The following is a 56670-nucleotide window of genomic DNA, read 5'->3' on the forward strand; positions in this document are numbered from 1 at the left end:
CCTATCTGTTCAGCCGCTGGATCTACCGGCGCACCGGGCGCTACCTGTTGTCGCCGCTGATCCTGGTGCCGGCGCTGCTGCTGGCGGTCGCGGTGCCATTGCACACCGCCTACGCCGAATATGCCGCCAATACCCACTGGCTGATGCTGGTGCTGGGCCCGGTGACCGTGGCCTTCGCCATTCCCATCTGGCAGCAGCGCCAGTTGCTGATGCGCCATTGGTCGGCACTGCTGCTGGGCATGCTGGCCGGTAGCGCGGCCTCCATCGGCAGCTCCTTCGGCCTGGCCCGGCTCTTGGCCCTGGACAGCTCGGTGACCCTGTCGCTGGTACCACGCTCGATCACCACTCCGTTCGCCATGCCCCTGGCCCACGACCTGGGTGGCGTGCCTGAGCTGACGGCGGTATTCGTGATGTTCACCGGGGTCTTCGGCGCCATGCTCGGCGGCGTGCTATTGCGTTGGCTGCCCCTGCGCAGCGCCCTGGCCCGGGGTGCGCTGTTCGGGGTCGGCGCCCATGGCGCCGGGGTCAGCCGGGCCCACGAAGTCGGGGGCGAGGAAGGCTCGGTAGCGGGGCTGGTGATGGTGCTCACCGGGCTGTTGAACCTGTTCGCCGCGCCTTTGCTGGCGTCGTTGCTTTGACGTGAAGGCCCGGCGGCGCGGCTCGGCCGCCGGCTGACCCGCTCGGCCATCAAGCTGGCTGCCAAGGCGACTCCGTGGTGCGCCAGGGGTGTCTAGACTCCGAGGGTCCTCCTTCCAATAAAAGCCAACATGAGGTCCCAGCCGTGAGCCTAGCCCCCGTTCAATCCACTGCGAGTGTCAAGGACCAGGTCAGCGCCCTGGAATGGCAAACCCGCCTGGACCTGGCCGCCTGTTATCGCCTGGTGGCGATGCATGGCTGGGATGACCTGATCTTCACCCACATCTCGGCCAAGGTGCCGGGCACCGACGAGTTCCTGATCAACCCGTTCGGCATGATGTTCCATGAGATCACCGCATCCAGCCTGGTGAAGGTCGACCAGGCCGGCAACAAGCTGATGGACAGCCCCTACGAGATCAACCCGGCGGGCTACACCATCCACAGCGCGGTCCATGCGGTGCGCCACGATGTGCTTTGCGTGCTGCATACCCACACCGCGGCGGGCGTGGCGGTGTCGGCGCAGCGGCAGGGCGTGTTGCCCATCAGCCAGCAGTCGCTGTTCGTCCTTGCCAGCCTCGGCTACCACCCCTACGAGGGCGTGGCCCTGAACCCCGAGGAGAAGGCCCGGCTGCAGGCTGACCTGGGCGACAACAATTTCCTGATGCTGCACAACCACGGCCTGCTGACCTGTGGTGCGAGCATCGCCGACACTTTCCTGATGATGTTCATCTTCCAGCGTGCCTGTGAAATCCAGGTGCTGGCGCAGAACGGCGGTGCCGAGCTGATCGCCATTCCCGCGCCGGTGCTCAGCGGAGCCAAGGCGATGATCGCCGGGGTCACCCGCAGCGCCCAGGGCATGGGCGGGGTGTTGGCCTGGCCGGCCCTGCTGCGCAAGCTCGAGCAACTCGACCCGGGGTACAAAGCCTGATGCCTCTCGCCGAGATTCCCCTGAGTGTCTGGCGCACCCATGGGCAGGACTTGCAGTTTCGCGGCCAGGCCGTTCGTTACTGGGTGGCCGGGCAGGGCGAGCCGCTGTTGCTGATCCATGGCTTTCCCACCGCCAGCTGGGACTGGCACTACCTGTGGCAACCCCTGGCGCGGCGCTACCAGGTGATCGCCTGCGACATGCTCGGCTTCGGTGATTCGGCCAAGCCCCTGGATCACGACTACAGCCTGCTGGAACAGGCGGACCTGCAGCAGGCGCTGTTGGCGCATCTGGGGATCGCGGGGCCGCTGCACGTGCTGGCCCATGACTATGGCGACAGCGTCGCCCAGGAACTGCTGGCCCGGCATTACGAGGAGCGCATCGAGATCGCCAGTTGCGTGTTCCTCAATGGCGGCCTGTTCCCGGAAACCCATCGTCCGGTGCTGAGCCAGAAACTGCTGCTCAGCCCATTGGGCTGGATGCTCGGGCGCGTGTTCAGTCGCGAGGGCCTGGCCAGGAACCTGCAGCAGGTGTTCGGTCCGCAGAGCCAGCCCAGCGAAACGGTGCTGGACGACTTCTGGAGCCTGGTGCAGAGCAACCAGGGGCCGCGCATCCTGCACAAGTTGATCGGCTACATCCCGCAGCGGCGCCAGCAGCGCGAGCGCTGGGTCGCGGCCATGCAGCACGGCGAGGTGCCGCTGCGGGTGATCGATGGCGCCCAGGACCCGATCTCCGGGGCGCATATGGTCGAGCGCTATCGCCAACTGATCCCGCAGCCGGACACCGTGCTGCTGCCGGGCATCGGTCATTACCCGCAGATCGAGGCGCCGCGGGCGGTGCTCAAGCACTACCTGGCCTTTCGCGATGCACTACAGGCTCCGGTCAGCCGCGCCGTAGGCTCCTGAACCCTGCGGGGCACAGCCTCGCTGCGGCCCCGGCTCGACTATCCCGCTGTCTTATCGCGCACCATTCAGCTGCGGCCCTGTTCGTTGTAGGCCCCGGCCGGCTGGCCGACACTCGGATTCTTGTCCATTGGCCCTGCTGGAGTTCGGTATGAGTGAGTCTGTGCGCTTGGAAGACAAAGTGGTGATCATCACCGGGGCCGGTGGTGGCCTGGGGCGCGCCCACGCCTTGTTGTTCGCCCGCCACGGCGCCAAGGTGCTGGTCAATGACCTGGGTGGTTCGGCCCAGGGCGAGGGCGCCAGTGCCTCGGCGGCCGATCGGGTAGTCGCGCAGATCCGCGAGGCGGGCGGCATCGCCGAAGCCAACCACGACTCGGTGACCGACGGCGAGAAGATCGTGCAGAACGCCCTGGATGTCTTCGGCCGGGTCGACGTGGTGGTCAACAACGCCGGAATCCTGCGGGACAAGACCTTCCACAAGATGGACGACACCGACTGGGACCTGGTGTACCAGGTGCACGTCGAGGGGGCCTACAAGGTCACCCGCGCCGCCTGGCCGCACCTGCGCGAGCAGGCTTATGGGCGGGTGATCTTCACCGCCTCCACTTCGGGCATCTACGGCAACTTCGGCCAGTCCAACTACGGCATGGCCAAGCTGGGGTTATATGGCCTGACCCGGACCCTGGCGCTGGAAGGGCGCAAGAGCAATATCCTGGTCAACGCCATTGCCCCCACCGGCGGCACGCGGATGACCGAGGGCCTGATCCCGCCCCAGGTGTTCGAGCAGCTCAAGCCGGAACTGGTCAGCCCGCTGGTGGTGTACCTGGGCAGCGAGCAGTGCCAGGAAACCTCCGGCTTGTTCGAGGTCGGTGGCGGCTGGATCGGCAAGGTGCGCTGGGAGCGCAGCCTGGGCGCCGGCTTCGATCCGCGCCAGGGTTTCTCGCCGGAGGATGTCGCGGCCCATTGGCGAGAGATCTGCGATTTCGACGGCGCGGTCCATCCCAAGGACAACCTCGAGGCCCTCAAGGAGATGATGCAGAACCTGCAAAAGTACGCGATCTGATTGCGTCCGGCCGCCGCTTCGAACGCTTTCTCCCGGGCCATGTCCGAGCCCTGGAGCGGCGGCCGCAACTACCCTTCACGGGCGTCCTGCCCGGCCATTTTCCCAGGCATAAAAAAGGCCGCTGCAAGAGCAGCGGCCGAAGTAAGACGTTAGATCAAGGAGCTACAAAATCAACGTCAGTGAACCTGGGTGGGCGGCTTGGATCGAGTCGCTTCAAGCCTGCCGGAATCGGTTGCCGAGAAGCCCTGCACAGCACTTGTCTCGGTGGTGGAGCCAGGCTGTTTGCCGTGACTGCGAAAGAAGAATAAGCCCTGGCCGACCCCGGAAAAATAGCGATTCAGGACAAGGACTGTTACAGCCAGAGCAATAGTGTGCATTGATGCTCGCCTTGGTTATGAGCCTTGTATCGATGCCCGTGGACACTCTCGCGGTAGATCGACGAAGACCGCAGGCTGGTGGCCTTGGAGGGGCACCACGATGGTCGTGGCTATGTAATGGGGCACAGGGCGTGCGTGGGCTATCGCGACCAGTAGAGCCGGGCCCCAGTCGCCTTGCTCTCCGGCGCGTTGCACTAAGTGGCAGGCATTTGAAGCTGCACTTTCCATGGCCTGCTGAGCGCACTGACCAGAAGACAGCAGTGGTTTTAACGAACTCTTGGGGAAGCTCCCCGCGCACAGTAAGACAAGAGGGAATGGGCTGTTTGATGGTTGTCAGACGCTAATGGCCGCCCGCTGAGTCATAGGCCGTTTACCGTACGGCTGAGCGGAGTTTCGCCTTAGGCGCGAGGTAACCGGAATGTGCAGTAGATCTTATCGACCTTCCAACGTTGACAGATTAAACTCGCAGGCTTAAGAGGCCAGGGGTGGAGTGGCCGCTTGACTTGACAAAGCCAAGGTAAACCAATAGGGCGGATATTTTGTGCAAATTGTAGTTCCGATGTCGGGCTTTGGAGAGCGATTTCGTAATGCCGGATACTCTATCCCCAAGCCATTGATTGAAGTCGATGGAAAGCCCATCGTGGCCCATGTCATAGATATGTTTCCTGGCGAATTGAATTTCATCTTCATTTGTAACCAAGAGCATCTAGATGAGCCCGCTTATCGCATGAAAGACATTCTGAAGGAGTTCTGTCCTTCAGGGCGAATAGTCGGGATTGCACCTCACAAACTTGGCCCGATCAATGCTGTACGCCAGATAGAACATCTGCTTGACCCTAACGAGCCTGTGGTGGTCAATTACTGTGATTTCACTTGTTATTGGGATTGGCATCACTTTCAGCAATACGTCGTTGACACTGCTTGTGTAGGGGCTATACCCGCTTATAAAGGGTTTCATCCGCACTCACTAGGCAGCACGAACTACGCTTATATACGTGAAGTAGATGGTTGGGTTCACGATATTCAGGAAAAGCAACCCTATACAAGCAATCGAATGGAGGAATATGCCTCCAGTGGTACTTATTATTTCTCTTCAGCGCAAGTGATGCTTGATGCATTTCGCTTTGTGGTGGAGCAGGATCTGAATATTGGCGGTGAATATTATGTCAGCCTCGCCTACAAGTCACTTTTTAATGGTAAAGAGCCTGTAGTCGTTTACCCACTTCAGCACTTCATGCAATGGGGGACACCGGAAGACGTTGCTGAATACAATGTTTGGTCGAGTGCCTTCAAGGAATTGGCCACTCAGCCCGTAAACAGTACGGTGCCACAAGGAACTCTGGTCATTCCCATGGCAGGCCTGGGGCAACGTTTTGTTAATGAAGGATATGTGCAGACCAAGCCACTCATTCCCGTTTCTGGAGTGCCAATGGTCGTCCAGGCGACTCATGACTTACCGCCTGCCGAACAGCATGTCTTTGTATTGCGCAAGGATATGGTGGGATATGAGGGGCTGGCTCATGAGCTAAGAGAACTCTATCCAAGCGCGAACATAAAAACCATTGATCATGTGACTGAAGGACAAGCCTGCACAGCATCGATGGGGTTAGACGGATTGGAGTATAGAGGGGGGGAAGTGCCTGGCCCGATCACGATAGGTGCTTGTGACAATGGTGCGCTTTACAGCGCCGATGAATTCAACAGGCTTGTCAGTGATCCGTCAGTAGACATTATAGTCTGGGGCGTTCGAGGTTATCCTAATGCTTGCCGTCACCCAAAGATGTTTGGATGGATCGAGGCCGAGGGCAGCTTGATTCACTCGATATCTGTCAAGGCTCCATTAGATAAGCCTACGGTTGACCCCATTGTCTTGGGGACGTTTACCTTCCGTAAGGCAGAGTATTTTCATCGTGCCTTAGAACGGCTCATTGCCCGCGAAGGTCGAGTCAATGGTGAGTTCTACATAGACTCCTTGATTAATGATGCAATTGAGTTGGGCATGCGCTGTCACCTCTTCGAAGTGAGCAGTTACCTGTGCTGGGGTACGCCAAATGATTTGCGTACATTTGAGTATTGGCAATCCTGCTTCCATAAATGGGCTGGTCACTCCTACCGTTTGGAGCAGGATCGACGAGTTCCACGAGAGCAAGTTAGTGTGCTTGAGGAAAAGTATCAAAAGATGGTGCCTGAGTTGCCAAAGAGGCATGCATGATCAAGCGTGAGCTAGGTGTGTTTCTAGTTGTTGGTATCTTGAGTGTCCTGATCGATTTTTTCAGTTACCACGCTTTGCTTGGGCTCGATGTAAATATCGCAAAAACGGTAGGTTTTCTGAGTGGCGCATTGTTTGCCTACTTTGCCAACCGCTATTGGACATTCGGTTATAAGCCTCATGTGCCTGGTAGTATCTGGCGCTTTGCAATTTTGTATGCCAGTACTCTCGGGGCTAATGTCCTAGTCAACTATCTGGCATTGAAGTGGTTCTCCAATATATCTGCCCCCGTCCTGCTGGCTTTTCTTGTTGCGACAGGGGTTTCTGCTGGACTTAATTTTCTGGGTATGAAGATTTTTGTATTCAGAGCTCGTACTGCTTCGGAGCTTCAATGAGGCTTTCACTTGTTATCCCTTGTTATAATGAGGCAGCAAATTTGCCTCTATTGCTTGAACGTTGTAAGGAAGTGGTGTCTGGTTCGGATGTTGAAGTGATTTTAGTCGATAACGGCTCCACGGATAGCACTCCTGATGTTCTCGCCAAGTTGCTTCCTCAGTATCCAGGTTGCCGAAGCATTCGTGTCGAAAACAACAAAGGGTATGGTTTTGGAATTGTGTCCGGCTTGAAGGCTGCCAAAGGGCAAATTTTAGGTTGGACGCACGCAGACATGCAAACCGATCCGCAAGATGCACTTAGAGGACTGCTTCTGTTTGAGAAGTATGGCGATAATATATTTGTGAAGGGGCGGCGTTATGGGCGTCCCTTCATGGATGTCGTCTTCACTATCGGTATGAGCCTTTTTGAAACGGTTCTATTGACTAAACCGATGTGGGATATAAATGCCCAGCCGACAATGTTCTCTCGGGATTTTTTTAGCAGGTGGAGTGCGACTCCTGATGACTTCTCCTTGGACCTCTATGTCTATCATCATGCCCGACTGCAGAAACTGAAAATTTGTCGATTCCCTGTGAGATTCAGCGAGCGAGCGCATGGTGTTTCGCACTGGAATGTGAATTGGGCGGCGAAGTGGAAGTTCATTAAAAGAACCATTGGTTTTAGTCTTGAATTAAAAAGGAAGCTTTCAAAGTGAAACTAATTTCTCATCGCCGTAATACTATCGCTGAATTACAGGCAACTGATAGAAAATATGGCGTTGAAGTGGATATTCGCAGCAGTGGCCATGAGCTTATTATACATCATGATCCATTTGTTGTTGGTGAGTGCTTTGAAAAGTGGCTGGATTCTTACAAGCATGGAACCTTGATTCTCAATGTCAAAGAGGAAGGGCTCGAGGGGCGCTTGATTGATCTCATGGCATCGAAAGGTATTGAAGAGTACTTTTTTTTGGATCAGTCTTTTCCTTTTCTCATCAGGTGGTCGGGCAAGTGCGAACATCGCTGCGCTGTACGGGTATCAGAGTTTGAGTCGATCGAGACAGCATTAAGCTTGGCAGGAGTAGTGCGTTGGGTTTGGGTCGACTGTTTCACCAAGTTTCCGCTAAGTGAGGCTGATGCTGTACGTCTCAAGAGTGCTGGGTTCAAACTCTGTATAGTTTCTCCAGAATTGCAAGGGCGTGATGCCGAGACGGAAATTCCTGCCTTGGTAAAAGTTATGAATGCGCTGGCTATTGTGCCGGATGCGGTTTGTACGAAGCGCCTTGATATTTGGGAAAGTCTGGTAGTTACACAATGAGAAAAATGTGTTGGCATCCATTATTTTTCCTGGGACTTGCAATTCGTTTAGCTCTCATAGCCACTATGGCTCCTCTTGCAGTCTCCGACTGGTATGTTCCATTCTTGGGTGACAGCACTACGTCATTGACTATCGATCCTTGGTCAGTATGGGTCGCGGGTGGGGGAGAAGCGGGAGCCTTTCCTTATGGATATGCGATGTGGCTGGTTTTTTTGCCGATGGTATTTGTCAGCAAACTAATTGGTATTCCTCTGCAGTATGGCTACGAGTTGACATTGCTCATTGCCGATTTCTGCCTGTTCATTACATTGCATAATCTCCTGCCTGGGCGCCATCGGCTTTTACTTGTCGCCTATTGGCTTTCACCGATCGTCATTCTTGCGAGTTACATGCTAGGGCTGAATGACCTTGTTCCTGCTTTGTTTTTGACGCTGTCAATATTGTTTGTCCGGAAAGTCGAGCTAAAGAAGGCTGGGGTTTTTTGTGCAGCGGCTATTTCCGCTAAATTGAGCATGATCGTCGCACTGCCGATATTTATGATCTATCTGTACAACAATAAAGCTTTGCGGCAGCATATTTTAAAGTTCTTTTTTGGGTTCGCTGGTTGTGCATTGATTCTTGGTGTTCCATTTGCTTTTTCTGACGCCGGTATTCAGATGTTGTTCGGAAATCCAGAAATGGGAAAGGTTTATCGAATAGCACTGAATTTGGGTGGCGGAGTCTCTATTTATATAGTTCCGTTGATTTACCTGGTTATGTTGTATCTGGTATGGCGAGTTAGGCGTCTTAACTTTGATCTATTTCAGATAATTGTGGGAATGTCCTTTTTTCTGATTGTATTGATGGTTCCTGCCTCTCCTGGATGGTTCGTGTGGAGCTTGCCGTTTCTTGTTCTTAACCAAGCTACGAGTGGGCGTCTCTCTATGCTGTTGATAGGGGGGTTTTCTGCTTTATATGTAATAAGTACCCTTCTTGTCACACCACTATTGTTCTTCAATGGGGGCAGTTTCGATTTGAGTCAAATGCTCCATGTGACAGGGCATTCGGAAAATATGGCAGCCTCACTGCTGCATACCGCCATGGTGGCGATTGGCATGGTATTGGCTATCCGGATACTGCGTGAAGCAGTTACCCGCAATGACTTCTTCAGATTAAGTCGTAAGCCTTTTGTCATAGGAGTGGCGGGCGACTCCGGAGCTGGTAAAGATACCTTTGCTGATGCAATTACAGGTCTTTTCGGAGCCCACTCAGTCGTGAAGCTTTCTGGTGACGATTATCACCTCTGGGACAGACAGAAGCCGATATGGCAGGTGATGACTCATCTCAATCCCATGGCCAACGATTTGGAAGGCTTCTGCAGTGACCTTGTATCCTTGACCGACGGGAAGCTCATCCAGTCCAGGCATTACGACCATCAAACAGGAAAAATGAGTAAGCCGTTTCGAATTGCCAGCAACGATTTTATCCTGGCCAGTGGTTTGCATGCGCTGTATATGCCGATCCTCAGAGATTGCTGCAATCTGAAAATTTATCTTGATATTGACGAAGGCTTGCGGCGCTACTTCAAGTTGAAGCGGGATGTGCATCAGCGAGGTCATACTATTGAGCGGGTACTATCTTCTTTTGATAAAAGAGAGCCTGACTCCGAACGGTTCATTCGACCTCAATCGAGTCATGCCGATCTGATATTTGCATTACAACCGATTCATCCTCGGATGCTCGAGAGCTTTGATGACGAGCGCCCCTTGCGCTTAAAATTGATGGTTAAAACACGACATGGTTTCAATGAGCTTTGGTTGAACCGGATTTTAGTCGGTGTTTGTGGGCTGCATGTTGATATGGACGTCAGTAGTGATGGAGCAGAAGTTCAAATGACGATAGAGGGGGAATCATCTGCAGCAGATATGGAATTTGCCGCAAGTATGCTTAGTCCTCACGTCCTTGAGTTTCTAGATATCTCACCTGAGTGGCAGGATGGCATGGTCGGTTTGATGCAGTTGATCACCCTGTCACATATTGGCCAAGCACTTACAAAGCGATTTATATAATGAAAATAAATAATCAAGAGCGGTTTGCCCGCCTGCCTGATGCTATTTTGTTCGATACGGATAATACTCTATATCCTTATGATCCGGCGCACGCGGCTGCCCAAGCGGCAGTTCGGAATAAAGTTGTAGAGATGTTTTCTATTCTGCCGGAAGAGTTTGATAAGGCTTTTGATCAGGCTAGGGGGCAAGTTAAGGCACGTTTAAAGCACACTGCGTCTTCCCATAGCCGGCTGCTTTACCTTCAACGGATGCTAGAGATCATGGGCTTGGGGTCTCAGGTACTTCTAGCCTTGGACTTCGAGCAGACTTATTGGAGAACTTTTCTAAGTAATGCCATTTTGTTCGATGACGTAAAAGAACTATTGGACGATATTCGGCTTCTGGGAATTCCCGTCGCGATCGTCACCGATCTGACTGCGCAAATACAGTTCAGGAAAGTTGTGTATTTTGGGCTTGATCACTGTTTTGATTACATTGTCACCAGTGAAGAAGCCGGTTTTGACAAACCGCACGAAGCTCCTTTTCAGATTGCGTTGGAAAAAATCAGGCCAAAGGGTGACTGTATTTGGATGATTGGAGATAACCCAATAAATGACATTCGTGGTGCTAAAGAGCAAATCAAGGCCACTACCATTCAGAAAATACACAAAGGTGTAGTTGAAGGGGAGCGGGATTGCCTTCCAGATGCGAGTTTTGCAGAGTTTTCACAACTTAGAGAGGTTGTTCGGAGGCTGGCAAGATAATGGGTATTTCGCAAAGCCGCATTACGCGGGGCTTGGAGCGGGCTGCCTGCTTTCTACAGAAACATATTGGCATTCTGGCATGGATCGTAGGCGGGCTATTTCTCTTTTCCCTTTTTACGCAGGGGATTGCTAAAGGTGGGCGATGGGACCTTTATGAGGCCATTGCCATGGCAGATCAACTATCAGGTAAATTTGGTTATAGCCAAGGCTCTATAGACTGGTTCAAGCCTTCGACGCCTTACTTTCCAGGTGTATCATTTTTAGCTGCTCTCACTCGAACGTTTGGCGGTTATCAGGTCGAGATGCTGTTGTTCGCTGCGTCTGCATGTGTGGTTTTTCTGCTTTACTTATTGTTCTTCTTGTACAGAAGTGGAGGAGGGAGTTGGCCTCTTGCCCGCTTCTTTGTATTTTCGGTCGCGGTTTCTTATTTCTTTCTTCCTTCTTGGCTTGATTATGCAAAGGAGTTCAAGCCAGATGCTATATCGCTTGTGTTTTTTGTTGCGGGATCTTTAGCACTTCTAAAGCTTGAGCGAGGAGTGAATAGGGCAGTTCTGGTAGTTTCTCTGCTGGCTATTTCATTGCTGTTTAAACAGCAGATCGTCGCGCCGATGTTTGGTTTGTCATTGGTAAGCTTCTTGAAGCACGGCTCATATTTCGAAAAGATCAAGGATTTTACGTACATATGCTTGGGAGGAATCCTGGGATTAGGGATTGCTATAAGTGTCGAAGGAGGTCTTTTTTACGCGGTTTTATCTCATGTGGGAAGAGGTAGGGTATCTGTTGTAGATAAAGAGCATCTCCAGCTTTTTCTCGAAGTATTCGGAGTCGTTTTTTTTGCTTTAGCTGTTTTGGGTTTTAATTCCTTCAAGGAAAGACTGGCGGCTCTTGTTAGTAATGGAGCTGTTTTACTAATTCCCGCTATTTTTTGGTTTCTCGCCTGTTTTTCTGGGGCAATGAACTATGGCGGGAACATCGGAAATACTGCTGTTGGGATGGTTCTTTTCATACCCGCGGCGGCGATGTTCTATCAAAAAATAAATCCAGTGGTCATTTCTGGGCTTGCAGTTGTATTGATATGTTTAATCTCAACGGATGTCGCGACTAGTCATTGGTTGGAGGAGTATAGGGAAAGACTATCGCTCGATGCTGAAGTCGCCGAGAAAGTAGCGGACTATAAGCCTGAGTCTATTCTTGTGTCGGGTGATAGCTATATTTCGGTGCGGAATCTGGAGGTGGGAAGAATCTCGGAGATTGATACGTGGGCGCACATTCATCAAGGTGTAAATAGAAAGGAAGTTGCACCGGATGGAGGCTCTTTGATCGATTTTTTGAAACCCGACGCAATAGTCTGCGTACAAGGATGTTCGGTATTCGAGAAAGATTATTCCTTTCGGCCGCTTGATCATGGTTATAGGGAGGAAAGGATAGTTTCAGGTGGTAGAGATAAGGTTCTGTTTTTCAGGAGTGATTTGACTTCGGCTGCTCATCAATAGATGGCTTAGGTCTTTATGAGGGGTTTGGTTGCCTCAATGTATACCTATAGTTATCAAGGCTGGGGTTGCGAATAAGATGCACTTTGGCCTTGGAGTTGTTGAATTTCTGGAGAGAAGTGAGGATGTCAATGTTATCGATGGCTGAGCAGGTGAAAGCATATTGCGCTCGAGTAGGCGAAGACCCATTGCTAGTCCAGGGGGCAGGAGGGAATGCTTCTTGGAAGGAAGACAATTTACTTTGGGTTAAAGCATCTGGCACATGGCTGGCAAATGCTGAGAAGGAAGATATTTTCATTTCCGTTGATTTAGCTGACCTACGCGAGAGAGTCTCTAGTGGTGACTTCTGCTTGGTTCCAAAAGTCGTTGGTCAGTCAACGCTGAGACCCTCAATTGAAACAATTCTACATGGTCTGATGCCGCATAATGTAGTTGTGCATCTTCATGCAGTTGAAGTTCTGGCGTATCTGGTGAAGGAATCGGCTTTTGAAGAGCTGAGCGCGCGGCTAGGAAGCTCCTTGAAATGGTTGTTTGTCAATTACTTCAAACCCGGTGCAGACCTTGCCCGGGCTGTTCATGAACAGCTTGAAATGCATCCTGATGCCGATGTTGTTTTCCTCAAGAATCACGGGGTTGTGATTGGCGGTGCAAATACTCGTTCTGTTGAGCAGACGCTCGAAGAACTAATCTTGTATTTGCAAGTGAAGGCTATTCAAGCTACGGGAGATAGTCTATCGCCGACGCTTGAATTGACGTCTTTACCTAGTGGTTATGTTCGTTGTGTTGATGAAGAGATCAATCAGTTAGCAATAAACTCCAGATTGTTTTCCCGGCTGAAAAACGCTTGGGCGCTTTACCCGGATCACATAGTATTTTTGGGGGCGGAGGCATCTATTGTTGAGGCCGCGAGCGATTTTGTTTCTCTACAAGATACCTCGACCAGGCCACATTATATTTTCATTGCGGGCCATGGTGTGTTTGCAAATGAGTCGGTCGCTGAATCGCACCAGGTGCAGTTGCGTTGTTATTACGATGTGCTTGTCAGACAGTCGGAGTTTGAGGAACTGAGTTCGCTCACCTCTTCTCAAGTCGCTGAGTTACTTGGTTGGGATGCCGAGAAGTACCGGCAGTCTTTAGCTGTCTGAGCGATACCAAGAGCTCTGTAGGAGTGCAGGCTGACTTCCACGTTTGTCGTGTGGAGGGGAGCGCGCTTGAGTATGGGAGAGAGCGATGCATTTACATCTAAAAACGTATGGTATGAAAATTTCCCGTTGTTGGTTTACGAATGCTGCTTGCAATTACCACGATGTTCCGTTGTCCAGAGCCTCGCTCGTTTCTTCAGCATTTTTCCCTAGTCACCGGAGCCCTACCCTTGCTGGCTTTTGGGACGGCAAGCATTCTGCCCTGGGTGCGCGCCAATAATAGTGGCAGGATCGCGCCGCTCACCCGCTTGATTCAGACGCAGCAACCGGCCAGATAGTTTCGCCACAGCCGTGAGACCATTTGCTGAGTCACGACCACGGACCCAATGTGTGCTGGGGGGCGGCCTACCCAGAAGATGACTCAGGTCCGGCCTCAATGAGCTGAACGCTAGCCATTAGTTACTTCACCTGGGGCTGATAGCCCATGCGCCAGCTCACCGTACGACAGGCCGCCAGCAGGCGTTGCGCCGCCGGGCCGTTTTCGTCGGCATGGAACATCGAGGCCGGTCCGACCACCGTCAGCACCGCGGCGATCTTGCCGGTGGCATCGAACACCGGCGCCGACAGGGCATCGACCCCGGGCATCAGCAGCCCGTGGATGTGGTGCAGGCCGCGCTGGCGGATCTGCTCGGCCAGGGCATCGTGAACCTGGCTCTCGGCCAGGGGATGGGCGTCGGCCTCGGCCAGTTCCTCCTGGCGCAGGTCGAGGGTTTCCCGCAGCGGCAGGTAGGCGTTGAACACCAGCCCGGTGGACGAACTGAGCAGCGGCAGCACCGAGCCCAACTGGGTGACCACGGTCATCGCCCGCACCGCGGGCTCGATGTGCACCACGGTGGCGCCCTGGTTGCCCCACACCGCGAGGAAACAGGTTTCGTTCAAGTCATCGCGCAGCTCGGCCAAGGGCAGGGCGGCGACTTTCAGCACATCCATGCTGCCCAGCGCCGCGAGGCCCACCCGCAAGGCTTCGCGGCCCAGGCCATAGTGGTTGGTGGCGGTGTTCTGCTCGGCGAAGCCGCTGGCGATCAGTGCCTGCAAGTAGCGATGGACTTTGCTCGCAGGCATCTGCACATGCTCGGCCAGGCGCGAGAGGGACGTGGACGGCGAGAGTTCGGCAAGAGCCTTGAGGATGTCGGTGCCGACCTCGGCCGAGCGGACTTTCTGTTTACCGTTGCTGTCGCTGGTGCTGCGCGGCTTTTCCATGGAGGTGTAGGGGTCCCGTGACAAGTGGCGGTCTTTATAGCTTGACGCTCCTGGGCAATCAAATTACGTTATGCGTAATTGGATTACGATAAAAATAACCCAGGCGTGCCGATAACTCTTGCGAAGGAGTGGTGGGCCCCTGCCTATTCCAACTTCCAGGAGGCTCCATGAACCTCGATTCTTCGGCGTCCGCCCTCAGCTACCAATCCGGCTTCGGTAACGAATTTTCCAGCGAAGCCCTGCCAGGCGCACTGCCCGTCGGCCAGAACTCCCCGCAGAAGGCCCCCTACGGCCTGTACGCCGAATTGTTCTCCGGCACGGCCTTCACCATGACCCGCAGCGAAGCCCGGCGCACTTGGATGTACCGCATCCAGCCTTCGGCCAAGCACCCGTCCTTCACCCGTCTCGAACGCCAGTTGGCGGGCGGCGACCTGGGACAAGTGACGCCCAACCGCCTGCGTTGGAGCCCGTTGTCGATCCCGGCGGAGCCTACGGATTTCATCGATGGCCTGGTGGCCATGGTGGCCAACTCGCCGGCGCAGAAACCGGCCGGCATCAGCGTCTATCACTACCGCGCCAACCGCTCCATGGAGCGAGTGTTCTTCAACGCCGACGGCGAGTTGCTGCTGGTGCCCGAGCTGGGCCGCCTGCGCATCCTCACCGAACTGGGCGTGCTGGAGCTCGAACCGCTGGAGATCGCCGTGCTGCCGCGTGGCCTGAAGTTCCGCGTCGAGCTGTTGGACCCGCAAGCCCGTGGTTATATCGCCGAGAACCATGGCGCGCCGCTGCGCCTGCCCGACCTGGGGCCGATCGGCAGCAACGGCCTGGCCAACCCCCGGGACTTCCTGGCCCCGGTGGCCCATTACGAAGACCTGCGCCAGCCCACCGCCCTGGTCCAGAAGTACCTGGGTGAGCTCTGGGGCTGCGAGCTGGATCACTCGCCGCTGGATGTGGTGGCCTGGCACGGCAACAACGTGCCGTACAAATACGACCTGCGCCGTTTCAACACCATCGGCACCGTCAGCTTCGACCATCCGGACCCGTCGATCTTCACCGTCCTGACCTCGCCCACCAGCGTACCGGGCATGGCCAACCTGGACTTCGTGATCTTCCCGCCGCGCTGGATGGTGGCCGAGAACACCTTCCGTCCACCATGGTTCCACCGCAACCTGATGAACGAGTTCATGGGCCTGATCCAGGGTGCCTACGACGCCAAGGCCGAAGGCTTCCTGCCCGGCGGCGCTTCGCTGCACAGTTGCATGAGTGCCCATGGCCCGGATGGCGAGACCTGCACCAAGGCGATCAACGCCCAATTGCAGCCAGCCAAGATCGACAACACCATGGCCTTCATGTTCGAGACCAGCCAGGTGCTGCGCCCGAGCCGTTTCGCCCTGGAATGCGCCGAACTGCAGAACGACTACGATGCTTGCTGGGCTTCGCTGCCCGTCACCTTCAACCCGAATCGGAGATAACCCATGACCTTGTCCACCATCACCCGCAGCTGGGTCGAGTCTGCCAACGGTCACCCCGACTTCCCGTTGCAGAACCTGCCCCTGGGCGTCTTCAGTACCCAGGGCTCGGCACCTCGCAGCGGCGTGGCCATCGGCGAGCAGATCCTGGACCTCGAGGCCGCGCTGGATGCCGGCCTGTTCGAAGGCCCGGCCAAGGCCGCGGTGGAGGCTACCCGTGGTGGCCAGTTGAACGCCTTCTTCCAGCTCGGTCGCCCGGCCCGCGTGGCCCTGCGTGAGCGCTTGCTGGAACTGCTGGCCGAAGGCAGCAGCCTGCAAGGCAAGATCCAGGCCCTGGGGGCGAAGCTGCTGCCCCAGGCCACCGATTGCCAGATGCATGTGCCGGCCAGGATCAATGACTACACCGACTTCTACGTGGGCATCGAGCATGCGCAGAACGTCGGCAAGCTGTTCCGCCCCGATAACCCCCTGCTGCCCAACTACAAGTACGTGCCGATCGGCTACCACGGCCGGGCCTCGACCATCCGCGCCTCCGGTGCCGACGTGCGCCGGCCCAAGGGCCAGACCCTGCCGGCCGGGCAGAGCGAGCCGACCTTCGGTCCTTGCGCGCGCCTGGACTACGAGCTGGAACTGGGGATCTGGATCGGCCAGGGCAACGAGCTGGGCGAGTCGATCGCCATTGGCGACGCCGCCGAGCACATCGCCGGTTTCTGCCTGCTCAACGACTGGTCGGCGCGGGATATCCAGGCTTGGGAATACCAACCGCTGGGGCCATTCCTGTCCAAGAGCTTCATCACCAGCATCTCGCCCTGGGTGGTGACCGCCGAGGCCCTGGAGCCCTTCCGCAAGGCCCAGCCGGCGCGCCCCGAAGGCGACCCGCAACCACTGCCGTACCTGCTGGACAAGCGTGACCAGGCCAGTGGTGGTTTCGACATCGAGCTGGAAGTGCTGCTGCTGACCAGGACCATGCGCGAGCAGGGCTTGCCAGCCCATCGCCTGACCCTGAGCAACAGCCAGTACATGTACTGGACCGTGGCGCAGATGGTGGCGCACCACAGCGTCAACGGTTGCCAGTTGCAGGCCGGCGACCTGTTCGGTTCGGGCACCCTGTCCGGCCCGCAGAGCGGCCAGTTCGGCAGCCTGCTGGAGATCACCGAGGGCGGCAAGAAACCGGTCGAGCTGGCCACTGGCGAAGTGCGCAAGTTCCTCGAGGACGGCGACGAGATCATCCTGCGCGGGCGTTGCCGCCGCGAAGGCTTCGCTTCCATCGGCTTCGGCGAATGCCGGGGTACCGTCCAGCCAGCCCGCTAGCAGGCTGTTGAAAAACGTAGGCGAGGCAGCCAGCGCAAGGCAAAAACAGGCAAAAGCGCAGTTTACGAGTGGTAAATGAGCATTTTGAGTCTGTTTTTAACGCAGCGATGACAACGCAGGTAGATTTTCAACGGCCCGCTAAGGGGAGTGCAGTATGGAGCTTTATACCTATTACCGTTCCACCGCGTCCTACCGGGTGCGGATCGCCCTGGGCCTCAAGGGCCTGGACTACCAGGCCATCCCGGTCAACCTGCTGGTGCCCAAGGGCGGCGCCAACCGCCTGCCGGAGTACCTGGAGATCAACCCCCAGGGCCGGGTTCCGGCCCTGCGTACCGACCAGGGCGACCTGCTGATCCAGTCGCTGGCGATCATCGAGTACCTGGAGGAGCGTTATCCACAGGTGCCGCTGTTGCCCGAGGATCTGGTCGGCCGTGCCCGTGCCCGGGCCGTGGCGTCCATCATCGGTTGCGACGTGCATCCCTTGCACAACTCCAGCACGCAGAACCTGCTGCGTGAATGGGGCCATGAGGAGGCGCAGTTGCTGGTGTGGATCGACCACTGGATCAGCCAGGGCCTGGCAGCCCTGGAACAACTGATCGGCGATGCCGGCTTCTGTTTCGGCGAGCAGCCGGGACTGGCCGATGTGTTCCTGATCCCGCAGCTGTACGCCGCCGAGCGCTTCAAGGTGTCGTTGGAGGCCTACCCGCGGATTCGCCGGGTGGCCGCGCTGGCTGCCGAGCATCCGGCGTTCCAGGCCGCGCACCCGGCCAACCAGCCCGACACTCCGGCCTGACCCTGGACGCCCTGGCCCAGGGCGCACCCGGCCCCTGCAGCCGCTTTGGAGCTGCTGCAGGATCTTGAGTCCCACCACCAGAGGATCTGCCCAGGCGCCTCTCGCATCACCCTCCATAACCATAAGAAACCGAACAGGTACCTTGCGATGCAAAACCAGATTGCCAGCTTTCGCGCTGCGCTCGACGCCCGCCCGGTGTCCGGCTATCAGTGGTCGTTGTTGTTGCTCCTCGCCTTGCTGCTGGTCACCGATGGCTACGACGCCCAGGTCCTGGGCTACGTGGTACCGGCCCTGGCCCAGGACTGGGGCCTGGAGAAAGCCGCCTTCGGCCCGGTGTTCAGTGCCAACCTGCTGGGCCTGACCCTGGGCTCCCTGGCGGTGACGCCCCTGGCGGATCGTTTCGGCGTGCGCCGGATCCTCCTGGGCTGCGTGCTGATCTACGCCAGCCTGACGGTGTTGATGGTGTTCAGCCAATCCCTGGACAGCCTCATGGCCGCGCGCTTTATCTGCGGTATTGGCATGGGTGGGGCGATGCCCAGCGCCATGGCGCTGATGTCCGAATATTCGCCGCCGCGCCTGCGCACCCTGATGGTGACCCTGGCCGCCTGCGGTTTCTCCTTCGGTGGTGCGGCCGGCGGTTTCGTCGCGGCCGGCTTCATCGATCGCTTCGGCTGGGAGGCGGTGTTCCTGGCGGGCGGCGTGACCCCGTTGCTGCTGTTCCCGTTCCTGCTCTGGCGCTTGCCCGAATCCCTGCCACGCCTGCTGCGCGATGCGCCACCCTATGCGCGCCTGCGCAAGCTCAGCGCGCGCATGCTGCCGGACTGGCAGCCGCCAATGGCGAGCGGCGATGAGGGCCAGCAACAAACCGGTGGCAAGTTCACGGTGGTGGAGCTGTTCCGCCAGGGGTATGCGCGGCCGACGCTGCTGATCTGGTCGACCTTCTTCGTCAGCCTGATCCTGCTGTATTTCATGATCAGCTGGCTGCCGACCCTGCTGCTGGAAAGCGGCCTGGCCTTGAAGCAGGCCAACCTGGTGACTTCGATGTTCCTGTTCGCCGGAACCTTGGGGGCGATCTGCATGGCCTGGGTCGCCGATCGTCTCAAGCGCAAGGTGCGGCTGTTGTCCGCAGTGCTCGCCCTGGCGGCGCTGTGCACCGTGCTGCTGGGGTTGAACCACGACAACCCGCGGTACCTGGTGGTGTTCGTGTTCGCCGCGGGCTTTTGCATCATCGGCGGGCAGCTGACCCTGAATGCCTTTGCCAGCAACTTCTATCCGGCCCAGGTGCGTGCCACCGGTACCGGCTGGGCGCTGGGAGTGGGGCGCTTCGGTTCGATCCTCGGGCCGCTGCTGGGCAGCATGTTGCTGGCGATGCATATCCCGGTGCAGCAGATTTTCTTCTTCTGCGCGGTGCCGGCCCTGCTGGCCGCGTTGCTGATCATCCGGGTGCGTGCACCCTCCGAAGGGAGCGACGGCGGCACAGGCGCGGCGCAGCCGTTGCAGGCACCGCTCAAGTCCTGAGGGGAGAGCGGGTCAGCAGGCCAGGTGCTTGATCATCGGCACACAGGCCAGGGTCAGGCCCCGGGGTGACTGGTACTGGGCGACGCGCTCGCCGACGAAGCCGCACTGGCGGTAGAAGTCCGCGGCATTCAGGGTCGAGTCCAGGATCAGGTGCGACAAGCCGGCCTGCAGGGCCTGCTGTTCGAGGTAGTCCATCATCTGCCGGCCGATCCCGCGGCCCATGTAGGCCGGGTCGACGAAGACCGCATCGACCTGGCCTGACTCAAGGTCGAGGATGGCACTGGCGGCGACCTGGCCGTCGATGACCGCCACGTGCCCGTTGCTTTCCAGCCATTCGATGAAGGACTGGCCAAGGTTGCCAGCGGTCCACACTTGCAGGTCGGCAGCCGGGTAGTACCCCGCGCATTGATGGTTGATGGCCTGGTTACGTATGTCGAAGACTCGTTGCGCGTCGCCGCCGTGGGCTTTTCTGATCAGCATGCTCGGTCCATTCCTTGGAGTGGGCCGGCCATCATGCCTGGGCGCCAAAGGCGCTGTCATGCCTTGCCGTGCTCAGTGCACCACTTTGTTCGCCGGCGGCAGGTGCCCCAGGCGCTCGGTCAGGCGCAGGCGCTGGATCGGGTCCTCACTGAGCAACAGGGCGCGCTCCAGGTCGAAGCGTTCGGCATTGGGGCATTCCAGGCGCTGGTAGAGGCTGGCCCGGGCCAGGTAGTCGGCGGCGTTGCCATCGCCCAGTTCCAGCACCCGCTCGGCGTCGACCAGGGCGCCGAGCAAGTCGTCATGGGCCAGGTGCAACTGGCGCAGGTTGCGCGACAGACGCTGGAACATCTGTCGTGGTTCGGCGCTGGCCAGGTGTTCGGCCTTGAGCTTGAGGTGATCGCCGTATTGGCGTTGCAGCAGTTCGCGGCAGTCGTTGGGGTACAGGCGGCGCCCGCCGCAAGGGTCCAGCAGGTGGTCGGCGCCGGGCACCCGCAGCAGGAAGTGGCCGGGAAAATTCACCCCCACCAGGGGAATATGCAGCCGCTGCGCCAGTTCAAGGGCGATCAGGGCCAGGGCCAGGGGCTGCCCGCGACGCCGTTCGAGAACCTTGTCCATCAGTGCTGCCTGGGGCCGCAGCGGCAGGTACTCGTCCTGCTGGAATTCCAGGTCGTTCATCCGCCGCAGCAGGGGCTGGCCCAGTTCGCTGGCAGGCAGCGACGGCAGGCTGCCGCCGATCTGCTGCTGGATATGCTTGAACTCCTCCAGCAACTGGCCCGGCACCAGTTGTGGTTCGTGTTCGGCGGCGATCCATAGCGCGGCTTCCAGCAGGGCCGGTGGCGAGCGGTGCAGGCAGGCGAAAAAGGCTTGGCGCGGGTTCATGGCAACCTCCGGCGAATGCCTCGTTTTAGCCCCGTCCCGGCGCTTCGTCCAGTGTTGCGACCATCGCCATTGGTTATTTCCCCAAGGTTGCAAAGCCGGGCGGCTTATTCCTGCGCGGCGCAGCAATTTTCAGGCGCAAGCCTATACTGGCGACTACAAGAAGTGATTCGGGAGCCCGTCGATGTTCGCTCTCATGCACAGCACCCGCCTTGAATCGCTGCATCTGAGTATCGACCCCGCGACCGGGTTGAAAGCAGTGATCGCCATCCACGACAACCGCCTGGGGCCTGCCTTGGGCGGTTGTCGTTATCTGCCCTATCCCGACGATGCCAGTGCCGTGGCCGATGCCGCGCGCCTGGCCCAGGGCATGAGCTACAAGGCGGCGCTGGCCGGCCTGCCCCAGGGCGGTGGCACCGCCGTGATCATTCGCCCGGCCCATGTGGAAAATCGTGCAGCGCTGTTCGAAGCCTTCGGCCGTTGCGTCGAGCAACTGGACGGACGCTACATCACCGCCATCGATAGCGGCACCTCGGTGGCCGACATGGACTGCATCGCCCAGCAGACTCGTTACGTCACCAGTACCAGCGCCGCTGGCGACCCGGCGCCCCATGCGGCCATGGGGGTGTTCGCCGGTATTCGCAGCACTGCCATGGCACGCCTGGGCAGCGATAACCTCGAGGGCTTGCGGGTGGCGATCCAGGGCCTGGGCAATGTCGGTTATGCCCTGGCCGAGCAGTTGCATGCCGCTGGCGCCGAATTGCTGGTCAGCGACATCGACTCCGGCAAGGTCCAGCTGGCCATGGAACAGTTGGGCGCGCATCCGGTGGCCAACGACGCCTTGCTCAGTACCCCTTGCGACATCCTCGCGCCCTGTGGCCTGGGTGCGGTGCTCAATAGCCGCAGCGTGGCGCAGTTGCGCTGTTCGGCAGTGGCCGGTTCTGCCAACAACCAGCTGACCAACCTGCAGGTCGCCGACCAGCTGGAGCGGCGTGGCATCCTCTACGCTCCGGACTACGTGATCAATTCCGGAGGGCTGATCTACGTGTCGCTCAAGCACCATAACGAGGAACTGCCGGTGATCACCGCCCACCTGTCGCAGATCAGCCTGCGCCTGACCGAGATCTTCGCCCATGCCCAGGCGGAAAAGCGCTCGCCGGCACGCATCGCCGACGAACTGGCGGAGCGGGTGCTCTATCGCTAGGCAGCGGTAACCTGATGCTGGTTTTATGTAACATCGGTATCTGCAGCGGTTGGCGGGCAATGGCCAACCATTGCTGCGGCCGACCACACGGGGAATGTATTGGACGATGGCTGAAGTGCTCGACGACGGATTGGATCAACAGCTGACCCGGGTGCTGCACAGCGCTCTGGATCTTCAGGCGATCCGCCAGGTCCTGGTGTTGTACAGGGAGCGCGGGTTTTCAGCGCAGGTTGTATACGACCGTCTTGCCCACCTTCGGCTCGAGGCAGTTGGCGCTGAAGAAGACCGCATCCTCGAGGCCATGGACATCGCGTCCGGGTATTGCCCGGCACGGTGCAGGGTGTGGGAACCTGCTCCGTGAGCGTGGCGAGTACGCAAAGGCGTTACAGGGCAAACGCCATCGGATGGCAACTCCATTCCCAGGCATGAAAAAAAGCCCTGTGTCGTGGACGCAGGGCTTTTTGATCGGGGCAAGCCTATTTCGCGGCCTTGGCCGCTTTCGCCGGCTTGGCTGGCGCCTCCACCTCGACGGGCTGCTCCTTCTCGACCGGCGCCACGGCTGGCGCCGCCTCGCTGAGCAGTTCGTTCAGCGCATCCGGCTGGCTCTTGAAGGCCTTGGCGAATACATCGCGATTCTTGGCCATGTAGATGCCGGCTTCTTCCACTTGTTGCTCGGTCAGCGACGGCACCGCTTTTTGCAGCACCTGCGCCAGCACTTCAGCCAGTTCGAGCATCTTGTCATGACGGTCAGCTTCGGCTTTATCCATGAACAAGCGCTCCAGATCTCGGCTGCTGCGGTATACCACTTCGACGGCCATTCACCACCTCACATGCCTTCACGATAATGGGTCGGTACAAATACTGTATCGATATACAGGCTCGAGAGAATAGGCGAAACCTTTTCCCTTGGATAGTGGCTTTTCAATGTAGACGGATTTTTTTCCCCGGCCATTGATCCCAGCAGTAGTTGCTGTCGGGTACGTGCCTCGCTGGCAATGCTCGCCATCTCAATGACGTGCCCCTGGCCTTTTTTCTGCATGCAGGACAACCGTCACGTCCCTCGCGCATCATCCGGTCGAAACGACCTAAGGAATAACCATCGTGAAAATCAATTGGGCCGAAAACCTGCGGCAGAACGTCCATCAGTTGGCCGAGTCCCTGGGCAACCTGTTCGTCGAATCGTTCCACTACCTGGCGCTGTTCGCCATCGGCGCGGTGACCGCCTGGGCGGCGGTGATGGAATTCCTGCAGATGCTCGAGGAAGGCCACATCAAGATCGACGACATCCTGCTGCTGTTCATCTACCTGGAATTGGGCGCGATGGTCGGTATCTACTTCAAGACCAACCACATGCCGGTGCGTTTCCTGATCTACGTGGCGATCACGGCATTGACCCGGCTGCTGATCTCCAACGTCTCCCACCACAATCCGCCGGACCTGGGGATCATCTACCTGTGCGGCGGCATCCTGCTGTTGGCCTTTGCCGTGCTGGTGGTGCGCTACGCGTCCTCGCAATTTCCCTCGGTGAAGATCGAACACCCGCAACGCAAGGTCGGCGAGGGTTCCAGCGAGCATCCGGAAGTGGAGAAAGGCGAGATCTAGTGAGGTCGCGCCTGCGCCTGCGCTGCCTGGTTTGCCGGCGGCGGCAGGGGTAGGCGGTCGCCGTTGGTCATGGCCTGGAGGATCGCCATGGCGCTGTGGCCTTGCTCGATGGCGATACCGAACTGGATGCTCTGCACCAGGCGTTCGATGCGTTGCGGGTCGCTGCGCTGGGCCGAGCTGATCAGGCGCTTGGCCACCACCTGGCCGGCCTGGGACAGGGTCAGCATCATGCTGCCGTCCAGGCCCTGGATGCTCAGGTTGACCTGGTACTGGGGAGCGAAAGTGTCGGTAATCAATTGCAATGGGTTGTCCATGTCGCGTCACCGCCTGCTGGGATCGTGCAGACATTGACCGGCCGGGTGCGAGATTAGTTCGCAATTGCGGACCGCTGGCCGGTCGTTCGTCGAGGCTTGCCGGCATCCGTGCGCCTCTCGGGCGATCAAGCAAGGGGCATGCCGCGGCCGGCGCCGACCAATGAATCCGGGAGCAAAAAAAAGCGGACCGCAAGGTCCGCTTTTTCGTTGTCGCCCCGTTTCAGGGCAGGAAGGAGAAGATGATCGCCGACAGTGCGATCAGCCCGATCAGTACCACGAACAGGTTCGACAGCTGGCCCGAGTACTGGCGCAGCGACGGTACGCGCTGGATCGCATACATCGGCATCAGGAACAGCAGGCAGGCGATCACCGGGCCGCCCAGGGTCTCGATCATGCCCAGGATGCTCGGATTGAAGGTCGCCACTGCCCAGCAGCTGAGCACCATGAACAACGCGGTGAGCTTTTCCAGGTGGCTGGAGGACAGGGCGCGGCCGCGACCGCGCAGGCTTTTCACGATCAGCCCCTGGAAGCCTTCGCTGGCGCCGATGTAGTGGCCCAGGAACGACTTGGTAATGGCTACCAGCGCGATCAGTGGCGCGGCGTAGGCGATGACCGGGGTCTGGAAGTGGTTGGCCAGGTACGACAGGATCGAGATGTTCTGCGCCTTGGCTGCAGCCAGGTCCGCCGGCGACAGGGCCAGCACGCAACTGAAGCAGAAGAACATCACCGTCAGCACCATCATGGCGTGGGCCATGGCCAGGATGCCGCTGCTCTTGCGTTCAGCCTGCTGGCCATAGTGGCGCTTCTGGTCCACGGCGAAGGCCGAGATGATCGGCGAATGGTTGAACGAAAACACCATCACCGGGATCGCCAGCCACAGGGTCTTGAGGAACAGCGGCATGGACATGCCGTCGCCGGCGGAGGCGAAGAACGCGCCGTTCCAATTGGGGATCAGGCTCAGGGCCAGCAACAGCAGGGCGGCGACGAAAGGGTAGACCAGCAGGCTCATGGCCCGCACGATCACGCCCTGGCCGCAGCGCACGATGGCCATCAGGCCCAGGATCAGCAACAGCGACAGCACCGCCCGCGGCGGCGGGGCCATGTGCAGCTGGTGTTCCATGAAGCTGCCCAGGGTGTTGGTCAGGGCCACGCTGTACACCAGCAGGATCGGGAAGATGGCGAAGAAGTAGAGCAAGGTGATCAGCTTGCCGGCGCCGACCCCGAAGTGTTCTTCCACCACCTCGGTGATGTCCCCGGAGCGCCCGGACAGGACGAAGCGGGCCAGCCCACGGTGGGCGAAGAAGGTCATGGGGAAGGCCAGCAGCGCCAGCACGATCATCGGCCAGAAGCCGCCGACCCCGGCGTTGATCGGCAGGAACAGGGTGCCGGCGCCGATGGCGGTGCCATACAGGCCGAGCATCCAGGTGGTGTCGTGCTTGCTCCAGCCCCGGGAGGCTGGCGCGCTGTCGCGGGGTGTCGCTACGGCAGGATTTTGAGTAGCAGGTGTGGGTACATCGGTCATCGGTATCGCCTCGTTATTATTCTTGCTCGGGCTCACGTGTTACGGACGGTCAGGGAAGGCTCCTCAGCATTCCACCCAGCTCACCGCCAGGCCGCCCCGTGAAGTCTCTTTGTATTTGTCATGCATGTCGGCGCCGGTATCGCGCATGGTGCGGATCACCCGGTCCAGGGAAATGAAATGCTGGCCATCGCCGCGCAGGGCCATCTGGGTGGCGTTGATCGCCTTCACCGCGGCAATCGCGTTGCGCTCGATGCAGGGCACTTGCACCAGGCCGCCCACCGGATCGCAGGTCAGGCCGAGGTTGTGCTCCAGACCGATCTCGGCGGCGTTTTCCAGTTGTTCCGGGGTGGCTCCCAGGACTTCCGCCAGGCCGGCTGCGGCCATGGCGCAGGCCGAACCCACCTCGCCCTGGCAGCCGACTTCGGCGCCGGAGATCGAGGCGTTCTTCTTGCACAGGATGCCCACTGCGGCGGCGCCGAGGAAAAAGCTCACGACATCGTCGTCGCAGGCTTGCGGGTTGAATTTCATGTAGTAGTGCAGCACCGCCGGGATGATCCCTGCCGCGCCGTTGGTGGGGGCGGTGACCATGCGCCCGCCGGCGGCGTTCTCTTCGTTCACCGCCAGGGCGTAGAGGTTGACCCACTCCATGGCCGACAGGGTCGAGGTGATGACGTTGGGCTTGCCGATCTCCAGCAGGTTGCGATGCAGCTTGGCGGCGCGGCGTGGCACGTCGAGCCCGCCGGGCAGGATGCCTTCGTGGCTCAGGCCCTGTTCCACGCATTCGCGCATCACCGACCAGATGTGCAGCAGGCCGCTGCGGATCTCGGCGTCACTGCGCCAGGCCCGCTCGTTGGCCATCATCAACTCGCCGACCCGCAGGTTGTGGGTCTTGCACAGGGCCAGCAGCTCGGCGGCGCTGTTGAAGTCGTAGGGCAGTTGCACGCTGGCGCCAGCTTCGGTCCCGGCCTCGACCTGCGCGGCCTCGACGATGAAACCACCGCCCACCGAGTAGTAGGTCTGTTCCAGCAGTGCGCCGTGTTCGCCCAGGGCGACCAGGGTCATGGCGTTGGGATGGTAGGGCAGGCTCTCGTCCAGCAGGAGCAAGTCCTGCCGCCAGTCGAAGGCGATGCTCGAGCGGCCGCCCAGCAGCAACTGGCCGCTTTCTCGCAGTTGCTGGATGCGTGGACCGATGCTGCGCGGATCGATGCTGTCCGGCCATTCGCCCATCAGGCCCATGACGCTGGCGCGGTCGGTGGCGTGGCCGACACCGGTGGCGGAGAGGGAGCCGTAGAGGCGGATCTGCACTCGCCGCACCTGCTCTTGCAGGCCCTGCTCGAACAGCGCCTGGGCAAAGGTCGCGGCGGCGCGCATCGGGCCGACGGTATGGGAACTGGACGGACCGATGCCAACTTTGAACAGATCGAAAACACTGATAGCCATGCTAAAGCCTTACAAGCAATGGAAGGTAGATCGCTGCCATTTTTTGTAGGCCAAGCGCAATGTCGGCGATACTGCCAACCTCGGTCAGCAGTGACCAACGAAATTTCCTAAGAGATCATTTAGCAGGACTAAACGATGAGTCGTCAGTTTCATGCCCAGACCTATGTCTGGCTGCATGTGTTTTCCTGTGCCGCGCGGCACCTGTCCTTCACCCGCTGTGCCGAGGAGTTGCACATCACTCCCGGGGCGGTGAGCCAGCAGATCCGCCAGCTCGAAGAGCGCCTGGGGTTTCGCCTGTTCCACCGCCGGGCCCGGGGTGTCGAACTCAGCGCCGAGGGCCAGCGCCTGGCCCTGACAGTGAGCGAGGCCTACGGCAGCATCGACGCCGAATTGCGCCGCCTGGATGCGGGCATGATCGGCGGCACCTTGCGCCTGCGCTCGATCCCGTCGTTCCTCGGCAAGTGGCTGACTCCGCGTCTGCCGCGCCTGCAGCAGCGCTATCCGGAGATCCAGTTGCGGCTGGTGGCGGAGGACAGCAGCGTGGCGCTGCATGAGGGTGACTTCGACCTGGCCATCGACCTGAACGACGGCAGCTATCCGGGCCTGCAATCCACCGCCCTGCTGGACGAGCAGATCTTCCCGGTGTGCGCGCCGAGCCTGCTGCGCGGGCGGCCACCGTTGCACGGTCCGGCGGACCTGGCGCACTTTCCGCTGCTGCACGACATCACCGCCTGGCGCGGCAGCTACGAATATGCCGAATGGGAGTTCTACCTCAATGCCATCGGCTTCGAAGGCGCCGATGTGCGTCGCGGCCATACCTTCAACCGTAACCACCTGACCATCGAAGCGGCGATCGCCGGCATGGGCGTGGCGATCGCCCGGCGCACCCTGCTCAACGACGAGCTGGAGCGCGGCACCCTGATCGTGCCGTTCGGCCTCGCGGTGCCCAATCACAAGCGTTACGTGCTGCTTTATGCGCCAGGCGCACTGAGCCACCCCGGGGTGCGGGCGGTGCATGACTGGCTGGTGGAGGAAGCGGAGATATTTCGCGGCCTGCACCCCCTGGGAGAGGGGCAGGAATGAGCTGTTTCAAGTCGTGTCGCAAGCGCGGCTGACTCCCCACACTAACAGCGCCCTGGCGGTTTGTCCGGCTTTATTTGCGTATGAATATTTATATTTTTCCAGGGGTTGAAATGTTCTTCGCCGTGCCTAATTGTGTAATCAAGAGGTCACGAAATGCTGGTCAAAGCCAGGTTCCAGGCCTCTTGCGAGCAAGCTGAAATAAGGGAAGAACTATGCAAATCCAAGTCCATAGCGATAACCATATTCAAAGCAGCCTTCGGATGGAGGAGTGGGTGCGCAGCACCGTTGAAAGCACGCTCGAACGTTACGAGGAAGACCTGACCCGGGTGGTGGTCCATCTACGTGACGAGAATGGCGGCAAGTCGGGTCCCGATGACCTGCGTTGCCAGCTCGAGGCCCGGCCCAAGGGGCACCAGCCGATTTCCGTGACCCACAAGGCCGATACCCTGGAGCAGGCCATCGACGGCGCCACCGTCAAGCTGGAAAGTGCCCTGGAGCACATGTTCGGCAAGTTGCGCGCCAAGCGCCCGGCAGTAGTGTCCGACAATGACGGCAGCGAGGCGGATGCCCTGCTCGAAGAAGAATTCCTGGAAAACCAGCAGGCTGCGCTCAATAGCTGATAGCTGGATTTTCCCTCGACCCGACGGGCCTGCATTGCAGGCCCGTTTTCTTTTGTGGGGCCTTAGAACGCGACCGACGTCTGCACGTACAGGGTCCGCGGCTCGCCCACGTACTTGCCCTTGTTGTTGTCGTCGAAGGAGCGGGTGAAGTACTGGTGGTTGAAGATGTTCTTCACCCCCACCGCCACGTTCAGGTCCGACAGTTGCGGCCCGAAGTCATAGCCGGCGCGGGTGCTGAACAGCATGTAGCCGGGAATGCGTCCATTGCTGCCGTCGAGGCTTTCGCGGGAGGTGTTGGCGTTGTCGGCGAACTGGCTGCTCTGGTAGCTGCTGTCGAAGTTGAGCTTCCACGGACCTTCGGTGTAGCTCACCCCCAGGGTGCCCTTGTGCTTGGACGAGAAGGGCACGCGATTGCCTTTGTTCGGCCCGTCCTCGCGGATGGTGGCGTCGACGTAGGCATAGGTGGCATAGACATTGAACCCGGCCAATGCCGGATCCAGGCCGTCGAGGGCGTAGTTGATGCTGTTCTCGATGCCCTGGTGCCGCGTTTGCCCACGGGCGATCACCGTATCGTTGGTCTGGTTGCTGTCGTACTGGTTGTCGAAATTGATCACGAAGGCGCCCAGCTCGGCGCGCAGGGTGCCATCGTCGTAGCGAGTGCCGATTTCCCAGGTGCGGGCCTTTTCCGGCTTCACCTCACCGCTGGCCACCCGGTTGGGCATCTGGCTGTACTGCACGCTGCCGAACGAGCCCTCGGTGTTGGCGTAGAGATTCCAGTTTTCGTCGACGTGGTACATCACGTTCAATGCTGGTAGCGCGGTGTTGTAGTTGCCCTTGTACTTGACGTTGCTGAGGTTGTTGCTTTGCTGCGACTCGATCATTTCGTAGCGGATGCCCGGGGTCAGGGTCCACTTGCCGATATCGATGCGGTCATCGACGAACAATGCGTGGGCCTCGGTGCCGCCACGGGTGTCGCGGTCGTTGCGGCTGTTGCTGGTGGGCAGCTGCTGGTTGGCGCTGATGGGCGTGCGGTAGCGCAGCTCGTGCCCGGCTTCGTTGATGTAGCGATAGCCGATCCCCACTTCGTGGCTACTGTTGCCCAGGTCGAAGCCCTGGGCGAGGCGCGTCTCCAGGCCGCGCACCCAGTATTCCCGGGGCGACAGGGAGAGGAAGCTGCCCTGGTCCAGGTAGCCGCTGCGCAGGGTCTTGGTGAAGAAACTGTTGACGGTGAATTCGCGGCGATCCTCCTGGTAGCGATAGCCGAGGTTGAACATCGTCCGCCGGCCCCAGAACTTGTCGTAGGGGCGGGTCGATTGATAAGGGTTGGCCTTGTAGTCCGCAACGTTGAGGCCGCCGGGCATGTCGGCCTCGCCTTCATAGTATTGGGCCATGGCGTTGAGGCTGTTGGCTTCGTCGAGCTGGTACTTGCCCTTGAGGATCAGGTCGTCGATCCGCGTGCCGCTGTGTTCGCGCCAATCGCCGCCGCGGGTGCCGGAGTACAGCAGCGCGCCGCCCAGGCCATTGTCGGCAGTGCCGCCAGCCAGCAGGTTGGCGCTGGTCTTGAAACCGTCATGGCTGGAGGAGGGGCTGGTCTCGGTCTGGAAGCCGCCCTTGAAGGTCGGCGTCTCGGGAATCGCCCGGGTCACGAAGTTGACGATGCCGCCGACGTTCTGCGGGCCGTAGCGCACGGCACCGCCGCCACGCACCACGTCCACGGCGTCCATGTTGCCCATGCTGATGGGTGCGAACGACAGCTGGGGCTGGCCATAAGGGGCGAACGGCACCGGGATGCCATCCATCAGCACCGTGGAGCGCGAAGCCAGGCGTGGGTTGAGCCCGCGGATGCCGAAGTTCAGCGCCATGTCATGGCTGCCGGTGCCGTTGTTGTCCGGTGCGTTGACCCCGGGAATCCGGTTGAGCACGTCCCGCGCCTGGGTGGCGCCCTGGCGCTCGAACTCTTCACGGCGGATCACGTCCCGCGCCCCGGCATGCTCGAAGACATCGACCTGGCGGGCATCGCCCAGCCAATCGCCGACCACGCTGGAAGCACCCAGTTGCAGGGTGGCTGCTGCCCCGGGTGTTGCCGGTTGCAGGCTGAAGGCATTGCCGCCCTCGGCCCGGGCTTGCAGGCCAGTACCCTGCAGGAGGATCTGCAAGGCCTGTTCGGTGCTGTATTGCCCATCCAGGCCGTGGCTCTGCACACCACTGGTGAGTTGCGAGCCGAAGGAAATCAGCACGCCTGCTTCACGGCCGAACTGGTTCAGCGCGCTTTCCAGGGACATCGGGGCGATGTGGTAGGACTTGCCCGCCACCTCGGCGGCCTGGAGCTGGGACAGGCTGGCCAGGCCCAGGCTGGCCCCCAGCAGCAGGTGACGCAGTGAGCGGGCCAGGGGCGTGGGGCGAGAGGGTTGCTGAGTCATCGATGGCGATCCTGAGAAGGAAGAATCAAGGTGGCTTTCCCTTCTTGTCACCCGAGCCTGGCAAAACGGCTCATGTCTCATCAAAAAAATGTTCCAGTGGTGTACAGACGGGTTGTCTATCGCTTCGTGTAGCCGCTGCCGCAGGCTGCGCACGGTTGGGCACGAGCCGCTGGATCTGGCGGCCGCTGCGCGCCTGTGTGCTACCTCGTCGGGGCTCGACAGCGGCTACAGGGGTCAGGCGCGAGCCTCGACGTTGACCCAGTAACGGGTGAAGCGGCGCACCCGGACTGGCAGGCTGACCTGCAACAGGTCGAGGATCCGTTCGCTGTCATCCAGGGGGTAGCTGCCGGAAATCAGCAGGTCCGCCACTTGGGCATCGCAGTGCAAGCGGCCCCGGCGATAACGTCCCAGCTCGTCGAGGAAGTCCGCCAGGCGCATGTGGGCCGCCACCAGCATGCCCTCGCTCCAGGCGCCGCTGCCGGCCTCCAGGGCGCGGGGAGCGTCCCAGCCGTCGCGGCGAAAGTCCAGCTGCTGCCCGGCCGCTACCTGGGGAGGCGCGGCGCTGTAGGTCCCGGGCTCCACACGGGCGGCGCCGGCATACACCGCCAGTTGGCTGTGGCCGCTGAACTGGCGCAGGTTCAAGCGTGCGGCGCTGGTCTTCACCAGGCCCTCGGCGCTTTGCACCACCAGTGGCCGTGGGTCCTTGCCGGCGCTGAGCATGATTTCGCCTTCCAGCAGGCGGATCAGCCGTTGCTGGCTGTCGAAGCGCACATCCACCGCGCTGCTGGTGTTGAGCTGCAACTGGCTGCCGTCGCTAAGCTGCAGCTTGCGCCGCTGGCCCCGGGCGCTGCTGTAGTCCGCCAGCAACGGCGGTAGCGGGTTGTGCTCGCGCAGGTTCCAGGCCGCCGCGGAACCGACCCCCAGGACCAGCAGCAGCTTGAGAGCCTGGCGCCGGCCGCTGGACCTCGGGGCATTCAAGGCGGCATGGGCCAGGGGCGAGGGCAAGCCGCGCAAACGCTGGTTGACCCGCAGGATATGGGCCCATGCCCGCTGATGTTCGCTGTGGGCGTCGTGCCACTGCTGCCAGGCCTGCTGCTGGCGCGGATCCAACGGGCCGTCCTGCATCTCGATCAACCAGTGCACCGCCTGCTCGGCGACCTGGTTGCTGAACTCAGCTTGGGCATTGAGGTGGGGATTCATCGGCGCTCTCAAAGGGCGAAGTAGCAGCGCATGGCCGCCTTGTTCAGGTGGCGCTTGACCGTGGCGATGGAAATACCCAGCTCGCGGCCGATCTCGGCGTAGCCCAGGCCATCCAGTTGGCACAGCAGGAACGCACGCTTGACCTGGGGTGGCAGGCCATCGAGCAGGCTGTCCAGCTCCTGCAGGGTCTGCAGGATGATCGCCCGTTCTTCTTCCGAAGGCGCGACCTGCTCGGGCAACTGCGCCAGGGCTTCCAGATAGGCGCGCTCCAGGTCCTGGCGCCGGTAGTGATTGCACAGCACGCGCTTGGCGATGGTGGTGAGGAAGGCCCGGGGTTCGACGAGGAGCGGGGCTTCCCGGGCGCCCAGCACCCGGATGAAAGTGTCCTGGGTCAGGTCGGCGGCACTGTCGGGGCAGCCGAGGCGGCGCCGCAACCAGGTGTTCAACCAACTGTGATGGGCCAGGTAGAGACCTTCGACGGTAGCGGAATGGGACAAGCCGGACGCTCCTGCACTGACAAGACGCATAAGGTAACGAGAATTGTTCGCATTGTAGTGGGGCGATATGAGCTTCGGCAATTGGCGCGGATGGACGGGCAGGGCGATGACTCTCAGTGCTTTTTGCGTATGAGAATATTTATCATTAATATTGTCCGCCTTCTGTGCCCGGGCATGCGCCCCGGGCTTTCTTTTGCTGCAAGGTCCGAACATGAAAAGCAAGGCCGGCGGAATTCCCGCTTCCTATCGTCTGGCAGTGGCATCAAGGGTCTGCGCCGCGGTCCTGGGCGGCTACCTGCTGGCGGCGCTGGCCTGCGCCTGCCTGACCTTGCTGCTGCCGTTGTCCAAGGTCGACGCGGTGCTCAGCGCGATGATGAGTTCGTTCCTGTTCTACCTGCTGGCGGTGATCTGGTGCTTCGCCTGCCGCAGCGCCTGGCATGCCTGGTTCGGCTTGCTCCTGCCTTGCCTGGTGCTGGCGTTGGTGGCTGGCAGCGCCTATTGGGCGGCCCTGCCATGAAAGAGGGTTTGCGCCAATCCATGGCCTGGTTGCACACCTGGAGCGGATTGCTGTTCGGCTGGCTGCTGTTCGCCATCTTCCTCACCGGGACCCTGTCCTATTTCAAGCACGAGATCAGCCACTGGATGCAGCCCGAGATCCCGGCCCGGGCCCTGGACGCCGAGGCCAGCCTGGGCCTGGCCCAGCGCTACCTGGAGCAGCATGGCCAGGGCGCGCAACGCTGGTTCATCGGCCTGCCCGACGCCCGTGAGCCGGCCCTGTCGGTGGCCTGGCAGGCACCGGGCAAACCCGGCGAGCGCGGCGACTTCAGCGAGAAGCTGCTGGACCCGGCCACGGGCAGCGAGCTGCATGCGCGAGATACCCGGGGTGGCGAGTTCTTCTATCGCTTCCACTTCCAATTGCAGATGCCCTATCCGTGGGGTCGCTGGCTATCGACCATGGCGGCCATGGTGATGCTGGTGGCGCTGGTCAGCGGGATCATCATCCACAAGAAGATCTTCAAGGACTTCTTCACCTTCCGCCCGCGCAAGGGCCAGCGCACCTGGCTCGACGGGCACAACGCATTGGGCGTGCTGGTGCTGCCGTTCCACCTGATGATCACCTACAGCAGCCTGGTGATCTTCATGTCCATGGTCATGCCGGCGGGCGTCTTGATCGCCTACAAGGGCGACAACAATGCCTTTTTCCAGGACCTGCAACCGGCAGCCCGCAACACCCCGGCTGCCGGTGAGCCAGCGCCGCTGGCGCCCTTGCAACCGATGCTCAGGCAAGCCTTGCAGCACTGGTCGGGTGGGCGTGCGCAGCGGGTGGTAGTGAACAATCCCGGGGATGCGAACGCCTCGGTGCAGGTCATGCGCCATGGGGCCGACCAGGTGGCCCGCAACTTCGGCAGTGCGCTGGCGTTCAACGGCGTCACCGGCCAGCCCTTGTCGGAAAGTCCCGGGCAGTCTCTGCCCAAGGCCATCGGCGGCAGCTTCTATGGGCTGCACATGGGGGTGTTCGCCGGGCCGGTGCTGCGCTGGTTGTACTTCATCTGTGGCCTGGCCAGCACCGCGATGATCGGCACCGGGCTGGTGATCTGGCTCGGCAAGCGCCAACTCAAGCACGCCAAGAGCCCGGTCATGCCCTTCGAGCTGCGCCTGGTGGAGGTGCTGAACATCGCCAGCATGTCCGGGCTGGTGCTGGCGGTGGCGGCGTTCTTCTGGGCCAACCGCCTGCTGCCGGCCGGCTTCGCCGAGCGTGCCGACTGGGAGGTCAACAGCTTCTTCAGCGCCTGGGGCCTGGGCCTGTTGCATGCGGCATTGCGTCGTGGGCGCCGGGCCTGGATCGAGCAGTTGGCGCTGGCGGCCTTGTTGCTGGCCGGCATTCCGCTGCTCGATGCCTTGACCGCGCCGAACCTGGCCGATGGTTTCCTCAGTCGTGGGGACTGGACCCGGGCCGGCTTCGACCTGGCTTGCCTGGCCAGTGGCCTGTTCCTGGCCTGGGCCGCGTACAAGATGCAACGCGCCGCCCGGGCTCCTGTCGCCAACCAGTCCCGGGCCCGCTCTCGGGCCGCTGAAACCGAGGTGGATTGAATGCTCCTGGCCCTGTTGCTCTGTTATGCCGGCTTCACCGGTTTGTGCCTGTCCCTGGATCGGCACCACGGTGAGGTGCTGGGCAGCAAGCCCAGCGCCCGCCGTCGCCAGGGCCTGCGCCTGGGCGGCTGGCTGCTGCTGGGGCTGTCGCTGGTGGCCGCAGTGCAAGACACCGGCTGGAGCCTGGGGCTGGTGCAGTGGTGCGCGGTGTTGATGTGCAGCGCCTTGCTGCTGGTCTGGCTGCTGCCGTACCGCCCGCGCCTGGTGCTGTCCATGGCGGGCGCGAGCCTGTTGGCCAGTCCGCTGGCGGCCCTGGCCCAATTCTGAGTGCTGCGCCTGCGATGAATATCCTGCCGCCGGAACCCACAGAGCTGGATCGCTCCGACCCGCAGGGCACTCGTGCGCATTTTCTCCAGGTGTTCCTGTCCCAGCGGGCGCAGATGGAGGCCCTGGTCAGTCGCCGGGTCGGTTGCCGGGCCACCGCTGCGGACCTGGTGCAAGAGTTGTTCCTGCGCTTCTGGCGCCGGCCCCTGGTCCAGGTCGAGGAACTGAGCACCTACCTGCTGCGCTGCGCCGGCAATATCGCCATCGACCACCTGCGTAGCGAAGGAGCGCGAGTCCGGGTCAGCGCCGGCTGGGTGCCGGAGCAGCAAGACCAGCACGCTCTCGAGCCCCAGGCCGTGCTGGAGGCCGGTAACGATCTGCGCCATGTGGAGGCGGCCTTGCGCGGCCTGCCCCAGCGTACCCGGCAGATCTTCCTGCTCAATCGTATCCATGGGCGCAAGTACGCCGAGATCGCCAAGGCGATGGACCTGTCCCAAAGCGCCGTGGAAAAACATATGATGCGCGCCCTCGAAGCCTGCAAGGCCAGCCTGCGGGAGCCCTCGACCACGCGTACGCCAAGGAATGCCCCGTGAACCAGCGCTCCACCGTCACCCCGACGCCCGCTCAGGAACAGGCCGCCCTGGCCTGGCTGAGCCTGCTCCACGACCAGCCCAGCAGTGGCGACCAGGCGACTTTCAGCCAATGGCTGCAAGCCGACCCGGCCCATGTCGAAGCCTATGCCCAGGTCCAGGTGCTATGGGAGTTGAGCGAGCAGCCGGCGCGGACCCTGGCCGCCGAAGAGGACCAGGCCCTGCAAGGCTTGCTGCGGCAGATGGACGGGGCCAGGGGGCGGGCCCGGCGCCGCTGGTCGGTGGGCCTGGCGCTGGCTGCCAGCTTGTTGCTGGCCGTGACCCTGGGCGCCGGGTGGCAGCCGGGGCGCTGGGTCGACGACCTGGGCGCCGACTACGTGTCGGCCCCGGGCCAGGTGCGCACCGTGACCCTGGCCGATGCCAGCCAAGTGACCCTGGACGCCGACAGCGCCATCGCCGTGGACTTCAGCCATGGCCAGCGGCACGTCCAACTGCGCCGTGGCGCCGCGTTCTTCCAGGTCAGTCATACCGGCGAGTCTTTCGTGGTGAGCGCCGAGCAAGGCGAGGCCCGGGTCCTGGGCACCCAGTTCGAAGTGCGCCTGCAACCCCAGGGCGCCCAGGTCACGGTGCTGTCCGGGCGGGTCGGGGTCACGCCGGCCGAGGGCGCGCCCCAGCAAGTGCTTGGCGCCGGCCAGCAAGTGGCCTATGGCCAGGGCCAGGCCGCGCCGTTGCATGGGACCGACAGCGAAGCGCAACTGGCCTGGCGCCAGGGTTGGCTGAACTACTACCACGCACCATTGGCCGAGGTGGTCGCGGACCTGCGGCGTTATTTCCCGGGGCGCATCCTGTTGCTCGACTCGCAATTGGCCCAGCGCCGAGTCAGCGGCAGCTTCTCCAGCAAGGACCCGCAAGCGGTCCTCGACTCCCTGCAGGCAGTGCTGGGTTTTCGCCAGCACAAGATGTTCGGCAGGCTGCTCGTCCTGCGCTGAGAAGCCTGTTCCAGAGCTCCCGAACATTCATCGATATCACTTCGTTCTGTCACTAAACCGTTACACGAGGCGCGGATGATCTGCGCATTCCTGAGCACATGGTCAGGATCGGAGAGGGTTGTGATTCAGCTCTCGTAGGGGAGGGATGGCTGAAGCAGGAGCAAGTCGATGCGCAGCTGGGATGTAGCTAAAAAGAAAAAAGCCCATATCGAAATCATCCCGATGATCGATGTGATGATGTTTCTCTTGGTGTTCTTCGTACTCATCAGTCTCAACGTGATCCCGGCCGTGGGGATCAAGACGCAGTTGCCGGTCGCCAGTACCGCGCAACAGTTGAAACCGCAAAACAAGGCGGTCATCACCCTGGGCCTGCAGGAGCGCCTGCAACTCGATGGCCAGGACCTGGATGAAGGTGCCCTGCTGGCGCAACTCAAGATGCTCAATACCGGCAGCGAAAAGCTGGTGATCATCATCAACAGCGACCAGGGCGTGGAGGTCAAGCGCCTGGTAGCGGTGATGGACCTGCTCAAGGGCAATGGTTTCTCGTCCGTCTCCATCGCCACGCGCAAGTCCTGACGCCATGTTCAGTCTCTATCGAACCCGCAAGCTGCTGGCATGCCTGCTGCCGGCCGGCCTTCTGTTGCTGGTGATCTACAGCAGCCAGTTGCAGCGATTGCAGATCACGCCGGTGTACGACGAAAGCACCGTGGAAGTGGCCCTGGTGGATGCCAGCGAACTATTGGCCGTGGCCGAGCCGCCACCGCCCGAGCCGGAGCCGTTGCCCCTCGAGCCCGAGCCGCCGGTGGTGGTGCCGGATGAAGAGCCCCTGGTGATCGAGCCGCCCAAGCCCAAGCCGGTGGTCAAGCCCAAGCCCGTGGTACCCAAGCCGCTGGTGGCCAAGCCCGAGCCAGCCAAGCCCGTGGCGCCTAAACCGGCCCCGGCACAAGTGGCCAAGAGCACCCCGGCGCCGCAGCCCATCGTGGCCGAGGCGCCAAGACCCCCGGTGGCGACACCGGCCCCAGCACCGGCTCCAGCACCCGCGGCGCCGGCCAGTGCCATCAAGGAAAGCCTGTACACCGCCGCTTTGCGCAAGGAACTGGAAAAGCACAAGCAATACCCCAGCGGCCGCGAGGCCTCGTTGCAGCGTCCCCAGGGCGATGTGGTGATCTGGCTGGAAGTCGATCGGGCCGGCAACGTGCTCGACAGTGGCATCGAAAACAAGGCGCCGAACATGTTGCTCAACCGTGCCGCGCAAACCAGTTTGCGCCGCGTGGAAAAAGTCTCGCCGTTCCCGGCGGACGCCTTCTCGGGCAAGAACAAGCAACGGTTCACCGCGACCTTTAGCTACAACGTGGAATAACCCATCACCTATTAACGAAAGTTGTAAGCAAGGGATTGACCCGTGAAGATCAATAAACTTTATGCCCTGCTTCTGGCATCGGGCCTGGGCAGTTTTGCGCCATTGGTTCTGGCCGACGATACCGTGGACGTCGGTGCGGTGAACGTTGCCGGCAAACAGTCCCTGGGCAATGGCCACATGATCAAGGAAGAAAGCGCCAAGGCGCGTTCCACCGTGACCAAGGAAGCCATGGACCAGATGGCGCCCACCGCCAACGCCGTGGACAAGCTCAAGTACACTCCGGGGATCAACGTCTCCAGCACCGATGCCACGGGCCTGAGCGGCACCAGCTTCACCATGCGCGGGATGAACTCCGACCAGGTGGGCCTTTCTTCCGATGGTTTCCCGATCAACGACTCGGGTGACTACTCCATCTATCCGAACCTGATGGGCGATTCGGAAAACTTCAGCGAAGTGTTCGTCACCCAAGGCTCGTCCGAGGCCGACGGTCCGCACATCGGTTCCAGCGGTGGCAACATCGGCCTGGTGACCATACGCCCGACCAAGGACTTCGGCGTGTTCGTCAAGCAATCGGTGGGTTCGAACAACCTGCGCAAATCCTTCGCCCGGCTGAACACCGGCGACCTGGGCGGCTTCAAGACCTGGGTCTCGGCCTCCCACACCGAAGGCGACAAGTGGAAGGGCAAGGGCACCTTGCGTGCCGACAAGATCGAGTGGAACACCCTGTTCGAAGACGGCAACGGCAACTCCACCAACGCCATCTTCAAGTACAACAAGCAGGAGAACTACAACTACAACAGCGTCAGCAAGGCCCAGTTCCAGAACCAGGGCCGGCGCGTGGACTACTCGGAAAGCACCGTGTTCAAGAACGGCAGCGTGTCCCAGTCCTACAAGCTCAACCGCAACCCCTTCGAAAGCCTGACGGCTTCGGTGACCCAGCGCTTCCAGCTGCGTGACGACCTGAGCCTGACCTTCAACCCGTACTACGTGTGGTCCAACGGCGGCAGCTTCAGCGGCCAGACTGCCACTACCTTGTCCAGTTCCTCCAGCAAGGCTGGCAACTATGACCTGACGGGCCTGCCCGCCGGCAGCTACTACCGGCCCTCCTGGACCGAGACCTGGCGCCCGGGGATGACCACCAAGCTCAAGTGGGACCTCAACGAAGAGCACAGCCTGGACTTCGGCTACTGGTACGAGCGCGCCCGCCAGCGCCAGACCCAGCCCTTCATCGGCATCAAGGGCAATGGCGCGCCGGAGAACGTCTGGGGCGACTACAACGGTTCCGACCAACTGGTGGATCGCAATGGCGCCACGGTCCAGGGCCGGCACCAGTACACCGTGACCCCGGCACAGAAGCTCTGGGTGCAAGACACCTGGCAGGCGACCCCGGACCTGACCCTGACCGGGGCCCTGGCGTACCAGCATGTGGAGCGTGACGGCAACAACCTCGGCAGCCTGACCGACAAGCCGGAAAAGCGTAATGCCCGCTATCACCAGTTCCTGCCCAGCTTCAACGCCAAGTACCAGATCGATCCGAACAACCAGGCGTTCTACAACGTCACTCGCAACATGCGCACGCCACCCAACTACGTGCTCTACAACAAGGGCGATGCCATCAGCCTGAAACCCGAGTTGAGCTGGAACCAGGAGTTGGGCTGGCGCTACAGCGAAGACAACATGGCCCTGAGCGCGACGCTGTTCTACATCACCTTCAAGGACCGGCAGATCTCCACCACCGACGTCAATGGCGACTACGTGGTGGCCAACGTCGGCGAGGTGAAGAACCGCGGCCTGGAGCTGGAGTGGAGCGGGCTGCTGCCGCACAACTTCAACTACTACGCCTCGTACACCTACACCAAGTCCGAGCAGATGGACGACCTGACCAACAAGAACGTGCTGCTGCCGACCTCCGGCAAGCAACTGGCCAACGTGCCGGAGAACATGTTCAACCTGAGCCTGGGCTACGACGACTCGCGCTACTACGGCAACGTCGTCGGCAAGTACGTCGGCGCCTTCTACGGCGACCTGACCAACGACGAGAAGATCTCCGGGCGCACCGTGTTCGACCTCAATGCCGGTATCCACCTGCCGGTGGACAAGAAGGTGCTGAAGTCCGCGACCCTGCGTTTCTCGATGCTCAACGTGTTCGACAAGGAATACCTGGCCTCGACCCGCACCGTGTCGTTCAACTCGGTGAGGACCAATGGCCTGGCGCCGAGCACCGCCTACTACAACGTCGGCGAGGAGCGGACCGCGATGGTCTCCCTGGAAGCTGCGTTCTGATTCGTTTCAGGTACAAGAGGACATGACGATGGACATGAATCTGCTGCACGACATCACCTTCTACACCATGTACGGTGCGGCCGCGATCGCCTCCTTCATCGCGGTGGAGCGGGGCATCTACTTCAGCTTCAGCCTGCGCCAGGCAAAGAAACTGGAGACCGTGCTCAACCCGAAGATGCACAGCGTCGACGACTTGCCGGCGCAGCTGCGCGAGCGCAACAGCCTGCCGCTGGAGATGGTCGCCGAGCTGTTCGCCCACAAGCAGGGACTGGCCAGCCACAAGGACCTGGAAGACCTCAGCGAGTCGATCTACATCGCCACCCGCAGCAAGCTGATGCATGGCCTGTGGCTGCTGGAAACCGTGGTCACCGCGGCGCCGTTGCTGGGCTTGCTGGGGACCATCCTGGGGATCATCGACACCTTCAAGGCCCTGGCCGAGACCGGTGTCTCCGACCCGGGCGAGGTCTCCAAGGGTATCGGCACCGCGTTGTACGCCACGGCACTGGGGATCGCCATCGCCCTGGGCAGCATGATCTTCCACAACCACTTCCAGGATCGGGTCGAACGCATCACCGACCACCTGAAGATCCTGCTGCTGCGCGCCGGCATGGGCACAGCCCTGAAAGCCCCGGCGGCGCAAGCGGTGCATGGCACCCTGCAACCTGCCTGATAAGCTACGCGCCGTAGCCGCTGCCCAAGGCCGCGGGCGATGACCGGGCGGGCGCTCCCACAGCGTCCGCCAGGCTCGCCGCGCCGCCTGCGCCAGCGGCTTTTTCTTGCCGACAATACAAGGACTTTTCAATGTCGCGTCTTCGTCCCGTACCCTTGTTGCTGGGTGCGCTGACCCTGGCCCTGGCCACCCTGGCCGGTTGCAACTCGGTCTCCCACGAACCGCAACCGGTGGCGGTGAATATCGTCGCCATCAACGACCTGCACGGTAACCTGCAGGCCAACCCCTTCAGCTTCAAGGACCCAACCGCCCCCGGTGGCGTGCGCAAGCTCCAGGCCGGCGGCATCGCCACTCTCGGCGGCATGCTCGGCCAACTACGCCAGGAAGATCCACAGCTGTTGTTCATCGGCGCCGGTGACCTGGTGGGCGGTAGCCCGCCGCTGTCGGCCATGTGGGCCGACGAGCCGACCCTGGACGCCCTGCGCCAGATGGGCCTGAAGCTCAGCGCCATCGGCAACCACGAACTGGACCAGGGCAAGGCCGAGTTCCTGCGCCAGGTCAACGGTGGCTGCCAATCGCCACGACCGGACAAGGCCTGCCAGTTCCGCCCGGACTACGCAGGCAGCGGCTTTCCCTACCTGGCCGCCAACCTGATGGACAGCGACACCGGCAAGCCGTTGCTGCCGGCCTATCGCATCGAGGAGGTACGCGGGGTCAAGGTGGCCTTCGTCGGCGCGGTACTGCGCGACGTGGCGGCGATGGTCAGCGCCAAGGGCATGCGTGGCCTGCAAGTGGCGGATGAAGCCGATTCCATCAATAAACTGATTCCCGAGCTCAAGGCCCAGGGCGCCAACGCCATCATCGCCGTGGTGCACCAGGGCGGCGCGACCCCCGAGCCGTTCGACAAGCCCGACTGCTCGCAACTTGGCGGCGACATCATCGACGTGGCCAAGCGCCTCGACCCGGCGGTGGACGTGCTGGTCAGCGCCCATTCGCACCAGGGCTACCTGTGCAAGGTCGGTTCGCTGCTGGTGACTCAGGGCAATTCCTATGGTCACCTGCTGACCCACCTGACCCTGCAAGTGACCCCGGGCCAACACCGGGTCACGGACATCAAGGCAGTCAACCTGCTGGCCGACCCGGCGCGTTATCCACAGGACCCGGCCCTGGCCCGGTTGCAGCGCGACGTCGAGGCGCGCAGCAATGAGGTGCTGCTCAGCCCGGTGGCGGCGATTGGCGCCCCGTCCATCACCCGACGCGCCGATGGCGCCGGGGAAATGCCCCTGGGCGACCTGATCGCCGATGCCCACCTGGCCGCCGGCCAGGCCAATGGCGCGAAGATCGCCTTCATGAACACCGGCGGCATTCGCAGCGACCTGGCCCTGGAGCCCGGGCAGGCCAAGCTCAACTACGGGCAACTGGCGACCTTGCAACCCTTCAACAACGCCCTGGTTGCCTTCGACCTCACCGGCCGGCAGTTGCAACAGGTGCTCAACCAGCAGTGGAAGGGTACGGACGATGCCAACATCCTCCAGGTCTCCCGGGGCTTCAGCTACCGCTGGGACGCCAAGCGCCCGGTGGGGGATCGCGTGGTGCCGGGCAGCTTGCGCCTGGATGGCCAGCCGCTGCGTGCCGATGCCCGTTACCGGGTGGTGATGAACGCCTTCCTGGGCGAGGGCGGTGATCGCTTCAGCCTGTTCAAGGACGGCACCCAGCGCAGCGACCTGGGCATCAGCGACCTGGACGCCATGTTGCAGTACCTCAAGGACATGGAGCACCAGGGCAAGCCGGCCGGCTCCGCCACCAGCGCAGGAAGGATCCAGCGCAGCAACTGAGGTGTCCGGGCGGCCGCTGCGCAGCGGCCGCCGATCGGGCGCCGAAGATCCTGCGGACCTTGTCGCAGCTTCGCAGGCTCAGCAGCGGCTACAGGTGCGTGCGTTCGCTCGCTTCGTGTAGCCGCTGCCGCAGGCTGCGCCCGGTCGCGCAGCGGCCGTAGATCCGGCTTGCCAGGTCCGCTCGTCGACTCACTCCAGCGCGGCTGAAAATATTTTCAAAAAATTGCTGAGGTCTTTGCCCTCGACATCCGTGTAGTGCTTGAAAGTGCGATCAATTCGCATTCAATGTGCTCCTACACACGAGTCTCAAGCATGAAGTCCAGGGCAAATTCGGCGGCAAACGCTTCGGTAAAACGTTGGTTCGGCGCATCCGCGCTGATGGTGTCGGGGTTGGCATTGCTGCCTCTGGGCGTGGCCCTGGCGGCCGAATCCGGCAGTGCCCAGCACAGCACGCTGTTCAATTTCGCCATCGCGGCCAAGCCACTGCCCCAGGCCCTGAGTGATTTCACCCGGGTCACCGGTATCAGCGTGGTCTACACCTCCGAGGCGCCCTATGGCCTCAAGGCCCCGGCGCTCAATGGCCAATTCAGCGCCGAGCAGGCCGTGCAGCGCCTGCTTGGCAACTCCGGCTTCAGCTACCGGCGCAGCGATGCCCATACCCTGGTCCTCGAGCCATTGCCCCAGGGCGCAGCCTTGAACCTGGGCGCCACCAGTGTCACCGCCGTGGGCGCCGACGACAGCACCAGCTACCAGCCGCCGGCCACCACCTCGGTGGCGCGCAGCCAGGCGCTGAACCAGGAAATCCCGCAGATCATCAACGTGGTCCCGGCCCAGGTCCTGAAGGACCAGACCCCGCGCAACCTGGACGACGCGCTGAAGAACGTCAGCGGCATCACCCAGACCAACACTCTGGGCGGCACCCAGGATGCGGTGCTGCTGCGGGGTTTTGGCGACAACCGCAACGGCTCGATCATGCGCGACAGCATGCCGGTGGTGCAGGGCCGCGCCCTGAACGCCACGGCCGAGCGGGTCGAAGTGCTCAAGGGGCCGTCATCGCTGCTCTACGGCATCCAGGACCCGGGTGGGGTGATCAACGTGGTCAGCAAGAAGCCCGAACTGCAGCAATCCACCGCGCTGACCGTGCGCGGCTCGACCTACGGCTCGGGCAAGAACGGCAGCGGCGGCAGTCTCGACACCACCGGGCCGATCGGCGATTCCGGGTTGGCCTATCGCTTGATCGTCGATCATGAGGACGAAGATTACTGGCGCAACTTCGGCACCCATCGCGAATCCCTGGTGGCGCCGTCCCTGGCCTGGTATGGCGAGCGCACCAAGGTCCTGCTGGCCTACGAGCATCGCGAGTTCCTGACCCCGTTCGACCGTGGCACGGCCATCGATCCCAAGACCAACCATCCACTGGACATCCCGGCCACCCGGCGCCTGGACGAGCCGTTCAACAACATGGAAGGGCGCTCGGACCTGTACCGCTTCGAGGTCGACCACGAACTCGGCGACGACTGGAAGGCCCACTTCGGCTACAGCTGGAACCGCGAGACCTACGACGCCAGCCAGGTGCGCCTGACCGCAGTGAATGCCAACGGCACCCTGACCCGGACCATGGACGGCACCCAGGGCGCCCTGACCACCGACCGCTACGCCACCGCCAGCCTCGAGGGCAAGGTGCAGCTGGCCGGCATGCAGCACGACCTGGTGTTCGGCCTCGACGACGAGTACCGCAAGATCTATCGCGCCGACCTGATTCGCGGCAAGAACACCAGTTTCAACTACCGCAACCCGGTGTATGGCCAGCAGGTGGCGGGCACCAACGTCAGCGCCCCGGACAGCGACCAGACCGATCTGCTGCGCAGCGATTCGCTGTTCTTCCAGGACGCCATCCACCTCACCGACCAGTGGATCCTGGTGGGCGGTGGACGCTTCCAGGAGTACGACCAGTACGCCGGCAAGGGCCGGCCGTTCCATGCCAACACCAACAGCAACGGGCAGAAGTTCGTGCCCCGTGCCGGCCTGGTGTATCGCTACACCGACCAGCTGTCGTTCTATGGCAGCTATACCGAATCGTTCAAGCCCAACTCCAGCATCGCCCAGCTGGCCGGTGGCACCGCGGTGCTGGACGGCTCCATCGAGCCTGAAGAAGCCAAGTCCTGGGAGCTGGGGGCCAAGCTCGATATTCCCGGGCGCATCACCGCCAGTGCGGCGCTGTTCGACATCACCAAGCGCAACGTGCTGGTGTCCACCGCCACGGCGACCGAGACGGTCACCAGCGTGGCCGGCGAGGTGCATTCCAAGGGCCTGGAGCTGGACCTGACCGGCCAGCTCAGCGACCAGTGGAGTCTGATCGGCAGCTATGCCTACACCGATGCCGAAGTGACCAAAGACACTAAGTACAAAGGCAAGCAATTGCAGAACGTGGCCAAGAACAGCGGCTCGCTGTCGGCGGTCTACGACTTCGGCAGCCTGCTGGGCGGCGATCGCCTGCGGGTCGGCGCCGGTGCCCGTTATGTCGGCGAGCGCGCCGGCGATGCGCCCAACAGCTTCGACCTGCCGGGCTACACCGTGGCCGACGCCTTCGCCACCTACGACACCAAGCTCGAAGGGCAGAAGGTCAAGTTCCAGCTCAACGTGAAGAACCTGTTCGACAAGACCTACTACACCTCGTCGGTGAGCAAGTACTTCGTCTCCCTGGGCGACTCACGGCAAGTGTCGCTGTCCAGCACCCTGGAGTTCTGATGAAGATCCGTCACCTGTGGTTCCTGGCCCTGGGGTTCTGCCACCTGGCCCTGGCGGCGCAGCCCGAGGGCGCGGCGGCCGATGCCCGCTTGTATCACCGTGAGCACCAGGCGCTGTTGCCGGGCGCCGGTTCGAGCTGGGGGTTCATCGCCCTGGACCCGGTCCGGCCGTACCTGTTCCTGGCCCGGCGCGACAACGGCCTGAGTGTGTTCGATGTGGACAAGCAGCGCCCGCTGCGGACCCTGGAGCAGTCGGCGGGGGCCAATGGCGTGGTGTTCGTGCCCGAACTGGACCGGCTACTGGTGCTCAACACCGATGGCAGCCTGGGCGTGGTGCAGTTGTCCACACTCAAGCCGCTCAAGCGCATCGTCGTGACCCAGAGCAACCTCAACAGCGCGGTGTACGAGCCGAAAACCGGCCAGGTGATCATCGTCAGCGGGCGTCGGGCCGATCGCTCGACGCTGTTCGTCTTCGATCCGCAGCAGGAGCGGATCGTCGCCGCCCATGACCTGGCGGTGAAGAAGATCGACCCGCTGCTGCTCAAGGGCGATGGCAGCTTCTTCTTGCCGATGCGCGACGAAGGCGTGCTGGCGCGGCTGTCGTCCAGCAGCTTCGAGGTCCTGGATCGCTGGCAGTATCCCGATTGCCAGCGACCCAGTGCCCTGGCCCAGGATGAACAGCGTTCGCGGTTGTTCGTCGCCTGTCGTGGTGAGCGCCCACGGTTGCTGGTGCTCGATCGCGACAACGGCGCGCTCAAGGCCAGCCTGCCGATCACCCGGGACGTCAATGCCCTGGCCTACGACCCGCAGTCCCGCCGGGTGCTGGTGGCCAGCGGGGTGGACGCCAACCTCAGCCTGATCGCCCAGCTCGATGCCGACCACTATCAGGCGCTGGGCAGCGTCAGCACCCAACCCATGGCCTATAACATGGCGTTCGACCCGCGTAGCCGGAAGGTCTACCTGGCGGCGATGGACTTCACCCAGCCGGCGTCGGTCCCGGGTGAGCCGAAGGCGGATCCGTTGTTCCACGCCAATACCTTCAGCGTCCTGACCCTGGCGCCCTGAGGCCAGGGTCAGCCGGCGAAGGCCTGGCGGTATTCGCCCGGGGTGCCGCCCAGGGCCTGGCGGAAGCGGTTGGTGAAGTGGCTGGCGCTGGCGAAGCCGCAGGCCAGGGCGATGTCCCCCAGGGGCCGGGCGCTGCTGCGCAACAGCAGGCGCGCCCGCTCCAGGCGCCGGGCCAGCACATATTGGTGCGGCGGCAGGCCGAAGCTTTCACGGAACATCCGCGCGAAGTGGTACTCGGAGAGGGCGCACAAGCCGGCCAGTTGGCCCAGGCTCAGGGGCGTGTCGAGCTGGCTGTCGATGTAGTCCGCCAGCAGGCGCCGTTGGTGGGCGGCCAGGCCGCCCTTGAGGCGCAGGCCCTGGCGCAGGCCGGCCTGGTTGAGCAAGGCGTGGCCGAGCATTTCGTGGGCCAGGCTGCTGGTCAGCAAGCGTTCGCCGGGCTCGTTCCAGTTCAAGCGGATCAGTTGCTGGAAGTGCCGGGTCTGCTGCGGGTCGTCGAGGAACACGCTCTCGCGCAGTTGCATCTCCCGGGGTTCGCGGTCCAGCAAGGTGACGCAACCCAGGGCGAACTGCTGTGGGCTGAAGTACACGTGGGCCAGGCGAATGTCGCCATTGATCACCCAGGCCGACTGGTGCTCGGCGGGCAGGATGCACAGCTTGCCCGGGCCGCCCATGGTCCCGGGCCGGTCGCGGCGGAAGGTACCGGTGCCGCCGGCGATGTAGCAGGACAGGGTGTGGTGGCTCGGCGCGGCATATTCCTGGGCGTCGTGATGGTTGCTCCACATGGCCGCCCACAAGCCGTCGCCCAGTTCGGCGCTGTGCTCCAGGCGCGCGTTGGGCGAGCGGTTCAGGGCTTGGAAGACTTGCAGGCTATCCAGTGCGGACATGATGGTCGAATCGCGAGGTTCGTGTGCCGATGTTGCGCATCCTACTCCGTCGTGTCCGGGCTGCCAGCCGGTTGCCGATAAAAACCGCAAGTTTGTGCAAGCGCAGGCCGGGTTCCGGGCGCGAGACTGTGTTCCTTATACGAGGAGCCGTGCCATGAACCTGTCGTTGTACTTGTTGACCGTGCTGATCTGGGGCACCACCTGGATCGCCCTGAAGCTGCAGTTGGGCGTGGTGGCGATTCCGGTATCCATCGTCTATCGCTTCGCTCTGGCGGCCCTGGTGCTGTTCGTCCTGCTCCTGGTCAGCGGCAAGCTGCAGGCGATGAACCGCCGCGCCCACCTGATCTGCCTGGCCCAGGGCCTGTGCCTGTTCTGCCTCAACTTCATGTGTTTCCTGCATGCCAGCCAGTGGGTGCCCACTGGCCTGGTGGCGGTGGTGTTCTCCACCGCGACCTTGTGGAACGCCCTCAATGCGCGGGTGTTCTTCGGCCAGAAGATCGCCCGCAACGTGCTGTTCGGTGGCGGCCTGGGCCTGCTGGGGCTGGGGCTGCTGTTCTGGCCGGAGCTGGTAGGGCATAGCGCCAGCCCGCAAACCCTGCTCGGCCTGGGGCTGGGCCTGTTGGGCACCCTGTGTTTCTCGGCCGGCAACATGCTCTCCAGCCTGCAGCAGAAGGCCGGGCTCAAGCCCATGACCACCAATGCCTGGGGCATGGCCTACGGGGCGACGATGCTGGCGCTGTACTGCCTGGCCCAGGGCATCGCCTTCGATGTGGAGTGGAGCACGCGCTATATCGGCTCGCTGCTGTACCTGGTGATTCCCGGCTCGGTGATCGGCTTCACCGCCTACCTGACCCTGGTGGGGCGCATGGGACCGGAGCGGGCGGCCTATTGCACGGTGTTGTTCCCGGTGGTGGCGCTGAACGTCTCGGCGGTGGTGGAAGGCTACCAGTGGACCGCCCCGGCCCTGGCCGGCCTGGTGCTGGTGATGCTGGGCAACGTGCTGGTGTTTCGCAAACCCAGGGCCTTGGCGGCAATTCCCGGGAAGCTGGCCTGATTCTCCACGCCGGCCTGTCGCTGCCGGCGGAGGGCGATCACGTCGGTGGGAGCGTTACTGGCAAGGATCGGACCCATAGTCCTGATGGCCCCGGCCTGGGTAGCATTTCACCTGGGTCGTCTTGTCGGTCACGGTCCAGCGCTCGTTCTCGATGGACAGGTTGAATATTGTCTTTTGCGCGAACACCGAGTCATCCAGCAACCCTGACTCCTCGATCTCGACCACCGCCTCGGTCGGGGACTCGCCGGTGACTTTCTGATTCACCATCACGTTGCTGGGTTCTTGCTGGAAGTGGCTGCCCATGGACTCCAGGGCCACTATCAGCGGCGATTTGGCCGTGGGGCTGGTCGCCTGTGCTGGTGATTGCTGATCGCAGGCCGCGAGGAAGAACGCCGGGGCCAGGAGTAGATACTTCAACTTCATGCAGGATCTCTCTGAGACAGTGGCCAGCCTGCGGGCATTGCCTTGGCAGGGCAGGTTGGCCAAGCGGGCTTGGCCATCTGACTGGTGGCGCAGGTTTTCGTTCATCGCCCGCCGGCTGTGCCTGGCTATGCGGTTGTGGGCGCGAAGTGGGCCGGGGGTATCGTTTACCGGCTGTTACTGGGCCTTCCACACCTGCGGGTTGACCAGGTCCTGGGGGCGCTGGCCCAGCAGGGCGCTGCGCAGGTTGCTCATGGCGCGCTCGGCCATGGCGTCGCGGGTCTCGGTGGTGGCCGAGCCAACATGGGGCAGGGTCAGGGCGTTGGACAATTGGAACAGCGGCGATTGCGCCAGCGGTTCCTTCTCGTACACGTCCAGGCCGGCACCGCGGATCTGGCCGCTTTGCAGGGCTTGGACCAACGCCGGCTCGTCCACTACCGGGCCACGGGAAATGTTCACCAGGATCGCGCTGGGCTTCATCAGCGCCAGTTCGCGCTGGCCGATCAGGTGCCGGGTCTGCTCGCTCAGCGGCACCACCAGGCAGACGAAGTCGGCCTCGGCCAGCAACTGCTCGAGGCTGCGGTACTGCGCCCCCAGCTCCTGTTCCAGGGCGCTCTTGCGGCTGTTGCCGCTATAGAGGATCGGCATGCCGAAGCCCAGGCGACCGCGGCGGGCGATGGCCGCGCCGATATTGCCCATGCCGACTATCCCCAGGGTCTTGCCATGCACATCGCAGCCGAACAACGCCGGGCCGACGCTGGCCTGCCACTGCCCGGCCTTGGTCCAGGCGTCCAGCTCGGCGACCCGGCGCGCACTGCCCATGAGCAGGGCGAAGGCCAGGTCGGCGGTGCTTTCGGTGAGCACATCGGGGGTGTTGGTGAGCATCAGCCCGCGTTCGTTGAAGTAGTCCAGGTCGTAGTTGTCGTAGCCCACCGAGATGCTTGACACCACTTCCAGCTGCGTCGCGTGTTCCAGCTGCGCGCGCCCCAGCTTGCGGCCGACGCCGATCAGGCCGTGGGCCCGGGGCAGGGCTTCGTTGAATTGGGCGGCGATATCCCCCTGCTTGGGATTGGGCACTATGACTTCGAAGTCCTGTTGCAGGCGTTCGGTCATCTGGGCAGTGATGCGGCTGAAGGCTAGTACGGTCTTTTTCATCGCGAAGCGGCTCGTCAGGCGGGGGAAAATGCTTGGCACGCTAACATCAAACAGCCCGTTCCATGGGCTTTTTCTGGCCTGGCCCCCGCGCCAGGGACCGGTTGTTCAATGCCCGGAGCGGGCGCTGGCCAGGGTGCCGCTCAGCTCATAGGACGCCAGCTCGGTCTGGTTCGCGGCGAGGATCTCGGGCAACGAACCGCGCAGGTACTCGACCCAGGTCTTGATCTTGGCGTCCAGGTACTGGCGCGAGGGGTAGATGGCGTAGAGGTTCAGCTCCTGGGAGCGGTACTTGGGCATGACCCGCACCAGGGTGCCGTTGCGCAAGGCCTCGATGGCGGCGTACACCGGCAGCACGCCGATGCCCATGCCGCTGATGATCGCGGCCTTCATGGCGTCGGCCGAGTTCACCAGGAACGGCGAGCTGTTGATGGTGACCATCTCCTGGCCTTCCGGACCGTCGAAGGCCCACTTCTCCAGGGGAATCACCGGACTCACCAGGCGCAGGCAGGCATGGTGCAGCAGGTCGCTGGGCTTCTGCGGGCAGCCGTGGGCCTTCACGTAGGCTGGCGAGGCGCAGACGATGCTGTAGGTGATCCCCAGGCGCTGGGACACGAACCCCGAATCGGGCAGCTCGCTGGCCAGGACGATGGACACGTCGTAGCCCTCGTCCAGCAGGTCCGGCACGCGGTTGGCCATGGTCAGGTCGAAGGTCACGTCCGGGTGCGACTTGCGATAGCGGGCGATGGCGTCGATCACGAAGTGCTGGCCGATGCCGGTCATGGTGTGGACTTTCAACTGGCCGGCGGGACGGGCATGGGCATCGCTGGCCTCGGCCTCGGCTTCCTCGACGTAGGCCAGGATCTGCTCGCAGCGCAGTAGGTAGCGCTTGCCGGCCTCGGTCAGGGCGATACGTCGGGTGGTGCGGTTGAGCAAGCGGGTTTGCAGGTGCGCCTCGAGATTGGAGACGGCACGCGAGACGTTGGCCGTGGTGGTGTCCAGTTGCACGGCAGCGGCGGTGAAGCTGCCGGCTTCGGCGACACAACTGAAGGCACGCATGTTTTGCAAGGTGTCCATGGGGTGCTCTCAAAGGAGATTGCAAATTGTGACACGAAGTTTCTGTTTTTACAGGCGTCTGGGGATACGACCAAGGGATTATCGCGTTTACGGTAACAAAGATTCACAGGAATCCCAGCTTATCGCCGAACCGACCGCCCCCTAGAATTGCGCCGATCCGCAGGAGCCTTGCCGACGAAGCGCCGTCCGACCCGATATCCGGGCCTGGACCGTTGGCCTGCCGGCACCTGCGAGAGATTTGCCTTCCCCCTCGATCTCAGGAATTCGCAGCAGTGCCGCGTCGCATCAGCAGAGGGTTCAAGACCCTCAGTGTTTGGGCTTTATCGTTAGCAATCAGCGGCTGCATCGGAACCGGAGGCATTGCCCCACAAGGCAAGACACTTCCCGCTAATACATTGGCCACCGACGAGGCGATCCAGAGCGCCGCGCGGGATGCCCACTGGCCCAGTGCCCAGTGGTGGCAGGCCTATGGCGACCCGCAGCTGAACCGTTGGATCGACCTGGCCATACAAGGCAGCCCGAGCATGGCCATGGCCGCCGCCCGGGTGCGCCAGGCCAAGGCCATGGCCGGTATCGCCGAGTCGGCCGAGTCGCTGCAGGTCAAGGGCGACGCCACCCTCAAGCGCCACAACTGGCCCACCGACCCGTTCTACGGCCCCGGGGCGCTATCCAACAGCACCACCTGGGACAACAACGCCGCCCTGGGTTTCAGTTATGCGCTGGACCTGTGGGGCCGGGAAAGCAACGCCACCGAGCGCGCCGTGGACCTGGCCCACATGAGCGTGGCCGAGGCCCGCCTGGCCCAGTTGGAGCTGGTGAACAACGTGGTGCGCAGCTATATCCAGCTGTCCCTGCACTTCGCCCAGCGCGATATCGCCCTGGCTACCCTCAAGCAGCAGCAACAGATCCTCGAGCTGGCGCAACGGCGCCTGGACGCTGGCATCGGCACGCATTTCGAGGTGAGCCAGGCCGAGGCGCCACTGCCGGAGACCCATCGCCAGATCGACGCCCTGGATGAAGAAATCGCCCTGGCCCGCAACCAGCTGGCGGCCCTGGCCGGCAAGGGGCCCGGGGAGGGTGCACAATTGCAACGGCCGAGCCTGGCCCTGGGCGTCGCGCTGAAACTGCCTTCGGCCCTGCCCGCCGAACTCCTGGGCCAGCGCCCGGACGTGGTGGCCAGCCGTTGGCAGGTGGCGGCCCAGGCCCGGGGCATCGATGTGGCCCATGCCGGGTTCTATCCCAACGTCGACCTGGTGGGCAGCATCGGCTTCATGGCCACCGGCGGCGGGGCCCTGGAGTTCCTCACCGGCAAGAAGCTCAACTACAACGTCGGCCCGGCCATCAGCCTGCCGATCTTCGATGGCGGGCGCCTGCGTTCGCAGTTGGGTGAAGCCTCGGCCGGCTACGACCTGGCCGTGGCCAAGTACAACCAGACTCTGGTGGATGCGCTCAAGGGCATTTCCGACCAGTTGATCCGTCGCGAGTCCATGGACAAGCAGCAGTCGTTCGCCGCCGAGTCGGTGGCCGCCGCGCAGAAGACCTACGACCTGGCCACCGTGGCGTTCCAGCGCGGCCTGACCGACTACCTCAATGTGCTCAATGCCCAGACCCTGCTGTTCCATCAGCAACAAGTGCAGCAGCAAGTCCAGGCCGCGCGCCTGAGCGCCCAGGCCGACCTGGTGACCGCCCTGGGCGGTGGCCTGCAAGCCGGTCGCGACGCGCCCTCCGACAAACAGATCCAAGCGCCCAAGACCCCGGCGGCCCTGGCCGTCTTTGATCACTGAAGCAGGTTTCGATGACTTCCTTGCCCGCACCCTTGCGCTGGCTGTATTCCCTTGAGTGGCGCCGGGGTTTCTTCGACTGGGCACGCAGCGATGGCGTGACCTGGGTCTATATCTTCAAGGTGCTGGCGGCGGCGTTCCTCACCCTGTGGCTGGCCATGCGCCTGGAGTTGCCGCAGCCGCGCACGGCGATGATCACCGTGTTCATCGTCATGCAGCCGCAGAGTGGCCAGGTGTTCGCCAAGAGCTTCTATCGCTTCCTCGGCACCCTGGCCGGCTCGGCGGTGATGGTGGCGCTGATCGCCTTGTTCGCCCAGAACACCGAGCTGTTCCTGGGCTCGCTGGCGATCTGGGTCGGTATCTGCTCGGCTGGCGCTGCGCGCTATCGCAACTTCCGCGCCTATGGCTTCGTCCTCGCCGGCTACACCGCGGCCATGGTCGGCCTGCCGGCCCTGGCCCACCCGGAAGGCGCCTTCATGGCGGCGGTCTGGCGGGTGCTGGAGATCTCCTTGGGGATTCTCTGCTCGACCCTGGTCAGCGCCGCGATCCTGCCGCAGACCGCCAGTGCCGCCATGCGCAACGCCCTGTACCAGCGCTTCGGGGTGTTTGCGATGTTCGTCACCGATGGCCTGCGCGGGCGCAGCCAGCGCGACATTTTTGAAAGCAGCAACGTGCGCTTCATCGCCGAGGCGGTGGGCCTGGAAGGGCTGCGCAGCGTCACCGTGTTCGAAGACCCGCACATGCGTCGGCGCAACGGTCGCCTGAGCCGCTTGAACAGCGAGTTCATGGGCATCACCACGCGCTTCAACGCCCTGCACCAGTTGCTCGAGCGCCTGCGCAGCAGCGGTGCCGATCACGTCGTGGCGGCGATCAAGCCTGGGCTCTACGACCTGGCTGAGCTGCTGGACGGGTTCTCCGGCCGGGCCCTGACCAGCCCCGACGCGGCCCGCCTGGCCACGGCGCTGGCGGTTTATAAAGGCGAGCTGCCGGCACGGGTGCGCAGCCTGCGCGCGGCGTTCCAGGAAACCGCCCCCAGCGATGCCGAACAGCTGGATTTCCATACCGCCTACGAGCTGCTGTACCGCTTCGTCGACGAACTGCACAGCTACGCCCAGACCCACGCCTCCCTGGCCGAGCACAGCCATGAGCGCGAGCGCTGGGACGAACCCTACACCCCGCAGACCAACTGGCTGGCCTCGGCCGCCTCGGGGATTCGCGCCGCCTTCGTCCTGGTGGTGCTGGGCAGCTACTGGGTCGCCACCGCCTGGCCCAGTGGCGCCACCATGACCCTGATCGCAGCCGCCACCATCGGCCTGTCGGCCGCCACCCCCAACCCCAAGCGCATGGCGTTCCAGATGGCCTGCGGCACCTTCATCGGCGCCGTGGTGGGGTTCGTCGAGATGTTCTTCGTGTTCCCCTGGCTCGACGGCTTCCCGCTGCTGTGCCTGACCTTGGCGCCAGTGATCGTGCTGGGCTCGTTCCTGGCCTCGCGGCCCAAGTACGCCGGGGTCGGCCTGGGCTTGCTGATCTTCTTCAGCACCGGCTCGGTGCCGGACAACCTGACGATCTACAACCCCTACACCTTCATCAATGACTACATCGCCATGGTCATGGGCATGCTGGTCTGCGCCGCGGCCGGGGCGATCATCCTGCCGCCCAACAGCCGCTGGCTGTGGCGCCGCCTGGAGCAGGACCTGCGCGGCCAGGTGGTGTATGCCATCAGCGGCAAGCTCAAGGGCCTGGCGTCGAGCTTCGAAAGCCGCACTCGCGACCTGCTGCACCAGGCCTATGGCCTGGCGGTGGGCCAGCCCAAGGTGCAGAGCGAGCTGCTGCGCTGGATGTTCGTGGTGCTGGAGGTCGGCCACGCCATCATCGAGCTGCGCAAGGAGCAGGCGATCCTCCCGGTGCACCCGGCCTATGCCGAATCCCAGCCCTGGCGCCAGGCGATCCGGGTCATGGGCCGTTCCCTGGTGCGGCTGTTCCTGCAGCCTAGCCAGAGCAACCTGGAGCGCGGGCTGATCGCCGTGGACCATGCCATCAGCCGGGTCCAGGCCACCGACGAACCCTTCGCCCCGCACTTCGACACCTCGGCCCTGCGCCGGGTGAAGAGCTACCTGCATTTCATCCGTACTTCATTGCTCGACCCGCAATCGCCGCTGGCGGCCTATGCCGTGGCCAAGCCGGCGGTGCCTGCACCCCAAGGACCTGCACATGCCTCGTGAAATCGCCTTCCATGGCGTTTACATGCCGACCATGACCCTGATGTTCTTCATCGCCGCGGCCCTGGCCTGGGCCCTGGACCGGTTCATCTCCGGTTATGACCTGTATCGCTTCTTCTGGCACCCGGCGCTGCTGCGCCTGAGCCTGTTCTGCTGTCTGTTCGGCGCCATGGCGCTCACTGTCTACCGTTGAGACCCCCGCAATGAAAAAGTTCTTCAGCCTGCTCGCCACCCTGCTCGTGCTGGCCCTGGCCCTGTGGATCGGCCGTACCCTGTGGGAGCACTACATGTACACCCCCTGGACCCGCGATGGACGAGTGCGCGCCGACGTCATCAATGTCGCCGCCGACGTCACCGGCGAGGTGGTGGACGTACCGGTCAAGGACAACCAGCTGGTGCACAAGGGCGACTTGCTGATGCAGATCGACCCCGAGCACTACCAGATCGCGGTCAAGCAGGCGCAATCGCTGGTGGCCTCGAAAAAGGCCACCTGGGAGATGCGCAAGGTCAACGCCCGGCGCCGCGCCGACCTGGACAGCCTGGTGATCTCCAAGGAAAACCGCGACGACGCCGGCAACATCGCCGACTCGGCCCTGGCCGACTACCAACACGCCCAGGCCCAGCTGGAAGCCGCCGAACTCAACCTGGCGCGCACCCAGGTACGGGCGGCGGTGGACGGCTACGTCACCAACCTCAACGTGCACCGTGGCGACTATGCGCGCGTCGGTGAACCGAAGATGGCGGTGGTGGACATGAATTCGTTCTGGGTCTACGGCTTCTTCGAGGAAACCAAGCTGCCCCACGTGCGCGTGGGCGATAAAGCCGACATGCAGTTGATGAGCGGCCAGGTACTCAAGGGCCATGTGGAAAGCATTTCCCGGGGGATCTACGACCGTGACAACCCCGAGAGCCGCGAGCTGATCGCCGACGTCAACCCGACCTTCAACTGGGTACGCCTGGCCCAGCGGGTGCCGGTACGCATCCATATCGACGAGGTGCCCGAGGGCGTGCTGCTGGCGGCGGGCATCACCTGCACCGTGGTGGTCCGCCAAGACCCGCAGGACTGAGCCGCCAGCCGCCGGCGAAACAGCGGCTGGCGCGGGAGTGCGCTACTTGTAGTGCTTGTCGAGGATGACCTGGGCCTTGTCCAGGATCTGCGCCACCGTCAGGTCGTCGTTGCCCAGAAGGGCGACGATCTGCTTGTTCTGCAGCACGTCGGCGTTGGCTTGCTTGAGCTGCGCCCGACGGCTGATGACCATGTAGCTGGTGATCTGGCGGCGGTTGTGGATGTAC

Annotated in this window: 53 protein-coding genes and 1 pseudogene (2 of these 54 only partly in view); 38 read left to right on the forward strand and 16 right to left on the reverse strand. The window is 62.0% G+C overall.

Features of this window, described 5'->3' with window-relative positions; genetic code table 11:
- From GDH07_RS03165 to GDH07_RS03220, 12 genes are all read left to right on the forward strand, one after another.
- Positions 1-638, forward strand: partial view of an LrgB family protein gene (locus tag GDH07_RS03165; protein WP_053134186.1) — the 3' portion only. Its footprint begins 49 nt before the window's first position; the window shows 638 of its 687 coding nt (coding positions 50-687); its start codon lies beyond the left edge, outside the window; the stop codon is at positions 636-638.
- A gap of 143 nt (positions 639-781) precedes the next feature.
- A complete protein-coding gene (locus tag GDH07_RS03170; RefSeq protein WP_022642367.1) occupies positions 782-1564 on the forward strand; it encodes a class II aldolase/adducin family protein in 783 nt (260 codons plus the stop codon).
- Complete coding sequence (locus GDH07_RS03175; RefSeq protein WP_152896659.1) at positions 1564-2466, forward strand: alpha/beta fold hydrolase; 903 nt, start codon at positions 1564-1566, stop codon at positions 2464-2466. Before GDH07_RS03170 ends, GDH07_RS03175 begins: the two co-directional genes overlap by 1 nt.
- Before the next feature lie 148 nt (positions 2467-2614).
- Positions 2615-3526 carry an SDR family oxidoreductase gene (locus GDH07_RS03180; RefSeq protein ID WP_022642369.1) on the forward strand — a complete coding sequence of 304 codons (912 nt, stop codon included), beginning with the start codon at positions 2615-2617 and terminating at the stop codon, positions 3524-3526.
- A gap of 918 nt (positions 3527-4444) precedes the next feature.
- Positions 4445-6115: a sugar phosphate nucleotidyltransferase gene (locus GDH07_RS03185; protein WP_218584724.1), complete on the forward strand. Its 1671-nt coding sequence runs from the start codon at positions 4445-4447 to the stop codon at positions 6113-6115.
- A complete protein-coding gene (locus tag GDH07_RS03190) occupies positions 6112-6507 on the forward strand; it encodes a GtrA family protein (protein WP_152896660.1) in 396 nt (131 codons plus the stop codon). The genes GDH07_RS03185 and GDH07_RS03190 overlap by 4 nt, the downstream gene beginning before the upstream one ends.
- The gene (locus GDH07_RS03195; RefSeq protein WP_152896661.1) at positions 6504-7202 is read left to right on the forward strand and encodes a glycosyltransferase family 2 protein; all 699 of its coding nucleotides are present in this window, start codon (positions 6504-6506) and stop codon (positions 7200-7202) included. The genes GDH07_RS03190 and GDH07_RS03195 overlap by 4 nt, the downstream gene beginning before the upstream one ends.
- The gene (locus tag GDH07_RS03200; RefSeq protein ID WP_218584725.1) at positions 7199-7804 is read left to right on the forward strand and encodes a phosphatidylinositol-specific phospholipase C/glycerophosphodiester phosphodiesterase family protein; all 606 of its coding nucleotides are present in this window, start codon (positions 7199-7201) and stop codon (positions 7802-7804) included. Before GDH07_RS03195 ends, GDH07_RS03200 begins: the two co-directional genes overlap by 4 nt.
- 125 nt (positions 7805-7929) lie before the next feature.
- Positions 7930-9852, forward strand: coding sequence for a nucleoside/nucleotide kinase family protein (locus GDH07_RS03205; protein ID WP_218584726.1), 1923 nt, complete (start codon positions 7930-7932; stop codon positions 9850-9852).
- A complete protein-coding gene (locus tag GDH07_RS03210; RefSeq protein WP_152896663.1) occupies positions 9852-10595 on the forward strand; it encodes an HAD family hydrolase in 744 nt (247 codons plus the stop codon). The genes GDH07_RS03205 and GDH07_RS03210 overlap by 1 nt, the downstream gene beginning before the upstream one ends.
- Positions 10595-12088, forward strand: a complete 1494-nt coding sequence (locus tag GDH07_RS03215) for a hypothetical protein (RefSeq protein WP_152896664.1) — start codon at positions 10595-10597, stop codon at positions 12086-12088. The genes GDH07_RS03210 and GDH07_RS03215 overlap by 1 nt, the downstream gene beginning before the upstream one ends.
- Before the next feature lie 122 nt (positions 12089-12210).
- Positions 12211-13230, forward strand: a complete 1020-nt coding sequence (locus GDH07_RS03220) for a class II aldolase/adducin family protein (protein ID WP_152896665.1) — start codon at positions 12211-12213, stop codon at positions 13228-13230.
- Positions 13231-13686: 456 nt separating this feature from the next.
- Here GDH07_RS03220 and GDH07_RS03225 read toward each other — a convergent pair whose 3' ends face one another.
- The gene (locus GDH07_RS03225) at positions 13687-14487 is read right to left on the reverse strand and encodes an IclR family transcriptional regulator (protein WP_152897300.1); all 801 of its coding nucleotides are present in this window, start codon (positions 14485-14487) and stop codon (positions 13687-13689) included.
- Between the two features lie 167 nt (positions 14488-14654).
- On the opposite strand from GDH07_RS03225, the gene hmgA reads away from it, so the two are divergent.
- The 4 genes from hmgA to GDH07_RS03250 all read left to right on the forward strand — a co-directional run bounded on the left by hmgA (position 14655) and on the right by GDH07_RS03250 (position 19578).
- Positions 14655-15959, forward strand: coding sequence for a homogentisate 1,2-dioxygenase (gene hmgA / locus GDH07_RS03230; protein ID WP_022642371.1), 1305 nt, complete (start codon positions 14655-14657; stop codon positions 15957-15959).
- Positions 15960-15962: 3 nt separating this feature from the next.
- Positions 15963-17267: a fumarylacetoacetase gene (fahA, locus tag GDH07_RS03235; RefSeq protein ID WP_022642372.1), complete on the forward strand. Its 1305-nt coding sequence runs from the start codon at positions 15963-15965 to the stop codon at positions 17265-17267.
- A gap of 154 nt (positions 17268-17421) precedes the next feature.
- On the forward strand, positions 17422-18060 hold the full coding sequence (maiA, locus tag GDH07_RS03245; RefSeq protein WP_022642373.1) for a maleylacetoacetate isomerase: 639 nt from the start codon (positions 17422-17424) through the stop codon (positions 18058-18060).
- A gap of 147 nt (positions 18061-18207) precedes the next feature.
- Positions 18208-19578 (forward strand): MFS transporter, encoded by a 1371-nt coding sequence (locus GDH07_RS03250; RefSeq protein ID WP_022642374.1) that lies wholly within the window; start codon positions 18208-18210, stop codon positions 19576-19578.
- A gap of 12 nt (positions 19579-19590) precedes the next feature.
- Here GDH07_RS03250 and GDH07_RS03255 read toward each other — a convergent pair whose 3' ends face one another.
- A complete protein-coding gene (locus GDH07_RS03255; RefSeq protein WP_152896666.1) occupies positions 19591-20058 on the reverse strand; it encodes a GNAT family N-acetyltransferase in 468 nt (155 codons plus the stop codon).
- Between the two features lie 72 nt (positions 20059-20130).
- The gene (locus GDH07_RS03260) at positions 20131-20937 is read right to left on the reverse strand and encodes a SirB1 family protein (RefSeq protein ID WP_022642376.1); all 807 of its coding nucleotides are present in this window, start codon (positions 20935-20937) and stop codon (positions 20131-20133) included.
- 181 nt (positions 20938-21118) lie between these two features.
- Between GDH07_RS03260 and GDH07_RS03265 the strand changes: the two genes are divergently transcribed.
- Together GDH07_RS03265 and GDH07_RS03270 are read left to right on the forward strand one after the other, a co-directional pair.
- Positions 21119-22138: a Glu/Leu/Phe/Val dehydrogenase family protein gene (locus GDH07_RS03265; RefSeq protein WP_031320914.1), complete on the forward strand. Its 1020-nt coding sequence runs from the start codon at positions 21119-21121 to the stop codon at positions 22136-22138.
- A gap of 106 nt (positions 22139-22244) precedes the next feature.
- Positions 22245-22499 (forward strand): hypothetical protein, encoded by a 255-nt coding sequence (locus GDH07_RS03270; RefSeq protein WP_152896667.1) that lies wholly within the window; start codon positions 22245-22247, stop codon positions 22497-22499.
- Between the two features lie 202 nt (positions 22500-22701).
- Here the strand turns inward: GDH07_RS03270 and GDH07_RS03275 are convergent.
- Together GDH07_RS03275 and GDH07_RS03280 are read right to left on the reverse strand one after the other, a co-directional pair.
- Positions 22702-22956, reverse strand: a pseudogene (locus tag GDH07_RS03275) (YebG family protein); the annotation flags it as partial.
- A gap of 8 nt (positions 22957-22964) precedes the next feature.
- Positions 22965-23177: a hypothetical protein gene (locus tag GDH07_RS03280; RefSeq protein ID WP_152896668.1), complete on the reverse strand. Its 213-nt coding sequence runs from the start codon at positions 23175-23177 to the stop codon at positions 22965-22967.
- A 62-nt stretch (positions 23178-23239) separates the two neighbouring features.
- On the opposite strand from GDH07_RS03280, the gene GDH07_RS03285 reads away from it, so the two are divergent.
- Positions 23240-23740: a phosphate-starvation-inducible protein PsiE gene (locus tag GDH07_RS03285; protein ID WP_022642380.1), complete on the forward strand. Its 501-nt coding sequence runs from the start codon at positions 23240-23242 to the stop codon at positions 23738-23740.
- Here the strand turns inward: GDH07_RS03285 and GDH07_RS03290 are convergent.
- The 3 genes from GDH07_RS03290 to GDH07_RS03300 form a co-directional block, all read right to left on the reverse strand.
- Entirely contained in the window at positions 23737-24054 is a 318-nt protein-coding gene (locus GDH07_RS03290; RefSeq protein WP_085596274.1) for a DUF3509 domain-containing protein, read from the reverse strand. The two genes, GDH07_RS03285 and GDH07_RS03290, sit on opposite strands and share 4 nt — an antisense overlap.
- A gap of 220 nt (positions 24055-24274) precedes the next feature.
- Positions 24275-25576: a serine/threonine transporter gene (locus GDH07_RS03295; protein WP_152896669.1), complete on the reverse strand. Its 1302-nt coding sequence runs from the start codon at positions 25574-25576 to the stop codon at positions 24275-24277.
- Between the two features lie 63 nt (positions 25577-25639).
- Complete coding sequence (locus GDH07_RS03300) at positions 25640-27016, reverse strand: L-serine ammonia-lyase (RefSeq protein ID WP_022642383.1); 1377 nt, start codon at positions 27014-27016, stop codon at positions 25640-25642.
- Between the two features lie 135 nt (positions 27017-27151).
- On the opposite strand from GDH07_RS03300, the gene GDH07_RS03305 reads away from it, so the two are divergent.
- The gene (locus GDH07_RS03305; RefSeq protein ID WP_053134202.1) at positions 27152-28099 is read left to right on the forward strand and encodes a LysR substrate-binding domain-containing protein; all 948 of its coding nucleotides are present in this window, start codon (positions 27152-27154) and stop codon (positions 28097-28099) included.
- 212 nt (positions 28100-28311) lie between these two features.
- On the forward strand, positions 28312-28719 hold the full coding sequence (locus tag GDH07_RS03310) for an HPF/RaiA family ribosome-associated protein (protein ID WP_152896670.1): 408 nt from the start codon (positions 28312-28314) through the stop codon (positions 28717-28719).
- Positions 28720-28781: 62 nt separating this feature from the next.
- On the opposite strand, the gene fecA is transcribed toward GDH07_RS03310, so the two are convergent.
- From fecA to GDH07_RS03325, 3 genes are all read right to left on the reverse strand, one after another.
- Positions 28782-31139 (reverse strand): TonB-dependent Fe(3+) dicitrate receptor FecA, encoded by a 2358-nt coding sequence (gene fecA, locus GDH07_RS03315; RefSeq protein WP_152896671.1) that lies wholly within the window; start codon positions 31137-31139, stop codon positions 28782-28784.
- A 234-nt stretch (positions 31140-31373) separates the two neighbouring features.
- Positions 31374-32339, reverse strand: a complete 966-nt coding sequence (locus GDH07_RS03320; protein WP_022642387.1) for a FecR domain-containing protein — start codon at positions 32337-32339, stop codon at positions 31374-31376.
- Positions 32340-32347: 8 nt separating this feature from the next.
- Positions 32348-32836: a sigma-70 family RNA polymerase sigma factor gene (locus GDH07_RS03325; protein ID WP_152896672.1), complete on the reverse strand. Its 489-nt coding sequence runs from the start codon at positions 32834-32836 to the stop codon at positions 32348-32350.
- 211 nt (positions 32837-33047) lie between these two features.
- Between GDH07_RS03325 and GDH07_RS03330 the strand changes: the two genes are divergently transcribed.
- From GDH07_RS03330 to GDH07_RS03385, 12 genes are all read left to right on the forward strand, one after another.
- Positions 33048-33353, forward strand: a complete 306-nt coding sequence (locus tag GDH07_RS03330; RefSeq protein WP_152896673.1) for a DUF3649 domain-containing protein — start codon at positions 33048-33050, stop codon at positions 33351-33353.
- Positions 33350-34927 carry a PepSY-associated TM helix domain-containing protein gene (locus GDH07_RS03335; protein WP_152896674.1) on the forward strand — a complete coding sequence of 526 codons (1578 nt, stop codon included), beginning with the start codon at positions 33350-33352 and terminating at the stop codon, positions 34925-34927. Before GDH07_RS03330 ends, GDH07_RS03335 begins: the two co-directional genes overlap by 4 nt.
- On the forward strand, positions 34928-35254 hold the full coding sequence (locus GDH07_RS03340; RefSeq protein ID WP_022642391.1) for a DUF3325 domain-containing protein: 327 nt from the start codon (positions 34928-34930) through the stop codon (positions 35252-35254). It begins immediately after the preceding gene.
- A 14-nt stretch (positions 35255-35268) separates the two neighbouring features.
- The gene (locus tag GDH07_RS03345) at positions 35269-35844 is read left to right on the forward strand and encodes an RNA polymerase sigma factor (RefSeq protein ID WP_022642392.1); all 576 of its coding nucleotides are present in this window, start codon (positions 35269-35271) and stop codon (positions 35842-35844) included.
- The gene (locus GDH07_RS03350) at positions 35841-36830 is read left to right on the forward strand and encodes a FecR family protein (RefSeq protein ID WP_343038123.1); all 990 of its coding nucleotides are present in this window, start codon (positions 35841-35843) and stop codon (positions 36828-36830) included. Before GDH07_RS03345 ends, GDH07_RS03350 begins: the two co-directional genes overlap by 4 nt.
- Positions 36831-36998: 168 nt before the next feature.
- Positions 36999-37406 carry an ExbD/TolR family protein gene (locus GDH07_RS03355; RefSeq protein WP_152896676.1) on the forward strand — a complete coding sequence of 136 codons (408 nt, stop codon included), beginning with the start codon at positions 36999-37001 and terminating at the stop codon, positions 37404-37406.
- A 4-nt stretch (positions 37407-37410) separates the two neighbouring features.
- Positions 37411-38190: an energy transducer TonB family protein gene (locus GDH07_RS03360; RefSeq protein ID WP_152896677.1), complete on the forward strand. Its 780-nt coding sequence runs from the start codon at positions 37411-37413 to the stop codon at positions 38188-38190.
- 42 nt (positions 38191-38232) lie between these two features.
- Entirely contained in the window at positions 38233-40473 is a 2241-nt protein-coding gene (locus GDH07_RS03365) for a TonB-dependent receptor family protein (RefSeq protein ID WP_343038124.1), read from the forward strand.
- Between the two features lie 28 nt (positions 40474-40501).
- On the forward strand, positions 40502-41143 hold the full coding sequence (locus GDH07_RS03370; RefSeq protein ID WP_152896678.1) for a MotA/TolQ/ExbB proton channel family protein: 642 nt from the start codon (positions 40502-40504) through the stop codon (positions 41141-41143).
- A gap of 131 nt (positions 41144-41274) precedes the next feature.
- On the forward strand, positions 41275-42978 hold the full coding sequence (locus GDH07_RS03375; protein WP_053134222.1) for a bifunctional metallophosphatase/5'-nucleotidase: 1704 nt from the start codon (positions 41275-41277) through the stop codon (positions 42976-42978).
- Between the two features lie 312 nt (positions 42979-43290).
- Positions 43291-45726 (forward strand): TonB-dependent siderophore receptor, encoded by a 2436-nt coding sequence (locus GDH07_RS03380; protein ID WP_152896679.1) that lies wholly within the window; start codon positions 43291-43293, stop codon positions 45724-45726.
- The gene (locus tag GDH07_RS03385; RefSeq protein ID WP_152896680.1) at positions 45726-46790 is read left to right on the forward strand and encodes a WD40 repeat domain-containing protein; all 1065 of its coding nucleotides are present in this window, start codon (positions 45726-45728) and stop codon (positions 46788-46790) included. The genes GDH07_RS03380 and GDH07_RS03385 overlap by 1 nt, the downstream gene beginning before the upstream one ends.
- Before the next feature lie 8 nt (positions 46791-46798).
- Here GDH07_RS03385 and GDH07_RS03390 read toward each other — a convergent pair whose 3' ends face one another.
- Positions 46799-47674, reverse strand: a complete 876-nt coding sequence (locus GDH07_RS03390; protein WP_152896681.1) for a helix-turn-helix domain-containing protein — start codon at positions 47672-47674, stop codon at positions 46799-46801.
- Positions 47675-47828: 154 nt separating this feature from the next.
- Here GDH07_RS03390 and GDH07_RS03395 point away from each other — a divergent pair, with 154 nt between their 5' ends.
- Entirely contained in the window at positions 47829-48728 is a 900-nt protein-coding gene (locus GDH07_RS03395; protein WP_152896682.1) for a DMT family transporter, read from the forward strand.
- 54 nt (positions 48729-48782) lie between these two features.
- Here the strand turns inward: GDH07_RS03395 and GDH07_RS03400 are convergent, their stop codons facing one another.
- The 3 genes from GDH07_RS03400 to GDH07_RS03410 form a co-directional block, all read right to left on the reverse strand.
- Positions 48783-49151, reverse strand: coding sequence for a hypothetical protein (locus GDH07_RS03400; RefSeq protein WP_143494538.1), 369 nt, complete (start codon positions 49149-49151; stop codon positions 48783-48785).
- 174 nt (positions 49152-49325) lie between these two features.
- Entirely contained in the window at positions 49326-50303 is a 978-nt protein-coding gene (locus GDH07_RS03405) for a 2-hydroxyacid dehydrogenase (protein WP_152896683.1), read from the reverse strand.
- 105 nt (positions 50304-50408) lie between these two features.
- Positions 50409-51377 carry a LysR family transcriptional regulator gene (locus GDH07_RS03410; RefSeq protein WP_022642418.1) on the reverse strand — a complete coding sequence of 323 codons (969 nt, stop codon included), beginning with the start codon at positions 51375-51377 and terminating at the stop codon, positions 50409-50411.
- Positions 51378-51649: 272 nt separating this feature from the next.
- On the opposite strand from GDH07_RS03410, the gene GDH07_RS03415 reads away from it, so the two are divergent.
- Genes GDH07_RS03415 through GDH07_RS03430 form a run of 4 tightly spaced genes read left to right on the forward strand, consistent with a single transcriptional unit; the run spans position 51650 to position 56444 of the window.
- Positions 51650-53161 (forward strand): efflux transporter outer membrane subunit, encoded by a 1512-nt coding sequence (locus tag GDH07_RS03415; protein ID WP_343038127.1) that lies wholly within the window; start codon positions 51650-51652, stop codon positions 53159-53161.
- Between the two features lie 11 nt (positions 53162-53172).
- Complete coding sequence (locus GDH07_RS03420) at positions 53173-55380, forward strand: FUSC family protein (RefSeq protein ID WP_152896684.1); 2208 nt, start codon at positions 53173-53175, stop codon at positions 55378-55380.
- Positions 55370-55570 carry a DUF1656 domain-containing protein gene (locus GDH07_RS03425; RefSeq protein WP_007930063.1) on the forward strand — a complete coding sequence of 67 codons (201 nt, stop codon included), beginning with the start codon at positions 55370-55372 and terminating at the stop codon, positions 55568-55570. The genes GDH07_RS03420 and GDH07_RS03425 overlap by 11 nt, the downstream gene beginning before the upstream one ends.
- Positions 55571-55580: 10 nt before the next feature.
- Positions 55581-56444, forward strand: coding sequence for an efflux RND transporter periplasmic adaptor subunit (locus GDH07_RS03430; protein WP_152896685.1), 864 nt, complete (start codon positions 55581-55583; stop codon positions 56442-56444).
- A 42-nt stretch (positions 56445-56486) separates the two neighbouring features.
- Here GDH07_RS03430 and GDH07_RS03435 read toward each other — a convergent pair whose 3' ends face one another.
- Positions 56487-56670 carry the 3' end of an SEL1-like repeat protein gene (locus GDH07_RS03435; protein WP_085596255.1) on the reverse strand. 842 nt of this gene lie beyond the right edge of the window, so 184 of the gene's 1026 nt are visible here — the last part of the coding sequence; the start codon falls outside the window, past its right edge; it ends in the stop codon at positions 56487-56489.

Source organism: Pseudomonas piscis (assembly GCF_009380155.1).
GTDB classification, from domain to species: Bacteria; Pseudomonadota; Gammaproteobacteria; order Pseudomonadales; family Pseudomonadaceae; genus Aquipseudomonas; species Aquipseudomonas piscis.

Bases quoted from the DNA above. Each gene is read 5' to 3' on its own strand.
- GDH07_RS03175 (WP_152896659.1), top strand. From the start codon at position 1,564: ATGCCTCTCGCCGAGATTCCCCTGAGTGTCTGGCGCACCCATGGGCAG.
- GDH07_RS03180 (WP_022642369.1), top strand. From the start codon at position 2,615: ATGAGTGAGTCTGTGCGCTTGGAAGACAAAGTGGTGATCATCACCGGG.
- GDH07_RS03190 (WP_152896660.1), top strand. From the start codon at position 6,112: ATGATCAAGCGTGAGCTAGGTGTGTTTCTAGTTGTTGGTATCTTGAGT.
- GDH07_RS03195 (WP_152896661.1), top strand. From the start codon at position 6,504: ATGAGGCTTTCACTTGTTATCCCTTGTTATAATGAGGCAGCAAATTTG.
- GDH07_RS03210 (WP_152896663.1), top strand. From the start codon at position 9,852: ATGAAAATAAATAATCAAGAGCGGTTTGCCCGCCTGCCTGATGCTATT.
- GDH07_RS03215 (WP_152896664.1), top strand. From the start codon at position 10,595: ATGGGTATTTCGCAAAGCCGCATTACGCGGGGCTTGGAGCGGGCTGCC.
- GDH07_RS03220 (WP_152896665.1), top strand. From the start codon at position 12,211: ATGTCAATGTTATCGATGGCTGAGCAGGTGAAAGCATATTGCGCTCGA.
- GDH07_RS03225 (WP_152897300.1), bottom strand. From the start codon at position 14,487: ATGGAAAAGCCGCGCAGCACCAGCGACAGCAACGGTAAACAGAAAGTC.
- hmgA (WP_022642371.1), top strand. From the start codon at position 14,655: ATGAACCTCGATTCTTCGGCGTCCGCCCTCAGCTACCAATCCGGCTTC.
- fahA (WP_022642372.1), top strand. From the start codon at position 15,963: ATGACCTTGTCCACCATCACCCGCAGCTGGGTCGAGTCTGCCAACGGT.
- maiA (WP_022642373.1), top strand. From the start codon at position 17,422: ATGGAGCTTTATACCTATTACCGTTCCACCGCGTCCTACCGGGTGCGG.
- GDH07_RS03250 (WP_022642374.1), top strand. From the start codon at position 18,208: ATGCAAAACCAGATTGCCAGCTTTCGCGCTGCGCTCGACGCCCGCCCG.
- GDH07_RS03255 (WP_152896666.1), bottom strand. From the start codon at position 20,058: ATGCTGATCAGAAAAGCCCACGGCGGCGACGCGCAACGAGTCTTCGAC.
- GDH07_RS03260 (WP_022642376.1), bottom strand. From the start codon at position 20,937: ATGAACCCGCGCCAAGCCTTTTTCGCCTGCCTGCACCGCTCGCCACCG.
- GDH07_RS03265 (WP_031320914.1), top strand. From the start codon at position 21,119: ATGTTCGCTCTCATGCACAGCACCCGCCTTGAATCGCTGCATCTGAGT.
- GDH07_RS03270 (WP_152896667.1), top strand. From the start codon at position 22,245: ATGGCTGAAGTGCTCGACGACGGATTGGATCAACAGCTGACCCGGGTG.
- GDH07_RS03280 (WP_152896668.1), bottom strand. From the start codon at position 23,177: ATGCAGAAAAAAGGCCAGGGGCACGTCATTGAGATGGCGAGCATTGCC.
- GDH07_RS03290 (WP_085596274.1), bottom strand. From the start codon at position 24,054: ATGGACAACCCATTGCAATTGATTACCGACACTTTCGCTCCCCAGTAC.
- GDH07_RS03295 (WP_152896669.1), bottom strand. From the start codon at position 25,576: ATGACCGATGTACCCACACCTGCTACTCAAAATCCTGCCGTAGCGACA.
- GDH07_RS03300 (WP_022642383.1), bottom strand. From the start codon at position 27,016: ATGGCTATCAGTGTTTTCGATCTGTTCAAAGTTGGCATCGGTCCGTCC.
- GDH07_RS03305 (WP_053134202.1), top strand. From the start codon at position 27,152: ATGAGTCGTCAGTTTCATGCCCAGACCTATGTCTGGCTGCATGTGTTT.
- GDH07_RS03310 (WP_152896670.1), top strand. From the start codon at position 28,312: ATGCAAATCCAAGTCCATAGCGATAACCATATTCAAAGCAGCCTTCGG.
- fecA (WP_152896671.1), bottom strand. From the start codon at position 31,139: ATGACTCAGCAACCCTCTCGCCCCACGCCCCTGGCCCGCTCACTGCGT.
- GDH07_RS03320 (WP_022642387.1), bottom strand. From the start codon at position 32,339: ATGAATCCCCACCTCAATGCCCAAGCTGAGTTCAGCAACCAGGTCGCC.
- GDH07_RS03330 (WP_152896673.1), top strand. From the start codon at position 33,048: ATGAAAAGCAAGGCCGGCGGAATTCCCGCTTCCTATCGTCTGGCAGTG.
- GDH07_RS03335 (WP_152896674.1), top strand. From the start codon at position 33,350: ATGAAAGAGGGTTTGCGCCAATCCATGGCCTGGTTGCACACCTGGAGC.
- GDH07_RS03340 (WP_022642391.1), top strand. From the start codon at position 34,928: ATGCTCCTGGCCCTGTTGCTCTGTTATGCCGGCTTCACCGGTTTGTGC.
- GDH07_RS03345 (WP_022642392.1), top strand. From the start codon at position 35,269: ATGAATATCCTGCCGCCGGAACCCACAGAGCTGGATCGCTCCGACCCG.
- GDH07_RS03355 (WP_152896676.1), top strand. From the start codon at position 36,999: ATGCGCAGCTGGGATGTAGCTAAAAAGAAAAAAGCCCATATCGAAATC.
- GDH07_RS03360 (WP_152896677.1), top strand. From the start codon at position 37,411: ATGTTCAGTCTCTATCGAACCCGCAAGCTGCTGGCATGCCTGCTGCCG.
- GDH07_RS03370 (WP_152896678.1), top strand. From the start codon at position 40,502: ATGGACATGAATCTGCTGCACGACATCACCTTCTACACCATGTACGGT.
- GDH07_RS03375 (WP_053134222.1), top strand. From the start codon at position 41,275: ATGTCGCGTCTTCGTCCCGTACCCTTGTTGCTGGGTGCGCTGACCCTG.
- GDH07_RS03380 (WP_152896679.1), top strand. From the start codon at position 43,291: ATGAAGTCCAGGGCAAATTCGGCGGCAAACGCTTCGGTAAAACGTTGG.
- GDH07_RS03385 (WP_152896680.1), top strand. From the start codon at position 45,726: ATGAAGATCCGTCACCTGTGGTTCCTGGCCCTGGGGTTCTGCCACCTG.
- GDH07_RS03390 (WP_152896681.1), bottom strand. From the start codon at position 47,674: ATGTCCGCACTGGATAGCCTGCAAGTCTTCCAAGCCCTGAACCGCTCG.
- GDH07_RS03395 (WP_152896682.1), top strand. From the start codon at position 47,829: ATGAACCTGTCGTTGTACTTGTTGACCGTGCTGATCTGGGGCACCACC.
- GDH07_RS03400 (WP_143494538.1), bottom strand. From the start codon at position 49,151: ATGAAGTTGAAGTATCTACTCCTGGCCCCGGCGTTCTTCCTCGCGGCC.
- GDH07_RS03405 (WP_152896683.1), bottom strand. From the start codon at position 50,303: ATGAAAAAGACCGTACTAGCCTTCAGCCGCATCACTGCCCAGATGACC.
- GDH07_RS03410 (WP_022642418.1), bottom strand. From the start codon at position 51,377: ATGGACACCTTGCAAAACATGCGTGCCTTCAGTTGTGTCGCCGAAGCC.
- GDH07_RS03420 (WP_152896684.1), top strand. From the start codon at position 53,173: ATGACTTCCTTGCCCGCACCCTTGCGCTGGCTGTATTCCCTTGAGTGG.
- GDH07_RS03425 (WP_007930063.1), top strand. From the start codon at position 55,370: ATGCCTCGTGAAATCGCCTTCCATGGCGTTTACATGCCGACCATGACC.
- GDH07_RS03430 (WP_152896685.1), top strand. From the start codon at position 55,581: ATGAAAAAGTTCTTCAGCCTGCTCGCCACCCTGCTCGTGCTGGCCCTG.